The organism is Neobacillus niacini (genome assembly GCF_031456445.1).
Classification (GTDB): Bacteria; Bacillota; Bacilli; order Bacillales; family Cytobacillaceae; genus Neobacillus; species Neobacillus niacini_I.
The window spans coordinates 1-57,671 of the sequence record NZ_JAVDUQ010000019.1; the positions used below are offsets into that span (position 1 = coordinate 1).

Consider the following 57,671-nt stretch of genomic DNA (forward strand, 5'->3'; position numbering starts at 1 on the left):
CATTTTGCTCGTTTTCCTACTAAGTTTTGTCCTTCATCGGCTTTATGAAGGACATTTTGCTCGTTTTCCTACTAAGTTTTGTCCTTCATCGGCTTTATGAAGGACATTTTGCTCGTTTTCCTACTAAGTTTTGTCCTTCATCGGCTTCATGAAGGACATTTCACTCATTTTATACTGAGTTTTGTCCTTGATCAGTCAAGTCCATTTAGTTGTGTAAAAGTGTAAACAATAATTTAACACTATTAAAAGAATTTGTATATGCTACCGAATACGGTTTTTTTTCTGGATCCGGGCGCATAGAACACGGATACGCTACCTTGGACGGGATTTCCCCCTGGATCCGGGCGCATAGAACACGGATACGCTACCTTGGACGGGATTTCCCCCTGGATTCGGGCGCATAGAACACGGATACGCTACCTTGGACGGGGTTTTCCCCTGGATCCGGGCGCATAGAACACGGATACGCTACCTTGGACGGGATTTTCCCCTGGATCCGGGCGCATAGAATAGAACACGGATACGCTACCTTGGACGGAATTCTTCCCTGGATCCGGGCGCATAGAACACGGATACGGGAGCTATAGACCCCTGATAGCGCCCACCTGGGTGATTTAATTGAAGACATCACCTTCATGAAGGACATTTTCCACGTATCCCTGCTGAGTTTTGTGCTTCATCAATTAAAAAGCCTATATCTCAAAAGAAGATACAGACTTTTCTCTGTTTATTTAAACCATCCTTTTTCCTTGGACTGAGTAATAGCTTCAATTCGATTTTTTACCTCCAGCTTATCCAAAATAACCGAAATGTAATTTCGGACTGTTCCTGTTTTAATGCTAAGCTCCTCGGCAATTTCCTTTGTATTTTTACCATCAGCCACCAGCTCCAGTACTTCTTTTTCGCGGTCGGTAAGGGGATTCTCCTCCCCATAAACGTCATCCATCAGCTCTGGTGCATAGATTCGTTTTCCGGCCATCACACTTCGGATGGAACCTGCTAGCTCTTCACTCGGGCTATCCTTCAGCAAATAGCCGCTCACCCCTGCTTTTAATGCTCGTTGAAAATAACCGGACCGCGCAAAGGTCGTTAAAATGATGACCTTGCAGCCACAGCCCTTAAGCTCTTCAGCAGCCTCAAGACCGCTCTTTCCAGGCATTTCAATATCCATAATACAAACATCCGGCTTTAGCTTTTTTACAAGGGCCACAGCTTCTGCACCATTCGATGCCTTTCCAACTACACTCATATCCTCTTCCAAGTTGAGAAGGGAACCAAAGGCCCCTAATAACATTTGCTGATCTTCCGCAATGATAATTGAAATCATATTACATCCCCCATCCTATCTTTCGGCGTAACATCATTCGGAACTCTTATCATTAATGTTGTACCCTCTTCTGTTAAAAGCTCCAAGCTTCCATTAATAAATTCGAGCCGTTCCTTCATTCCAAGTAATCCGTGACCTTCAGATTGAAATTTTTCATCCTGGTTAAAAACCCCATCATCACTAATTCTCATCACAATTCCTTTCCATGATTGCTCAATGGTCAAGGAACAGGAGGCAGCTCCGCTATGTTTAACCACATTATTTACAGCCTCTTTCAGACACATACTTAATATATTCTCTGTTAAAAGGGAAACATTCGTCAATGTCGTTACACCATCACACTTGAACTGAATTTCTGCAGCGGTAAGAATCTGTTTTACTCTTTGTATTTCATCCTTTAAACGGATGCCGCGCATGGAGGATACCATTTTTCGTACTTCACTTAATGCGGTTCGTGCTGTCTGCTGAACGTCCTTTAATTCATTTCGTGCTTGATCTGGGTCTTTTGCTATTAATTTTCGCGCCAAATCACTCTTGAGTCCAATAAGGGAAAGTTTTTGACCCAGTGTATCATGGAGGTCGCGGGCAATCCGCTGCCGCTCTTCCATTTTAACCAATTCAGCAATCCTTTTATTGGCATCCTCTAGCTTTTCCTCAAGCTGCCCTCGCTCTTTTCGATTATAAATGCTAAACGGGAGAAGAATCACGCTGATCCAGATGATGATGACAAAAGGCAGCTGCTGCAAAAACAACTTTTCGTGTACAACTATGTTGTAATTAATCGAAGCCGATGTACTAAAAAGATGAATGAAATAAAGAATAAGAAAGGGAACCCGATCTTTAATATTTCCAATAAAATAAGCCAGGAAAAATGCAAAGTAAACATAGCTAAAAAGACTGCTTGAGGTAATCGAAATTCCAATCAGAATTAAAGTCCAAAGATAAACCGGCCATCCTCTTGAAATAAAAGCAATTCGATAAAAAATAAAAAACATAATGGTGAGCAAAATTCCTACCACAATTTTAATAACAGATGCCGACTGGAAAATAAAGTAGAATGGTAAAATACACAGAACAGTCCATATATAGGGAGTGATTCCATTACTTTTCTGGAAGGTTATATATTTTTTTATCATGAGCAAAACCTCATTACTAACGGAATAAAAATGAAGGACAAGAACACTTTGGTCCTTATCCTGCATCCATTCTTAAATTTGTTTAACACTTTTCATTTTAACTGAATTTCTTTAATCTTTAAAGCCAACAAACTTTTTTGTTTCCCTTCTTTATCATGGTATCATTCATGAACAAAACAATTTTTTATATATAATCAAACCAAATCAAGTAGAATAAAGTCCAAAAAACACTTATGATTAATGCCCGTTTGTAATATAAATAGTGAAGTCTTAATGTTGTAAACATGACAAAATTAAAAAACAAGGACCACCAGATATTCCAACCGTTGTAATGATCGATAGCATTAAAATAACGCCCACCCACCCACTCTACCATCGTAAAAATGAATACCCATTTCATTATGTAAAAAATTCTTTTCATTGGGGTATCCGGGTAATTAGTCAAGTAAATCAGGGTAGCCGGCACAACCATAAAAAACAGGTAAATAAGGTCAGCCCATATTTCCGGAATACTCCCTATTTGCTTTAACTCCCATAAATGAAATTTAGTATGTGCAATGTATTCATATGTAAGATTGCCTACCACCATATATAGTAATGTTGGGTAGCACCTATCAAAGTTTCCCCATACTTTTTTACGGAATGATACCGTAAAGGTCAAGACGATAATAGCTAATTGATATATATTACTCACCTCTGTAATTCTTTTGATTCCCTTTATATAATTACCAATTCACTTCCAATTTACATCCATAAAATATTTAAAAGAAAAAAGTCCAAACCTCTTTTCTAAAAAGAGGTTTGGACTTTCATTTATTTGCTAATCATTTTTGATTACCACACCATTGAATTAGGGTTAATGCTATGATTTCTGCTGCTTTAAAAACTTTTTCCATTTCGATATATTCATTAGGGTAATGTGCCATTTCTGTTACACCAGGTCCAAAGACAATCGTTGGGATTTTTCCGATTTCGGTGAGTAATCCCCCGTCCGTCCCCCAAGGAGCCGCTTCAATTACCGCCTCTTCTCCAACTGCCTCACGGTATTGATAAACGAGTGAATTCATTAATTCATGTTCAATGTCAATTGATCCGGGCAGCCACCGTGCACCAAACCATTCCAAGACAGCCGGCTGTTCGGCAAACCATGGATCAATTTCCGCTAGACGCCGCAAACATTCACTCATCTCCCGCTTAGCATCTTCCATTTTTTCATGTGGGGCTACTCCCATTCTACCTTCTATTTTTACCAGATCCGGTACCGAAGATGGCCAAGTTCCGCCCGACACTACACCAATGTTAATTGGAATTGGAATCGGTGTTTTATCATATAGCGGATCATCAATTAGCTCATTTCGTCTTATTTCTAACGCTTTTATTTGATTAACCACCATCATGGTTTTTTCAAGGGCACTTACTCCTTCATAACGGGTTCCACCGTGAGCAGAGCGGCCTTTTACATAGATTCGAAACCACATCGACCCTTGCTGTTTCGGAAAAATACGCATATTGGTAGGCTCTGTAATCAGGGCAGCATCCGCTTTATATCCTTTTAGAAGTGTGGACAACGTACCCGCACCGCCGCTCTCTTCTTCCACAACACTTTGAAAAATCACATCGCCATTAAGCTTAATATTCAGTTGTTGGATGACCTCTATCGCGAGGAGAAATGACACTAAACCGCCTTTCATATCTGTAACCCCGCGTCCGAACATTTTTCCATCCTTCACGGCACCACTATAAGGATCCTCAGCCCATTGTTCATGTTCCCCTTCCGGAACCACATCAATATGACCATTCAAAATGATGGAACGTCCTCCGCCGGTTCCAGGTAAAACACCTACAACATTTGGACTTCCTGTAAATTGCTCTCTTGGGGAAAAAAAATAGGGGTTAGCTTTTAATTCATTTCCATCTGGTTCCCAGACATCCACCTTTAAACCCATCTCGTTCAATTTTTCAGCAATTATGGATTGCGCACCTGCCTCGTTGCCTGCAACACTAGGTGCCTGAACAAGGCGCTGTAATAAATTAGTTCCTTCTTCAAAATGATCCTTTAACCATGCTTGAATACCTTTTTCGATTGTTTGCATCTTTTCACCTCATTATATTAATCTCCTAAATTATAAGGTCAGATTTTCATAGATGACGGACAGACCCATGCCGCCTGCCATACAAAGCGTTACCATGCCGTACTTTGTCTTGGAGCGCAGCATTTCATTCATTAAAGTAACCGTTAATTTCGCACCTGTTGCCCCAACCGGATGGCCAAGTGCAATCGCTCCGCCATTAACATTTACTTTTTCAGGGTCTATATCTAATTCTTTTATGACAGCCAATGCTTGGGCAGCAAACGCCTCATTCAATTCAATACGCCCTATTTGCTCTAATGTTAATCCTGCTTTTTGCAATGCTTTTTTCGTTGCCGGAACAGGACCGATTCCCATCACATTTGCTTCTACCCCGGAACTGGCAAATGCTTTTACTTTAAGTAACGGTTTAATCCCTCTTGCTTCCGCCTTCTCTTTTGACATCATCAATACCGCAGCAGCACCATCATTCATCGGGCAAGCATTACCAGCCGTAATCCATCCATCTTTTTTGAAGGCAGGCGGAAGTTTTGTTAACTTCTCTAGTTGGATATCCCTCCGTACAGACTCATCCTTTTGGAAAAAATAAGTCCCTTTCCGGTCTGGAATTTCAAGTGGAAGGATTTCTTCCTCGAAATATTGGTTTTCAATTGCTCTTGCAGCCTTTTTGTGACTCTCTAAGGCAAATTGATCCTGTTCTTCCCGAGAAATACCGTATATTTCTGCCAATCGCTCTGCAGTCATCCCCATATGTTCCTTTTCCAGCGAGCAAATAAGTCCATCTGTTAACAAGGCATCTTCCATTTCAAGATTCCCGAACTTACTTCCCCAGCGATTTTTTACAAGATAGGGAACTTGACTCATACTTTCTACTCCGCCGGCAATGACTACATCTTCTTGACCAGTTTGAATCGTTAAGGCAGCATTGGTAATCGCTTTTAAACCTGAACCACACGCTTTGATCACAACACTGCCTGGTACGCTAACAGGAAATCCTGCTAATTGCGACGAAATTCTCGCCGAGTTTAAACCACCGCCATGCACATAACCATGACCAAAAATCACTTCATTGACATCTTCTTTTTCTAAAGTGGTTCTTTTCATTAACCCTTCCAATACCTGCCGTCCCATTTCAGTGGCGGGTACATTTTTAAGAGATTTTCCAAATGCACCTACCGCTGTACGAACACCCGCTACAATAACAGCCTCATTCATTTCTTTCACTCCTTATTCCGCTAACCCAACTGCAACTTTTAAAGGTGCATCAGTATACTTAATAACATCTTCCACGGTATACGGCTCCATGACTTCTTTTAACACCAAGCCGTGTTCTGTAACCTCGATTACGGCCATTTCCGTAATAATCAAATCAACACAACCTTTAGCAGTAAGTGGCAACGTACATTCCTTCAAAATTTTGGAATCCCCATTTTTATTTGTATGATTCATTAGGACAATTACTTTTTTCGACTTTTGGGCCAGGTCCATTGCGCCCCCCATACCAGGAACACGTTTTCCCGGAACAATCCAATTGGCCAAATCTCCTTTTTCGCTTACTTCAAGCGCGCCAAGGATCGTAATATCTAGAAGCCCGCGGCGGATCATCCCAAAGGCCACGGAACTATCAAAATAGGAAGCTCCTTTTACTAGTGTTACAGGGTAACCGCCGGCATTGCAGAGGTTCGGATCTGCCTCTTCCTTTAACGGGGTAGGACCAGTACCTAATATCCCGTTTTCCGCATGGAACTGTACAAAAATATCAGAAGGAATATAATCAGCAACCAATGTAGGAATTCCAATTCCAAGATTTACAATCATACCATCCTCAATTTCCTGTGCAGCACGTCCTGCAATTCGCTGCCGTACTTCTACTCCCATACCCATTTCCATGTCACTCCCTTACTCGGTATTACCATATTTACAAAGATTCCCGGTGTAACAATTGCCTCTGGATCAAGTTCTCCAATCGGTACCATTTCCTCTACCTCCGCGATGGTAAAATTCCCGGCCATCGCTACTAGTGGATTAAAATTACGAGCACTTTTATCAAAGACAAGATTTCCGAGAGGGTCTGCTTTTAAAGCGTGAACAATGGAAACTTCTGCGGTAAGTGCTTTTTCAATCATATATTCCTTACCGTCCACAGAAACGACATCTTTTCCTTCTTCAGCAATTGTTCCAAAACCAACATCCGTTAAAATGCCGCCTAATCCCATACCACCCGCACGAATCCGTTCAATCAAGGTTCCTTGCGGGGAAAATTCAACTTCCAATTCACCAGCGGTCATCAATTGTCCAGCAATTGGATTCGAACCAATATGGGAAGTAATCAGTTTCTTCACTCTTCCGGCACTGACTAATCTTCCAATTCCAATATCGGGAAAACCTGTATCATTACCGATTAAACGTAAATCTTTACAGCCTTTTTCTAAAATCCCATCCACTAATGATGGGGGCGTACCAATTCCGCCGAATCCTCCGTACATTAAAGTACATCCATCCGAAATATGAGAGAGAGCCTCTTCTAATGAAGCTACTTTTCCTTTTTTAGACAGGGACTGCATTGGTTTTTCCTCCTGATTGGATAAGCTCATATTGCACTTCAGAGATTGCTTCTTCCAAAATTCCGACTAATTTATCGATTTCTTCCTTTGTAATCACCAATGGTGGGGAAACGATAATCGCATCGCCTTCCCCATTGATTGCTCCAGCAGCCGGATAGACGATTAAACCTTTTTGGAACGCTCGTTCAATGATTCTGCCTGTTACATTGAATTGGGAAGGGAAAGATGTTTTTTGTGTGCGGTCTGAAACAAATTCCATCCCTAATAACAACCCTTTTCCTCTCACATCCCCAATGATTTCAAACGAGTTTAATAGGGCTTGTAATTTTTCAAAGAGATATTTTCCTTGTTCTTCTGCTTTTTGAACTAATTGATGTTTCTCAACATATTCCAAAACCTTCAATGAAACGGCCGCTGATTGTGGATTCGCACTATAGGTATGGCCGCCCAAAACGGTCTTTGAACCATTTAGAATCGGTTCCATGACACGGTCACTCACAATTGTAGCAGCCATCGGAGTATAGCCTGCACTCATTCCTTTTCCTAAAGTAATCAAATCAGGAATAGCATCCCAATGTTCCATTGCAAACATCTTTCCAGTCCGACCAATCCCTGTCATGACTTCATCGGCAATAAATAATACATTATAACGATCACAAATTTCTCTTATCCGCTCATAATATCCTGGTGGCGGAGTAATCGCACCACCTGAAGCACCAACAATGGGCTCCGCAATAAAAGCGGCAACTGTATCTGCACCAAACCGTTGAAGGGCCGTCTCAAGCTCATTCGCACAGGCAATGCCCCACTCCTCTTCCGTCATACCGTTTGGACGGCGATAGCTATATGGGGCTGAAATAGTCGGATAATCTGCTAATAGGGAATTAAATCCGCGCCTTCTTAAAACATGACCCGACATCGATAGAGCTCCCATTGTAATCCCGTGATAACCAATCCATCTGGAGATAATCCGATTTTTTTTCGGAAAGCCTTTTTCACGCCAATGTTGGATGGCAATCTTCATTGCGGTTTCAGTTGCTTCCGAACCACTATTGACAAAAAACGACCAATTCAGATCTCCAGGAGCTAAATCACTCAATTTTTTTGCTAACTTTTCAGCAGGTTCACTGGTAAATTGCCCCCGATAGGAAAAGGAAATCTTTTGTGCCTGCTCATACATGGCATCCATAACCTCTTGTACACCGTGTCCAATACTCGCCGTCACCGCACCAGAAGCACCGTCGATATATTGATTGCCTTCAATATCAAAGATATAAATTCCCTTTCCATGTGAAGCAGCAGGATATTTAACCCCTAATACTGGTTTAATTAAGTAATCACGTTCCATGGCTAATAGCCCCTCTCTCTATAAAAATCCCTTGAAATGGCATTTATTTTTTATACTGTAATTAAAATAGTAAATTCTTTTTCAAAGATTCACAATTCTACAAAAAGATGAAATAATAGAGTTAGATTTATACACGATGTATAATAGACCACCCATAAAGAGAAGAAGAGGACTGATTTCTTTGGCGATTCGCATTCATGAAGCATTACAACTTCCGATCATGCAGCAAACAAAATTGATTGCCGGTAAAAACGGGTTAGAAAATTGGATTAAATGGGTAACCATTGTGGAGGTCATTGAGGACATCAATCGTCTTCAAGAAGGGGAATTCCTGATTACGACAGGATTTGGACTTGGAGATAATGAAGAAAAACAATTGGAATTTAAAAAGCTTCTATCACTTGGAAAATTATCGGGAGTAGCTTTATATACTGGTTTATATGTAAAGGAAATTCCACAATCCTTTATTTCAATTGCTGATCAATATGCCTTACCATTAATTGAAATTCCCGCAAATATTAATTTTTCAATGATTACGAAAGAACTGCTTGAGGAAATTGTCAATAAACAAAGCCAAACCTTTGAATATTCATTAGAGGCACAGATTCGCCTGGCAAGCGATTTTCTCGACGAACTTATAAACCAACCAATCGTCAATGAAATAGATGTGATAGGGCGTGGAAAAAAACTAGGAATCGACTTTACCCGGCCGCAATCCATTATTTCCGTCTCCTTTCCTGCATCCATAAATGAAAAAGTAAGGGATCGGTTAACAGAAGCTATACAAGCTACTATGAAAACCAAGAAACGCCCATTTCTTTTGCGCACAAAGTCAGATAGCTTGATTGTCTTACTTGAGGTAGGTAATGGGGAGAATATCGATGAAATAGCGGAAGCATTTTTAGAGGGTATAAAAATTAATGCAGGGTCGGTCCCCCTATCAATTGGAATTGGAAAAACGGTCACCAACCTTCATATGCTGGCGGAAAGTGCTAAACAAGCCGAACTAGCTGCCCATCTATCCCAAATTCTATATAAACCTCAACCAATTGTTCATTATGATGACTTTAGTTTACATCAATTGCTGCTTGATATGAAAAGTTCTGGAGCTAATTTAAAGGATTTTTATCAACAATATCTTGGCAGTTTACTAGATACACGGGGTGTGGATTTAATCACCACTCTTGAAGCCTATTTGTATTTTAATCAAAATATCAAAAATACGTCAGAAGATTTGTATATTCACCGTCATACCCTGAAATATAGATTGGGACAGATTGAAAAAAAGACAGGGGCTAATTTGAGTTCATTCGAGGATTGTACAAAATTGTATTTGGCGGTTTTGGCCTATAAATTAGTGAATTATTCGATAGTAAGATCATGATTTTTTCTTCATGGTTTTAACAACAAAAAGGCTAATTCCGAAATACGGAAACAGCCTTTTTTCTTAATCTTGATTACTTCGGTAAAATTCGGGCTTTCGGTGTTTTACACTTGGGAGTTTTTCGCGAACCCGGCGTATCCGATCTAGGTCTATATCTGAAAAAATTAATGTTTCTTCTTCGCCGCCGCTTGCTGTGATGACCCCCATTGGATCAACCATCACACTGCGCCCGGTAAAAATATCGCCAACAAGGTTTGCGCCGCAGACGAACATAGTATTTTCAATTGCTCTAGCGCGGATCAAAGTTTGCCAATGATCCTCTTTCATTGGCCCCGCTACCCATCCTGCCGGGACAAACAAGATATCCGCATCCTGAAGGGCAAACTGTCTTGCGATTTCAGGAAATCGTAATTCATAGCAAACCATCAAGCCAATTTTTCCAAACTCTGTTTCTACTATTTTATAATGATTATCCCCTGGTATTACGGTATCTGACTCATGATAACTAAAGGCATCGTATAAATGTGTTTTTCTGTATGAGTGGATGAGTTCCCCAGAACGATTGATCATTACAGTAGTGTTATAAGCACGTTTTGAATCATCCGACTTGGATTCATACGTTCCACAAACAACATAGATTTCGTTTGCCCTTGCAGCTTCTTTAAGCCGAGAGACAAAAGGACCATCCAATGGTTCTGCTGCTTCGACCGGCAAAACGCCAGACTTAGGGGTGGCAAGTGCCATATAGAATTCGGGTAAAATAACAAAGTCCGCACCCAAACCTTTTGCTTTTGCGATATATTGAACTGCCTTTTCTAAATTAGCAGTTTTATCAACACTGGTGGATAATTGGGCAATGGCTACTCTCATGAAAGTACCTCCTAAAAAAATAACGATACCTCTATTTTAGTCATGTTCCATCCATTTTTCAAACAATTGATAATAGTTGAAATTTTTCGTATAAATCATGGAATTATTTCAAAACGGTTCCTTCGTTAAAATCAGTCACTTTCACAGCGAAGTGCTGCCAAGCGCACAAGGCAGTGGATTTCAGGTAAAATCACATTGCCTTTTTGTTTTTATCCAACCGAAATGAAACAAAATGCAAAGCATGTAGGCGATAAATGTTATTCCAACGAAATTTTCACAACATCATCTAAATATTTTGTTGTATTATATCCATCAATCTTCAGCCGTTTTGGAATTATTTTTTGTCCAGTGTTGCTATTTTGCAGCTTCATCCTTTGAACTGTAACGAAATAACGGGGCTGGTCGATTTCTTCATATGAGAAAGGGGTTACATTCATATCGTAATTTACCCCATTTTTATCAACGAGGACTCCGTCAGAATCCATTTCGATTGAATCAGGTTGATTTCCATCCTCGCTTATAATATTAAATTGCAGCTGCTCATATGTCCGATTCTTAACTTCATGGTCGCTTATGACAATATTGGCGGATTTGCTTACTTCCAGCTTATCGATGGAGATGGTACTACCTGCATATTCAAACGTTTGAGGATACTTTTTAGCAGCATCCAGCTTAATGGTTTTTTTATCTTCAATTGTTAAATAAACAGATTGTAATTGAACGTTAACTTCTTTTGGTTTTTCTCCATAAAGGGGGTCAAAGTTTATTTGATAAGTCCCCCAATTCATATCTTGAGGCGGGTCTGAAAATGAGCCGCCATACAAATCAGGTTTTACTTTCTTATTGTTCACTTTTAGATGGTCAAAATTAAGAGCTTCTATCCGCTTCCCCGTCTGTTCATTTTTCATACTATATTGCAGAATTGTCGCTGTTGGAGCAATGGTCAGTTTATCAAATCGAACTGGGATGCCTTCGACTTTCTTTTTTCCATCCAATGCATATTCCACGGAAGGCTGTTTTGTTACAGGGATTTTGAAGTTCCACTCCCCAGTTTCATATTCCATATTATCGGTAAACCTTAACCGATTTTTATCAGATGAATCATGAATCACTTTCAGCAGCTTTGTGATCTTCAGTTTGATTGTCCCCTTATCCTTGGAAATCGGCGGCAAACTAATCTTTCCTTGATACACGTTCTTTCCTTTAATATTTACCTCCGATTTAAGGTCAGGGGGATAGTACCTTGGATTTGCCGAACCGTTCATGATTTCATATTGGTTCTCCACAGAAACTCCCTCATCATTATTCATAACATATTGGTTGTCTTTTTCCGTATCTTCAATTTCATAAAATACAAGTGTCTGAAATTCATCAGCAATCGCGCTCTTGATTTTTATTTTCACCCTATTACTTTCTGCTTCCAGGTTCAGCCTCTTTCCCAAACCCTCCTGCAGAAAGGCGCGCAGTTCTTGATTTTCTTCAGTCATGGTATAGTAAAGGCCGGTAAAGCTCCCGGTAAATATCTCCAAACCCACTAATAAAGCGAATATACTTGCAAAAACAATTGCCATTCTTAAACGTTTCTTAATCTTCAGTTGTCTGTGTTTTTCCTTTTCTGCGAGCTTCGCTTTGACGTTCTCCATGAAATCAGATCGCACATGGAAATCCTCTATTCTTTCAGCAAGATTTAACATGGTTAACATGACATCCTGGAATGTCGCCAAATCTTCCTGACAGTCTTGGCAATGATAAACATGGATCTCAAAATCAATCTTTTTCGGCCGTTCCAGTGTTCTTTCTAAGTAATCGATATAATCCATATGATACTCTTTACAGCCATTAATGGTTGATTCGTACCCCATTTCTTTTCTAAGTGACTGAATTCCGGAAAACAAGAGCTCTTTCATCTTTTCTACTGAAATTTGAAGAAGATGTGCCGCCTCTTCCTGAGAGATCCCTTTTACATATGTTAGGACCATCGCTTCTTTCTCATCATCATTCAATTGATCAAGTGCTTTAAATAAATCCTTATGTTGTTCACTTTCCTCTGAAACTTGTAAACTTCTATTAACAGAAAGCTCCCGGCAGGTTTGGATGAAAATGGATGTAACCCACGTTTCAAATGATAAATCTTTTTTAAATCGAGGCAGCTCCTTGTGGACTTTTATAATGGACTGGTAAAAAAGCTCTTCCACTTGCTTTTGATTCCTAAGATAGGACCAACCAAGCATATAGAACGATTGTTTATGCTGATCGAACCATTCGAGGATGGATTTCACGCCTTTTTCTCTTATCGGAGTGTTTGAAATGGGATCTATTTTTACTGGGATCATAAATGTTCCCCCTTTAACATTCTCTTAATACCTAATGATATAAGGAGAGGAAGTTATTTACAATACCCGCATTTTCCACTAGAACTTTACAGCTTTTTACTGTACGCTTTGAATTTATCCTATTAAAATCCCCTCAATTTCTGCTAACTCTCCATTTGAAATTTCTAAGTTATCCAGAATAGCTACATTTTCTTCAATTTGGCTCACTTTACTAGCCCAGATAAGAACAGAGGTTACTCTCTCTCCTTGTAATACCCAAGCAAGAGCCATTTGTGAGAGGCTTTGCCCCCGCTTCGCAGCAATTTCATTTAATTTTTGACTTTATTTATTACTTCCGTTGTTACTTGCTCTTCCCGAAGGAATCCTGTTGATTTGGCAGCGCGAATCTGCCGGGATACCAGTTAAATACTTTTTTGTTAATAAGCCCTGTACCAGTGGGCTGAACGCAATAGAACCAACACCATTTTCCTGCAGCACGTCCTGCAATCCATCCTCAATCCATCTATTTAACATGGAATAGCTTGGTTGATGAATTAACAGGGTGTATCTAACTGATTTAAAATTTTAATTACTTCAGCTGTTTGTTCAGCACTGTAATTAGAAATTCCAACGTATAATGCTTTTCCCTGACGGACAATGGAATCAATTTAGCAGCCATTGTCTCTTCAAGCGGAGTATCTGGATCTGGGCGATGAGAATAAAAAATATCAACATAATCAAGCCCCAAACGTTTTAGGCTCTGATCTAAGCTAGACACTTCGCCTTTCTTCGTGTTCATTCCCCGTTAAAAAACAATCATATCCACAAAAACAGCAATTCAAGCACATCTTCTTGTTCCGCAAAGAAAACTCGGCTTGGGTTTGATCCAAACACCTTTTCTCTGACCGTCTCTTTCCATAAAGTTTGTGCAACTCTTCATCGGTATATTAAAAAAATTATTTAATGGGAATATTATTGAACAGGACTTTTAAAGAAGGGGTTAAATAATGAGAAAAGAAATATTTATGGTGATGATGGGAACACTAACAGCAATAGGTCTTGCAGGTTGTGGAGATTCACTAAACAATAGTATGAACGATATTCAAACACAAAAAATCAGTTATTCCCAACGCTCCTTAACTGCACCCTTTTCAGACTTGCTTTATGGATTTTCTGCCATTGAGAAGTATGTCGCAAAAGGAGATTATGATAACGCCACAACTCTTTCACGAAACCTTTACGATGAATTTCACGACGCCATTTTGCCTCCATTAACAGTGAAAAAAGGCAAAACCTATGCAGACAACATGGACAGAAAATTTGATGAGCTAACCGAGGCCATTTCCAACAAGAATCAATCCAAAATTCCAAATCTCATTAAGGAAAATCGGAAAAACCTCAAAACAATTGCTCCCATTTTGGGTGTTTCCGTCCTTTCAACTCAATAATCTTAATTTGTAATGGAGGCAATTATATGCGAAGATTAACCCTTAAATTGACAATCGTAGAAGTAGCCATTGGAATTCTGTTTTTGCTTTATGAATTTCTCACCGGACACCCATGGACAGTCGATGGGGTTCCATGGACAATGGATGAAAATTTCCACTTTAACATCGCACTTGGCTTTTTTGTTGGTGCGGGATTCACTTTTATTATGGGTGCCATTTTTGGCTCGACCCAAAGCAGAGATCGTTCGTACAAACCTAAAAATAATACCTGATAGGACACCTCTCCTTTACTTAACGATACCAGCTGCTGGTTTCTTCAATTATCGCAGAGTAGAAAGGTGGTAAAAATGGATCCATATTATTATTATACCGTTACCTATGTCGGATTATTTGCTGCAGCATTAGGGATCTCCTCCTTTATGTTTTATCGGATGATGAATGAATAATACACATGACTGAGCAAACTATAAAAAATGTGGCTGACCCAAAAGGTCGTTTAAGAACGACTTTTAAGGGTGTAGCCCTTTTCTTTTTTGTAAAAAGTTGAAATGAAAATTTTAACACTCTGTTGATTGGAGCGGAAGGCGCGAAGACTCCTCAAAAATGCTAACGCATTTCCTGCGTACGTGGGCAGATTCAAAGAAGCAAATCAATGTCCTAGGGGAGTACAGGGCTGGGGGAGACCCCGCAGGAGCGAAGCAACGAGGAGGATCCCCCGGAACGCTCACGAACCGAACCGCTTGTGCCTGAAGCGGAAATCAACAGACCAATTTAAAGCAGACCAAAAAATAAAAGAGGTACCAAATGCCAGTTATCTGACTTTTTGGATAGCCCCTTTTTTACGTAGATTATTCTTTCATTGATTTCGTAAACATAACGGTAATGAAAATAAGTGTCACAGCAAACAAACCACAAATGATATAAAGCCCGTAACTATCCATCTTTCCACTCCTATCTTGCCTGCTATGTATCCCATTTCTGTATCGCACGGCATATTCCTTTCCTTCACCGCGCGATAAAGCTCTTTCCTGCCATTATTGAACCACATAATTAAATGACATCACCCACATAGATCCAATTACGATGGTCAAAACGAAAATAATCCCTAAAATGAGTGCGGCTGCATTGTATCTTGGTCCTTCCCCATCGCGAATATGCATGAAGAAGAAAAGCTGGATGACAAATTGCAAAACAGCGGCAATCAAAATACTGATCATCAACACTGTTTTCCCCATCAAATGGTTTAATACGAGGAAAAGCGGAATAATCGTCAAAATAATCGATAAAACGAAACCAATAACGTACGCTTTCATGGATCCGGTATGTTCAGCATGTTCGTGAGCGGACAATTACATCACCCCCATTAAATAAACAACGGTAAAGATGAAAATCCAAACGGCATCCAAAAAGTGCCAATACAAACTAATGATTGAAATTTTCCGTGTCGTAACGGGTGTAATCCCTCTTCTGGCAATCTGAAACATCAACCCAATCATCCATAGAATCCCAAAGGAAACGTGCACTCCATGGGTTCCTACAAGAGAGAAGAAGGATGTAAGGAACGCACTTTTGGTAAGGGTGGCCCCTTCCGCAACCATGCTTACAAATTCATTGATCTCAAAGGCCACGAACATTGCCCCTAAGGCTGCGGTTACAACTAGCCAGCCAATTAAAGCCATTTTCTTGCCTTTATGCATGGCTAAGACCGCAATGCCGCTTGTAAAAGAACTGACTAACAAGATGAAAGTTTCGGCAATAAAACCGGGAATATCAAAATCTTTTGCTGTAAATCCGCCATTTGTATGGGCATGTAAAACAGCGTAAGCGGCGAAAAATGTAGCAAATAAGAGACAGTCGGTTACAAGGAAAATCCAAAAGCCTAAAACCTTTAATTCCTCCTGGTCTGCATGGCCATGGCCTGACATTTTAGCAGTCGCGCTTTGTGACATATAACTACCTCCCAAAAGTTTCTCCAATTGGAACATCTACTGAGCGGTTCTGATCCCTTAAAGCCTTTTCCGTTCGTTCAATTTCATCAACTGGAATGTAATAATCCGTATCATATTGGAATGAACGTGCAAATAAAGTGGCTGCGACACCAATTAATCCGATGATTCCCATCCACATCCATTCGAACGTAAAGCCAAATCCGGTAATAAAGAAGAAGCAGGACATGATAAACGGAATACCGGAATTTTTCGGCATATGAATCGGTTCGTATTTTGGCGGTTCTTCTTTGTATCCTTCTTGCCGCATTTCTTCCTTTTTGTACCACCAGGCGTCTACTCCCTTTACTTCAGGGACGATGGCAAAGTTGTAAGCAGGAGCAGGTGAAGGAATCGACCATTCCAATGTCCGGCCGTCCCAGGCATCCCCGGTTACATCCCGTTTACCATATTTAACGCTGTAAAGAATTTGCCAAACCTGGATGACGAAGGCGATCCCCATTAGGAACGCACCAATCGAAGAGATGAAGTTGAGCGGAGCCCAGCCCATATCCCAACCGGCAGATTGGTTATACGTATAAATCCTGCGCGTCATCCCCATAAAGCCAAGAGCATATTGCGGCATGAAGCATACATAGAAACCGATTTGCCACAACCAGAACCCCCATTTTCCGAGTGTTTCATTTAATTCAAAGCCAAAAATTTTTGGGAACCAATAGTACATGCCTGCCAGGTAGCCGAACACAACCCCACCGATTAACACTTGGTGGAAGTGGGCAATCAAAAAGTAACTATTGTGATATTGATAGTCCGCAGGTGCTGCCGCAAGCATGACCCCCGTTGCACCGCCGACAAGAAAACAGGGTACAAACGCAAACATCCAAAGCATCGGCTGTGAAAATTGGACTCGGCCGCGGTACATAGTAAACAGCCAATTGAATATTTTCACCCCTGTTGGAATCGCGATAATCATCGTACAAATGGCAAAGACGATGTTCACGTCTACACCGGCCCCCATCGTAAAGAAGTGATGAACCCATGTATAGTAAGAAACGATTGCGATCGCAATCATGGAATAAACCATGGAGCTGTAGCCAAAGGTTCGTTTTTTAGAGAATGTGGCAACAATCTCGGAGTATACCCCGAAAGCGGGCAAGACAACGATATACACTTCAGGATGCCCCCACATCCAAATCAAGTTGACATACATCATCGGGTTACCGCCGGCCGTCATCGTAAAGAAGTGCCCGCCAAGTAAACGGTCAATCGTTAACATGGCTAATGTGACAGTAAGAATCGGGAATACACCTAAAACGGCAATTGAGGAAGCTAACACGGACCATGTAAATAAAGGCATATCCCTTAACCGCATCGTGGGAGCCCGCATTTTTAAAATGGTGACGACAAAGTTAATTCCTGTTGCCAGACTTCCGATACCCGAAATTTGAATACCCCATATCCAGAAGTTTTGCCCGGGACCCGGACTGAACATGGTTTCCGATAAAGGCGGATATGATAACCAGCCTGAACTTGCCGAACCGCCAATCACAAACGAGATATTAAAGAGCATGGCGCCAATAAAGAACAGCCAAAAGCTGACAGCATTTAAAAAGGGATAAGCGACGTCGCGGGCACCAATTTGCAATGGAACGACGATATTAAATAAGGCAAACATAAAAGGCATGGCCATAAATAAAATCATGATTGTCCCATGTGTTGTGAATATTTCATTATAGTGGTCAGAGGCTAAAAATTTACTATCCGGCACTGCCAGCTGAATCCGCATTAAAATAGCATCCACGCCACCGCGGAAGAGCATAAGCAGCGCAGATAAAAGATACATAATCCCGATTTTTTTATGGTCAACCGTTGTAATCCATTCCCTCCAAAGCCAGCCCCATTTTTTAAAATAGGTAACCGTGAAGATGATCGCTACGATAGCCAAAATAATGGAGACATCCGCACCGTAAATCATCGGATCGCCGGTTACAAAAAAATGCGATGTATTCATGGAAATCTTTCCTCCTGTTTACTATTTCTTTGGCATGATTGTGTCTTCACCATAATTGTGCATATGATGATGAAGGGTTCCGCCATTTTTATTCACGATGTTTTCGTATAATTTGTTCGGATAGGAAGAATAACTTAATTCTTTCACATTGCCTGGTGATGACAATTCTTGATACCCGGCGTTTGTAAGAGCAGGAGAATTTTTCTTCAAATCGGCTGCCCATGTATTGTAATCCGCTTGACTTACAGCTTTTACCTTAAACTGCATATGGGCAAATCCTGTTCCGGTAAAGTTGGCACCGCTCCCGAAATATTCCCCTATTTTGTTCGCCTGAAGCCACAATCCCATTGACATGCCAGGCATTGTATATTCTTGTCCTCCAAGCTGCGGTACCCAGAAGGAATTCATTGGCGCATCGGCGGTTAAAACAAATTGAACCGGAACCCCTGCAGGAATGACCGCATAGTTGACAGTCGCGACCTTTTTATCAGGATAGGTGAACAGCCATTTCCAATCTAATGATGTGACTTGGACAACAATCGGTTTCACATCTGTAACAGGGGGTTTCGATACTTTAATGGCGGTTTTAGCTGTGTAAATACCAAGAATCGCTACAATCACAACAGGAATTCCCCACCATACAATTTCCAACACTTTGCTGTCAGCCCATTCAGGTTGATAGGGTGCATTGTTTCCAGGCCTATCTTTATAACGAATAATGATGTAAACAAAGATTGCCATGACTGGAATGATAACAATTGCACATAAAATGACCGAGATTACAATCAAATCTAACTCTGTTCGGCCGACGGGTCCTTTTGGGTCAAGAACAATATATTTACTTTTGTCACAACCAGCCAGAAGCACCGCGCCCAACAAACCCAAGATCGAATATTGAATCCATGTTCTCACTTTCATTTCCCCTTCGATTTTGTTGTGGTATTTAACTTAAACACTATGTGAATAGTTAATAGAGTACCCAACTCTGATTGCATAATTCCAAAACATGGTTTCGGGTTGAAAAAGTGACAAAGTGTCCAGCTTTCCCCACTCCATTCGAAAGGATAAAGGGGATGAACACCAATTCTCCAAAAGAAAAAGCCCTATCTGATCATTGTCAGATAGGGCTTGGTTTTTTTAATGACGCTTCGAATAATGAAAGTTATAACTTAAGTTGATCCATGTTTTCTGGATGACCATTATGTTCAAGGGTCTTTTTTAAACGTTTTATTCGTTTTTGAGATTGTATAAAACTAATGAAGCAAAGAATCGACATTGGGGCACAGTACCAAACAAAGACAAATCCTCCATTGTAATAAAAAGGAATATAGGCAATGGATACCCCAAATAATACAAACGATAACATTAAATAAATACCAATGCAGCGATGATAAAAGGTATAGTGAGTAAAGGTTGTGATTCCATTTTTCATGAATTCATGTAAATTTTTATCGGTTTGATAAAACAGAAATAAAGAGATAAGCAGTAAAAATGCATAGATAGGAAGGGAATAAAGATAAAGGGAAACGCCTAATATACAGAAGTAGAAACTCAAAAAGAAGGCAACCCCTGAAAAAAATAATGGCATTAGAAATTTATATACGTTCTCATCTAATGGTTTCACACCATTCCCCCTCGAATTCTTAATTAAACCCTTTTCTGCAGCACGAACTAAAAACGAAATGTAAGTCCCCCCTGTTATGGCGTTCTTTATTGATTATCCATATGCGGAAAAAATCCTTTTCATTCCCCAATTGTACAAGCAGTTGGTTAGACTCCTTTCACCCCCATTTTTCATTTAGGACAAATCAATGGGTCTTTTTTAAATGCTTCCTTTATCCTGCTCCGCCATTTGAAGACAATAATGTATCTAAATAAAAGTTTTCAATACCGAATTGAACGGTTTTTCCATCTTTAACCTTCGTTAGAGAGTTATCTTTTCCATTATTCCCCTTCTCCTTCAAATATTTATTCATAGTGATAGAGGCTGGATTTTTAATATAACTTAAAGATAAAGTTATTTTTCTAAATAGAGTTGATTAATAGAAAAGGAGAGTCTCAGTATGTAATTTAAACTTTTTTAAGCTTGTCAAAATGGGTTGACTAAAGAGAGGGAAACACGCTTATTTGAGAATAAAAAAATGTACCTTTTATAAAAAGGTACATTTTTTAAGCATAGAAAAAGCACTTTTTACAAAGTGCTTTGGATGACCTGTGAGGGACTTGAACCCCCGACCCCTTCCCTGTCAAGGAAGTGCTCTCCCACTGAGCTAACAAGTCATAATATTTAAGGTACATAATTAATTATAATTAGAAAGCTTCAAAAGTCAATATCTTTTTATATTTTTTGATATTAAACGGAAACAACAAACAGGAACATTTGTTCGAAAAATATTGAATAAAGAACGGATGTTCGGATATAATAATACTATAAATTATAGAAAGGTGTGAGTGAAATGGAAGGACTTCTTTATCGTTCGATTGAAGAACATATGCCGTTAGAAATGATTTATCTTTCAGAAAATCAACAGCTATCCCAGCGAAAATTAATTGTGAAGGGAATCCATGATGAATACATTCGGGCATATTGTCTGCTTCGCAAGCAGGTTCGAACTTTTCGCCGAGAAAATATTTTATCAATAATGCCAGATGTTCGCTCCAAGCAACGATACCTTCACTAGTCTTTGTTATTGAGGATGGTCCCGAACTAATCGACCAACCCTCTCGCTTAAGTCCCCTTTTTCTCCCGGCCATCCCCTCCATATGAATAAACAATTCAACTATCTTTATGTTAGAATGCATTTGTACAATTTAAAAATTGGAGGTATCAGCTATGAGTTTTCCAAAGGGCACAATTAAAGAACTTACCTTTCAAAGTTTAGAACTTGGGGAAGAAATACAACTTCTTGTCTATTTACCTGCAAATTTCTCCTCCTTATACAAATATTCCCTCTTAATCGCCCAGGACGGAAAGGACTATTTCCAGTTGGGGAGAATTGGCCGATTGGCGGATGAATTACTTTTTGAGCGTAAAGTTGAAAATTTAATCATGATTGGGATACCCTATAAGAATGTGGAGGATCGCCGCAGAAAATACCATCCGGATGGAGACCAAAATAAGCAATACATACGTTTCTTGGCTCATGAATTAGTTCCTTTTATCGAAAAGGAATTTCCGACTTACCATATGGGATCAACAAGGGCATTGATTGGCGACTCACTAGGTGCAACCGTATCATTTTTGACAGCACTTCAATATCCTCATACCTTTGGGAAAGTATTATTACAATCACCTTTAGTTAACGAAAAGGTTTTAGCATCAGTCCGTAGCTGTTCTGAGCCGGAGCTCTTGGAGGTCTATCATGTAGTTGGAAACCAGGAGACAGAGGTACCCACTACTGATGGAAAAGTGAGTAATTTCATTGAACCCAATCGGATTCTTTCGAAAGTGATGAAAGACAAGCCCTTTTCTTATTTTTATGAAGAGTTTGATGGAAACCATACTTGGAAATATTGGCAGCCTGATTTAAGACGAGCCCTTACAATGATGTTTTAGTTTTCAATCTATAGGCAAAGTAATTTTATATTTTTTGAAAATTTGCTATAATTATTTGTGAATAATATTTTCCCTTTTGAATCACCTTTTTTTGTTTAGAAAAAAATTTTACTAACGGAGGTATACATATGAAATTCGGAGTTGTTATTTTTCCATCTAAAAAACTTCAAGATTTGGTAAATTCTTATCGTAAACGTTATGACTCGCATTATGCTTTAATTCCTCCACATATAACATTAAAAAATGCTTTTGAAGCAACTGAGGAGGATGCTAAACAAGTTGCAGATCATTTGCGTAAAATTGCCGGCAACCACTATCCATTCTCAATAAAAACAACAAAAATTAGCTCTTTTCAGCCAGTAAACAATGTCATTTATTTAAAGGTTGAGCCAACTGTTGAATTGAATGATTTACATGTTGAAATTAATCATGAGTTGAATCAAGAAGCCCCGGAGTATGCATTTGTCCCACACATCACGCTTGGTCAAAAGCTTTCAAATGATGAGCACTCTGATATTTACGGCTCATTGCGCATGAAGAAATTTGATCATGAGGAACAAATTGACCGGTTCCATCTTCTTTACCAATTAGAAAATGGCTCTTGGACTGTATACGAAACATTTCGTCTTGGAAGGGATCAATAAGAAGTGATTGTAAAGATTGTGGAGAATCAAAAAGAATTAGAAGATGCTTTTTCCGTAAGAAGAACGGTTTTTATTGATGAACAAAATGTTCCTGAGGAAGAGGAAATTGATCAGCATGAGGAGGAGGCAACTCATTTTGTGCTGTACCATGAAGGCTCTCCCATCGGGGCCGGCCGCTATCGCTTAGTCGATGGTTTTGGAAAAGTTGAGCGTATTTGTGTAATGAAAGAGGCAAGAGGTACTGGTGCGGGGAAAGCAATTATGAACGGAATTGAAGACTATACACGGAACAAGGGTATCCAAAAATTAAAGCTGAATTCGCAGACACACGCCATTCCTTTTTATGCTGGACTGGGCTATGAAGTCGTTTCTGAAGAATTTATGGATGCGGGAATTCCGCATAAAACAATGGTGAAACAGATTTAATTTTTCAAAAATCGAGTATGAATCTTCCGAGATTTTATGCTCGATTTTTTTATTTTGGTTGGAGATACTTTTTCCTCTCTTTGACCGGTTTTTATTTCTAAGCACCTTTCATATTGCCAGCTCGCTCTGATTTTTCTTCTCCTTGGGAACTATAGACCCCTGATAGTTCCCGCTCCAACTATTTTTTCTTCTCCTCAGGCACTATGGACCGCTGATAGTTCCCGTTCCAACTATTTTTTCTTCTCCTCGGGCACTATGGACCGCTGATAGTTCCCGTTCCAACTATTTTTTCTTCCCCTCGGGCACTATAGACCGCTGATAGTTCCCGTTCCAACTATTTTTTCTTCTCCTTGGGAACTATAGACCCTTGATAGTGCCCACTCCAACTATTTTTTCTTCTCCACGGGAACTATAGACCCTTGATAGTGCCCACTCCAACTATTTTTTCTTCTTCCCGGGCACTCCAACACCACTTTTCTATTTTTCAAGCCTTTTTGTTACCCGAGGGTTTTGTTATGATTAAACATGTTGCTTTATTTTTTAGAGATTGAGGAAAAACTTATGAAAACTGCGTTAAACCAAAATCAAACGATTATCCTCGATCAATTAGATCGGGATGAATATCAAAAAATATATTTAGCTGGAAAAAATGGTGAATTAGTCTGTCCCGTCTGTCGCGAAAGCGCCCGCTTCATTCTTGGAATCCAGGAATCGCCCTATTTTTCACATGCATCTTCAACCATTCCGGATTGCCCGGAACCAGCCATACATGAAGTAAACGAAGAACCCAATCAAAACCACAGTGAAGTCAATGGATTCCGTCTTCCAAAAGGCAGAACGATATTGGAGGCACCTAAAACCATCCAAGGCTTCAAAATAGCCAAAGCCCTTGAATGCCAGGCTCCCTTTCAGAAAAAAATGACGGACTCGATTGAATACCAATCTCCTTACTTACAGCAATTAGCAAAATCGGATGTTGTTCTTGATGAGGCACAGGCCGCTGCGGTGTATGAGACAGAGGGGGCATTATTGGTTCTTGCCGGCGCAGGAAGTGGTAAAACACGGGTGTTAACAGCGAGAACGGCCTTTATGGTAGATTTCAAAAAGATTGACCCGCGAAACATCATGCTGGTTACCTTTACTTCAAAAGCCGCAAGTGAAATGAAAAACCGCTTACTTTCCTATCCGCAAATGAAAAGAGAAGCCATAAATAAACTCGTTACCGGCACCTTCCACAGCATTTTTTATCGGATTCTTATGTTCCATTCCAGGGATAACTGGACTTCAGACCGGCTGTTAAAAAAAGAATGGCAGCGGGATAAAATTCTCAAAGATGCCGGGAAAGAAATAGAATTGTCGGAAAAGGAGTTTGCCTATGATTTAGCGCTTCAGCAAATTGGCCTTTGGAAAAACTCACTTCTTTTTCCAAAGGATATAAAGACTGAAACGGAATGGGAAGAAAAGACGCTTTTCCTTTATAAAAAGTATGAGGAATATAAAGAAAGGGAACAATTATTTGATTTTGATGATATGCTCATCGGCTGTTATCGGCTGTTAAGCTCGTCACCGGAACTTTTGGAGCAATATCAAAATCGGTTTCAGTATTTCCTCATTGATGAATTCCAAGATATCAACAAGGTCCAATACGAACTGATCAAGCTGCTATCAGGCAAACATAAAAATGTTTGTGCTGTCGGGGATGACGATCAGGCTATTTATTCTTTTAGAGGCAGTGATCCTAGTTATTTACTTGATTTTGAAAAAGATTTCCCCTATGCAAAGGTGATTACCCTTGAGGAAAATTATCGCTCCTCACATGAAATTGTTACGGCAGCCAATCAAATGATTGCCGCCAACAAAGTAAGAAGACTAAAGAAAATGAAAGCTCAATACGCAGCCGGGGCGGCTCCTACTTTATTTTTCCCGTACGATGAAGAGGAAGAGGCCACGATGATTGTAACGGACTTACAAGAAAAAATCGCACAAGGTGCTAATCCCTCTGATTTTGCGATACTTTACCGGACAAATGCAGGTGCACGTGCCGTGTTTGAACGGTTAGCCAGTTCGAATCTTCCGTTTCGAATGGAGCAGGATGTCGAGGCTTTTTACGATCGAAGAATTGTGAAAAGTATCCTCTCCTTCCTGCGTTTAAGCTTGGATGAAGATAACCAATCTGCCCTATCCGATGTTTTGCCATTTTTATTCTTAAAACAATCGGCTTTAAGGGATTTAAAAGCAATGAGTATTCTCCAGGATTGCAGTAATTTGGAAGCTTTATCCTATTATAAAACTGCCCATGCCTTTCAAGAAAAGAAATTAAAAAAAGCGGTTGCCTCCATTAGGGCATTAAAGCAATTAGCCCCGCTTGCAGCGATCGATACGATTGAAAAAGACATTGGGTTCCTAGATTTTTTAAAGAAGCGGGGAAATGAATCGAATAAATTGGAAAAAGGTTCTGATGATATTAAGGACCTGAAAGTAGCGGCAAAAAATTTTGGTACGATTGACTCCTTATTAGCTCATGCAGAGCATATGTCCGCCATGAATAAAGAAATTAAAAATTTAAGTAAGCATTTTACTGATGCTATTACCTTAACTACGATTCATCGGGCAAAGGGTCTCGAGTATCATACAGTTTATGTTCTTGGTGCTGTGGATGGAAGCCTGCCGCATGACTTTGCTTTAGAAAGCTATCGGAACGGTGATTATTCTGCATTAGAAGAGGAAAGAAGATTGTTCTACGTTGCGATGACGCGTGCAAAAGAACAGCTCTTCATCTCCGTTCCAAGTAACCGAAGAGGCAAAAAGGCAAATCGTTCCCGGTTTCTGGCACCCTTAAATAAGAAAAGAAAAAGTTAACGGGGTTCTTCGTTCGCTGATTGAACCAGCTGGTTCGCCAATTGAGCCTGCTGGTTCGCTGATTGGACACGTTGGTTCGCCAATTGAGCCCTCTGGTTCGCTGATTGAACCCGCTGGTTCGCCAATTGAGCCCTCTGGTTCGCTGATTGAACCAGCTGGTTCGCCAATTGAGCCTTCTGGTTCGCTGATTGAGCCTGCTGTTTCGCCAATTGAACCCTCTGGTTCGTTGATTGAACCAGCTGTTTCGCTGATTGAATGGCCCCACAAAAGAAATAGGCCCATTTCCAAATTGGAATGGGCTTTGTCTTTATTTTTTATTATTCATCATATTCGCAATGGTATTAAAATCAAGCGATTTTCCATCGTTTATGATGGATTTGACAATTTGGTCCTCTAACTCTTGAGGTACCGGTTTATTGGCAATTTGAGAGACTCTTTTAATGACATTCCGAACTGTTTTTTCATCCCTAAAATTTGCATTTTGCAAAGAATTCGCTAAGTCAAAGATATCTTTCATGTTTACGCCCGTTTTCTTTTCTATGTTTTTAAAGAACCCATTATCCATGTGTATATTCTCACTCCTTCATAACAACTACTTTATTTTATGAAGGAAGGGAAAAAACGTGCTTGAACCCCAAAGAAAAGGCTGGCCATTCTTATGGCCAGCCCTCTCCCTTAATGCAAATCAGGAATTCTTAGATGATGAAGCTTGTTCCTACAATGATTAATAGGATAAACAATACCACGATTAGTACGAATGTTGAACCTCCGTAGAAACCGCCACCGTAGCCGTAGCCGCCATATCCGAAGCACATAGATCTAGTCACCTCACTTTGGTAATCTCACTTATAACATATGAGATTACTGCAAAAAGTGTATAGGCAGCGTCCTTTTTTCGAATCATGACAGTAAAAAATGGAGTATTGTCCTACATAATTCTACCCTTTTGGTCTAAAAATGAGCGCTCCGATAAACCCAAAAATAATGGCCGCCGAAATTCCGGAGCTGGTCACTTCAAACATCCCAGTTAAAACCCCAACAATTCCATGCGCTTCTGCCTCCTGAAGAGCCCCATGTACTAATGAGTTACCGAAGCTGGTGATGGGTATGGTTGCCCCTGCTCCGGCAAAGTCAACTAACGGCTCATAGAGTCCAAAACCATCCAATACAGCACCAATGCAGACCAGTAAACTTAAAGTATGTCCCGGTGTAAGTTTGGCCACATCGAATAATAACTGACCAATAACACATATAATTCCTCCGACTACAAACGCCCAAAAAAACATGGCAATCATCTAATCACCCCTCTTCCCCATTCATTTCAATGGCAACAGCATGTGCAATACAGGGAATGGATTCATTTTGTTGGAAGCTTAACGGCGATAACAAAGCACCAGTAGCCACGACTAAAATTCGTTTGTATACGCCTTTTTTCATTTGGTTTAGTAAATGTCCATATAAAACCGTTGCAGAACACCCGGCACCGCTTCCCCCTGATTGAACAGGCTGATCTTTTTTATAAATAAGTAACCCGCAATCCTGAAATTGTTTCCGTTCAAGCTTCAGACCGCTTTTATTAATTAATTCAAATGCTGTATCATGACCGACTCGCCCTAAATCACCGGTGATGATTAAATCATAATAGGATGGATCTATTTGTAAATCCCGAAAATGGGCTATAATCGTATCCGCGGCAGCAGGAGCCATCGCACCTCCCATATTAAACGGGTCGGTTAAGCCCATATCAATCACTTTCCCAATTGTTGCAGAAATCGTTACAGGCTGGTTTTGTGATGAATCATTGGCCGCAATCAATGCTACACCTGCCCCCGTCACCGTCCATTGTGCTGTCGGCGGCTTTTGTCCGCCATACTCCGTTGGGTAACGGAACTGTTTTTCGACAGCCGAATTATGGCTGGAAGCCCCTGTTAGAATGTATTTTGCTCCTTGATTATTGACGACAAAGGAAGCAAGCGCTAAACCTTCCATAGATGTGGAACAGGCTCCAAAAAGCCCGAAATAGGGGATTTGCATCGACCTTGCTGCAAAGCTTGTCGGTGTAATTTGGTTAATGAGGTCTCCGGCAAATAAAAATTGAACCTCTTCCTTGTGAACATTTGCTTTTTGCAGAGCCATCTTGATGGATTCTTCCAACAAAACCCGATGCGCTTTTTCATAAGTTTCCTGTCCCATCCACAAATCTTCATGCAATAGGTCAAAATCATTGGCTAAATTCCCATTCGCCTCAAATGGGCCACCTGATACACCTGTTGCCATAATCATTGGTCGGTTTGCAAATACCCAAGATTGATGCCCTTTTAACAATTACAAAACCCCCCACATTACCAGTAACGTTTTAATAAGCGCAACAACAAATGCCGAAAAAACACCAAACAATATGACCGCCCCGGCAAGCTTAAACATATTTCCGCCAACCCCTAAAACAAACCCTTCTGTTCGATGCTCAATCGCTGCAGAGATGACCGCATTGCCGAATCCTGTTACCGGTACCGCGCTTCCCGCTCCTGCAAACTGACCGATACGATCGTAGACACCAAAACCTGTTAAAAGCATCGAAAAGAATACCATTGTCGCAACGGTTGGGTTTCCGGCTGTCTGCTCCGTAAAATTGAAAAAATATATGTAAAAATAACTAACAGCCTGACCGATTAAACAAATCAAGCCGCCGACGAAAAAAGCTTTTAAGCAATTTTTTAAAACAGGTCGTTTCAACTCATGCTTTTGCTGCAACTGTTGATAGTTTTGCTGCTGTGGAGTTAAATTTTTTTGTTTGCTAGCCATTTTGTTTGTCTCCCTTCTATGTCATATCTTTTGTCATTTTAATGATTTGGCGCAGCCTTTTTTCGGCAGCTTTGTCCGAGAATTTCTTACTTTCCATCCGATCATTCAATCGAACCGCTTCTAGGAAAATTTTATAATCACTCGAAACAGTGATATCTTCCTTTGGAAATTTCTTTTTTAAGAATTCAGTAAGGTTTTTTTCAATTTTTTTCATTTTAAAGCGGTGCATATGCTTTACCTTATAAACCACAAGTGTCTCTTTTGTTCCTTTAATTACTGCGGCATCATAGATTTCCGGAAATGAACTGACTGCCTCTTCAATTTCTTGAACACGAGTCGTTTTTTTGTCCCGATCGGTCATAACCGGATTGGGATTTGTAGTTTTGATCAATGCCATTTGGCTATCCTTACCCTTGTCGTTTCCACTGCAGGAGGCTAAAAGGAATAAACATAAAAGCAGGATGAATCGCTGAATATAAATCATTTCGTTTCCTTCCCTCGTCCTTTTTTAAATTCTTATTATCCTTTAGTTTTTTCGACCTGTGCCAAAATTATGACTGAATGGGATTAAAAAAACACTGCCGGCGTCCCCGAGCAGTGTTCTCTGTTACTTCTGTTTCTTTTTTCCGCCGCATCCACAGCCATTTTTTTTAATTTGCTTTGATTCTTTAAAGGATTGGTTTGAGCTTTGATTGCTATTATTTTGATTCTTCACCGTTCTCTCCACCCCATTAAAAATGATTATGAAATAGAATATGGTTTAAAAAAGAATCTTGTCTCTATAAATAACCAAATTTCAATTATTTTTGAAACCTCTTTTAGTACAAAATAAACACTTTTTGTCCTTCCTTTCTTTGATATAGTGTACTAGCCTAATTTTCTTAAAAAAGGCAATTGTCCGTAACCCAAAAGGGCCCTGTGAAATATGTTAGTAATGTAAGATATATATCACGGATTTAAGGAGGAAAAATAAATGGGTTGTGGACATAATCATAACGATTTTCGCAGTGACAGCTGTGTGTGCGAAGTAGTTCGTGCGATTAAAGATATACAAGATAATGCTGTCGAGAATGAGTGTGCGGAGTGTTCAAGTTGTTTTACCGAACCACTGGGTTCATTAGTTTCACCTACAAGAAGAGAACCAGTTGATACACGAGTATTTGTTTTAAGTGATGACGAGGGTAATCCCTTCCATGCATTCTTTAACGGTGAAAACAATGCGTGTGTTTCCATTTTCTTCAGAGTAGAAGACGTATTTGACAACTGCTGTGCTACTCTTCGAGTTCTAATCCCTGGACGCAGGGAAAGTGGAAACTTTGTACCGGTAAACCTTGTTAATAATGGGAAAGTTGATCTTTCAAGAGTTTGCCAAGTGGACCGTTTCCGCGCAAGCAATGACTGCATTACAGTTGATTTAAAATGCTTCTGTGCAGTCCAATGTATCGCTGATGTTAACTTAGGAATTTGTAACTAATAAAATGAGCCAGTCGATAACGGCTGGCTTTTTTTATTTTTTAATTTTTTATTCCAATCATGATTACATCTTTTAACTCGCCCACTGGAATCGTTTTTATTGTTTGATCATGAAATTGGATAGTAATTTCCTGCCCTTGATAATCCTGTAAATACCCCTGATAATTTTTATCTCTTGTATAAAATACACACGGAACAGGCGGTAGTGCTTTTGGAAAACCCACTAAATACTCCAATCGTTCCTTCATGTTCATTTCCTTAAAGCTTTTAACCTTTCTAAAGGAATATTTTTGCTTGTTACTTTTCTCCACTGTGTCAACAGCTTTTTTTTCTGACACCGTTATCTCAATTGGCACAGTCTCCTGGTTCGGTTCCTCCTTTAAAGATTTCCTTTTGCTTTCGCCTTTTTGATGGTTTTCCACTATCGGAAGCGGCTTTTCTTGTTTGCTTGTATACACTTCCTGCATTTTAATGGAAGGAGTTTTTGAAAAAGGCTGGTAAATATAAAGTAATGGACCTTGGTTTTTCTTTTCTGTCATAAACCTTGAGCACCTCCAATACAAAGTCCTTCACTTTATATGTATGCTGAATGCCCATACTCGTTCACTTCTAAAATGAAATACAAACAAAAAAACCCGCAAAAAATGCGGGCTTTTGTTCATTAAAGAATATGAAAACCTGAATCAACGTGGATGTTTTCACCGGTAATTCCACGGGAAAGATCACTAAATAAGAATACTGCCGTGTCGCCAACCTCTTCTGGAGTAGTCGTTCTCCGCAGAGGAGCTTTTTCTTCAATTTCCTTAAGGATTAAATTAAATTCACCAATTGCCTTTGCAGATAATGTTCTGATCGGTCCTGCAGAAATGGAGTTAACGCGAATCCCATCTTTACCAAGGTCAGAAGCTAAATAACGGACACTTGCATCAAGAGAGGCTTTTGCCACGCCCATAACATTATAATTTTGAATCGCACGTTCACCACCGAGATAGGTCAAGGTCACAATACTTCCGCCTTCTGTCATTAAGCCGCGTGCTTCTTTAGCAACAGCAGTTAACGAGAAGGAACTGATATTTTGCGCAAGCAAGAAGCCCTCTCTAGATGTATTGACAAAATCTCCTTTTAGTTCTTCCGTTTTGGCGAAAGCTATACAATGAGCAATTCCGTGAATCGTTCCAACTTCTTCTTTAATCGTTGCAAAGCATTTTGCAATGTCCTCATCACTTGTTACATCACATGGCAATACAAGTGTGCCCTCTGCTTCTAGGGAATCCGCCAATTCTCGGACACTGCTTTCGAGCCTTTCCCCTACATAGGTGAAAATTAATCTTGCACCCGCAGTGTGAAGAGAGCGGGCAATCCCCCAGGCAATACTGCGTTTATTGGCAACACCCATGACTACATATGTTTTTCCATTTAATGAAAGCATTAATTATTTCCTCCTATTTTTAACACAAGTTATTAGCACTTGGTACTAATTTTACACTATATTCAAAAGTATGTATATATCTAGTTGATTTTTAGCAGTTCTCACAAAACTCAAGCTCTCTTTTCAATTGGTCGACATATTTCTTAGACCCGGTGACAATTAAACGATCATTTACTTGCAGTTCTGTGTCACCATGAGGTACAATCGACTCTTTCTCTCTGAAGATCCGGACAAAAATGATATCGCCTGTAAACGGAAACCTCCTTAATGATATCCCATCAAATTTCTCGTTTACCATGGCAATTTCATAGAGGGCCATCTCTTGATTGGTCAAAATATTAATCACTCGTGGTGATTCAATTAAAGAGCGAAGCAGTGCATTGGTAGACTTAAACACAGAAAAGATTTCAATATTATGTTCCTTTAAGTTTTCTTCCAGATCAGGACTTTCAATTCTGGCAATTACCCTTGGAACCCCTTTTTCCTTTACGGCAACAGACAACATAGCATTCAATTCTTCATCACCTGTGGATATCACAACCACTTCTGATTGATAGACCTTTGTTTGGCCGATCGTTTCAAGCGAAAAGTCCGGAATCTCAACAATATCAAAAAGGGAATTCGCAATCTGTCTTTCTAATTTTTCAATTTTTGTGTGGTAAAGAACTGGGTCATAAAGACCTGATTTTAATTCCCTTGAAACAGGCATGGTGATTTGATTTGCTCCCAGGAAAGCAACTCTGACCTTTCGATTGGATACCACTTCTTTTGGAAAAAGCTTTTTAAAAACTATTGGAGTGAAAATCGATGTAATAACTGCCACTAATATTAGTGTTCCACTCATTTGTTCTGTTATTACCTTCATCCGCTCACCGATTGTCGCTGCTGCGATGACAAGGGATAGGGTGGAGGTTAATAAAAATCCTGAAGCCATAACGGTCTTCGTATCATACCAAATTTTTAAAAGATACACAGGAATTAGCTTTGATAGCAGCAGTCCAATCAATAAAAGCGGAATTAACAGCAATAGCTTTTTCTCACTAAAAAGGGACCAAATATCAAGTTTTACCCCAACCTCCACGAAAAAAATCGGGATTAAAAATCCATAGCCAAAGGAATCAAGCTTATGGATGAGCTCTTGATTCGGAGCCAAAAGTGAAACAAGTACCCCAGCAAGGAATGCTCCTAATATATTTTCCGCACCTACCGTTTCGGATAACCCTACCAGGACAATAATAAGCGTAAACACAGCCCTTGTACCAATTTGAGCGGTTCCCGTTTCCAGTGCTTTGACAAAGGAACGGTTTTTTAATCGCTTGCCAACAAAATAAAGTCCAACACCTGCGGCGAATAAAATCAATAGCAGCCATGTATTCCCATGACCTTTATCGTAAAATGAGACAAAGACAGCGAGCAAAATCATTGTAACCAAATCAGCAACGACCGCAACAAGCAGAATGATTTGGCCAATAACAGTTTTCATCATATTCCCTTCCTTTAGGGTCGGCACAACGACACCTAATGATATCGTGGAAATAATCAGCGTCATCAAGAAAGCATTATTAATAAAGTCCAGCATGACAAAAACAAAGGATAAAACTAAAGAAAAAATGAAAATCCCTATAAAAATAATCGTTGAGACGGCAAAAGAATTCGGTTCCTTCTTTCCATTAGGAAGAATTTCTCTCTTCTTCCCTTTTGAAAAGACAGTGAAATCAATTTCCAAACCACTTAAGAACATCAGAAAAATAAATCCCAAGGTTGATAAAGTTGATAGCCACATATCTTGATGAACGACATTGAAGCCGCTTTTTCCGATGATTAATCCCATAATAATTTCTGCGACGACCACCGGGATAAAATTTAATTTAAACCGATGCAGAATAATCGGGGTTAAAAATGCCATTGTCACGACAATCAATAAAGAAATTACAGATGCATTCTGTCCCAAATTTGATTCCTCCTCTGCAAATAATAGACTCTCGGCATTCGCCGAGTCAGATGGTTCAAGGGTTTTCTTAAACCACTTGAATTTAATTCCTCCTACTTTGTATAGGGGGGTTTTTCTTTTTACAAAAAGGCTCTGTTAAATTTGCCTGTTGATTTCCGCTCCAGGGGACGGAAAGCGAGCATCCTGGAGCGGAAATCAACCACTTCTCTAAAAGTAACAAAGTTTACGAAAACAGCCTTCACCTAGTCGATTTTTTTAAAAATGATAGATGTAGGTTTATTTGGCATACACATTTTTAAAAATACAATGAAACCGATAATTACGTCAGATATTTCGGACAGAATTCCCAGTAAATTTTTTACAAACCTCTCGATGAGCTGCTTATTTATTCCGAGAGTTATAATAAAAAAATTTAAAAAACAAAAAATAGGATAGTAAAGGGGGCTTCATCCTATGGAAATAGATATGATCGGCGATATTCATGGCTGCTTTAAAGAATTCAAAGAACTGACGACAAAACTGGGATATGATTGGGAGAGGGGATATCCCCTTCATCCAGAAAAACGAGTTCTTGGTTTTGTTGGTGACCTAACTGATAGGGGTCCTGAGTCCTTAAAAGTGATTGATATCGTTTGGCGTCTTGTCATCGAGCAACAAAAGGCTTATTACACTCCTGGAAACCATTGCAATAAATTGTACCGCTTCTTCCTTGGAAACCGGGTTCAAGTCGCACATGGGTTAGAAACAACGGTTGCAGAATACGAATCAATAAATCAAAGTGCCCAAAGTTCAATTCGAAAAAAATTTATGGAGCTTTATGAAAAGGCACCGCTTTATTTAGTTTTAGACGAAAAAAGGCTTATCGTCGCCCATGCCGGGATTAAAAAAGACATGATTGGACAATTCGGTTCAAAGGTTAAAACATTTGTTCTTTATGGAGATATTACTGGCGAAAAGCATCCGGACGGCTCACCGGTTAGAAGAGATTGGGCAAAAACTTATCATGGCGATGCCTGCATCGTCTATGGTCACACACCTGTCAAAGAACCACGAATGATCAACCATACATACAATATTGATACCGGTGCTGTTTTTGGCGGTAAGTTAACTGCTCTGAGGTATCCGGAAATGGAAATCGTTTCTGTGGAATCTACTATGCCATATGTGGCGGAAAAGTTTAAGCACTTTGATTGAAAATGAGCAAATATATCTAAAGACAGGCTGACCCTGAATAATTAGCGGTCAGCCTGTAAAATTTCTTGCATGTCCTCTGGCAGTTTTGCTGTAAACGTCATTTCCTGTTTCGTAAAGGGATGAAAAAAGATGATTTTTTTACAATGGAGTGCCTGCCGTTTAAGCAAGGTCGTTTCTCCTCCGTATAAATCATCTCCCAGTAAGGGATGCCCAATCGAAGACAGATGAACCCTAATCTGATGCGTTCTCCCCGTTTCAAGCTGGAGCTCTACATGGGTAAAAACTTTGTGTCTTTCCATTACCTTATAATGGGTGCAAGCATATTGACCATCTGAACGGACTTCCCTTTCAATGATGCTGTCCTCTTTTCTGCCAATTGGTTTTTCGATTGTCCCTTCATCCTCCACCATTGTCCCGCCTGCAAATGCTTCATATGTTCTTTTCACACGGCCTCTTTGCTGATCCTTACTAAATAGGTGATGAACATGACGGTGTTTTGCGATTAAGACTATTCCTGATGTATCTCGGTCCAGCCGGGTAACAATATGTGCGGTTGCATCCAATTCAATCTGCCGATAATACCCCACAAGGGCATTGGCAAGGCTTCCCTTAGGGTGCTCTCTTGAAGGAATCGTGCTCATACCTGCCGGTTTTCTCACGATAAGAAGGTATTCATCCTCAAACAGAATATCAAGGGGTAAATCTTCTCCGATTACACCTTCGCTCGAGTTTTCTTTTGGAAATATTACTGCCAGTACATCCTCTGTTTTTAACTTGTATCGCACATTTACTTCTTCGTGATTAACAAGAATCTTTCCGCCCTTAAATTTAATGTCGGTTAGGGCCGTCCGGGAAATCTCCTTATCTTTTAAAAAATCTTTTAACTGCCTGTCAGCATCTTTTTTTTCAATTACCCACTTAAGTTCAAAACGTGAAGACATTTCCGTTCCTCCAGCTATTAATCCGAAATAAAGGAATCGTGTACTCTCTTCCAGAACGGAAACGGCCGAAAGCGGGCAAAGCGGATTTTTTCTTCCGGCACCCTAAACTGAATCGATTTAACATCTTTGTGAAGCAAGTTAAGATGATCAATCGTTATCTGGAAATCCGAATGGTTTACAGGCTTCAGCATACAGGTATGATGAGCGGGAAGAACCAGTGGCGAGCTGACTGTCCGGAATACTTTGTTATTAATGGAAGCCATTTCGGCAACCTGAATCGCTGAAATAGACGGATGAATAATAGCTCCCCCAAGCGCTTTGTTATAGGCCGTACTTCCAGAAGGAGTAGACACACAAAGACCATCGCCGCGAAAACGTTCAAAATGAGCTCCGCGGATCTCAACATCCATGACAAGCGTACCCTCAACACCCTTTACCGTTGATTCGTTTAGCGCAAGGTATCTTGCTTCTTGGCCTGCATCCTTATAACGAATGATGACCTCTAGAAGAGGATATTCAACCACCTGATAAGGAGTTTTGGCAATCGCAATCACAAGCTTTTCAATTTCATCCGGAATCCAATCCGCAAAAAACCCAAGGTGCCCGGTATGAATTCCGACAAAAGCAGTTTTATCTAAACGGCTGCTATACCGGTGAAAGGCATACAGCAATGTTCCATCACCACCAATGGACACCACAATATCCGGTTGGTCTTCATCATATATAAGATCAAAATCAAGTAAATACGTTCTCATTTTGTGCATCAGAATATTTGATTTTTGATCTCCTTTTGAAGTTATCGCAAATTTCATTCAACCCGCTCCTTACCGGTTTTTAATTCTTTTCTTCCTGCTTTAATTCTTTTTTTCTTGTAAAAAACGCTTGAGCTTCTTGGATCTCACCACGGATTAAAGACATTTCCTCATCAAGCCGAAAAGCAGCCTCCGCTGCCCTTTTCAGCCGCATATGAATATCGGCAGGGAACATTCCTTTATATTTATAATTCAGTGAATGTTCAATCGTTGCCCAAAAATTCATGGCTAATGTTCTAATTTGGATTTCCGCTAAGATTTTCTTTTCACCATGGATGGTTTGTACAGGATAGCGGATGACAACATGGTAGGACCTATAACCGCTAGTCTTTTTATGAGAAATATAATCTCTTTCCTCAACAATTTCAAAATCATTTCGGTTTCTTAATAAATTTACAACAGTATGTATATCATCTACAAATTGACACATCATGCGTAAACCGGCAATATCCTGCATTTCTTCTAATTGATCCAGTGCAATTCCCTTTTGAGATGCTTTATCCAAAATACTGGCAATCGGTTTCACCCTGCCTGTTACAAATTCAATTGGAGAGTGGCTGGAGTCAAGTTCAAACTGCCCGCGCATTCCTTTTAATTTAATCTTGAGTTCTTCCACTGCCTGTTTATATGGAGCTAAAAATTTATCCCAGTGGTTCATGATTTCACCCCAAACAACTATTAAAAATTCTCCTCAACCTTCGACACCATTTCATCTCCATAGTTTCCGTTTCCTCTAATATTGCTGATGATATATTCGAGCTCCTCTGTAAACTGGGACAATTCTACCTGTTCATCGTTAAAGGATAGCCATACAGATAATTTGTTCTTTATTGCTGTTTTTAAAAACTCCCAAGTCTCTTCAGGGAAAGCAATATAAGAGTAGTCCTCTTGATCTTCCATTAAATAAATAAATGACAGATGGTCAGAATCTACAAGAATTTGTTCAGCAGGACGCAAATGATTGATAGCTTCACTTACGGTAAACGTTATTTGATTCTCTATAATCTTTCCATTCATTGCTGTTAATTTTTTTTTCATCATTCAACCTCCATTTTCACAACCCTATTTTAGCATAATCGAACCATTTCTCCCAGAAATTGCAGTCGTGTTATTATTAGAAAAGAAACTTACATGGAAGGAATGCAGAAGATGTTTCAAAACATTGAAATAGAATTTAAAAATATGCTGACGAAAGACGAATATGAACTCCTTTTGAAAAAATTTGATCTATCAGAAAGCAGCCGAATTACACAGGAAAATCATTATTTTGATACCAAGGATTTTGCTTTAAAGAATAAAAAATCCGCTTTACGTATTCGTCAAAAAGGAAAGCAGTACGAAATGACATTAAAACAGCCCGCAAAAATTGGATTGCTGGAAACAACGCAAAAGATTACCGAAGAGGAGGCATCCCTTGCCATCCAGGTAGGAACGCTCCCATCAGGAGCAATCGAGGAACTTATTTCTAAAATGGGGATCATGTTTGCGAACATTGGTTATTTTGGCTCTCTTTTAACAAAAAGGGCGGAATTAGATTATAAAGGCGGTATCCTCGTTCTTGATCACAGCCTTTATTTAAACAAAGAAGACTATGAATTAGAATACGAAGTGGAAAACGAACAACTCGGACAAAAGATTTTTAAGGAATTATTGAATCAATACGCAATTCCTTACCGAAAAACAGAAAATAAAATCCAGCGCTTTTACAATCAGAAATATTTAGAAAACCATTAAAAGGATATTTTTTCAACCCTCTTTTACAATTAAAAGAAGGTTGGATTGTAAATATTACAATAGAGATAATGGATTAATTTCCGGTTTTAGAGCGATTTATTTGAGATATGAAAACGCCATTGCTAAAATAAACTCATACAAACATAACTAAAGGAGTTGTCAACATGATTGAGAGTAAGCCTACACCATATGAGGCCATCGGCGAAAAAACACTACACCGTCTTGTGGACACTTTTTATGGGCTGGTTGCACAACATCCTGACCTTGCACCAATCTTCCCTAATTCTTTTACTGAGATTGCTCGGAAACAAAAGCAGTTTCTTACACAATATTTAGGTGGACCACCATTATATACAGATGAACATGGACATCCCATGATGCGCGCACGCCACTTACCTTTTCCGGTAACTCCGACTCGGGCGAAAGCTTGGTTGTCCTGTATGAGACAGGCGATGGATAAAGTAGGATTAGAAGGTCCAATACGGGACGAATTTTACGCTAGGCTGCATCTTACTGCCGGGCACATGGTTAATACAACAGAAACGCAAGAGACTGGTGAATTACAGTGAACAGGATTGGACATTCAAGTTCAAAAAAGCAATGTGGAAAAAGTGAGAAAAAGCCTATTGAAATCTACATGTTTATTGATCCACTATGCCCTGAATGCTGGGCGCTAGAACCTATACTTAAAAAGCTTCACATCGAATATGGGCGGTATTTTTCGATTAAACATGTTCTAAGCGGCAGACTGGCCAATTTAAATTTAAGTAAAAAAAAGAATTATGAAAATATCATGGAGTTATGGGAAAAGACCGCAAGCAGATCGGGAATGTCCTGCGATTCAAGTCTTTGGTACGAAAACCCGGTTGACTCCCCGCATATTGTCTCGATTGCCATTAAAGCTGCCGAGCTCCAAGGAAGACGAGCAGGAATCCGTTTCCTGCGGAAACTGCAGGAAGTTTTATTTTTAGATAAAAAAAACGTCTCTGATTTAGAAGTATTAAAGGATTGTGCCGGGGATGTAGAATTAGATATCGAAGAGTTTATTACGGATCTCCATTCCGAAAGTGCAGCAAAAGCGTTTCAATGTGATTTAAAAATCACATCCGAAATGGATGTTCATGAAATTCCAACTCTTGTCTTCTTTAATGAAAATGTTGAAGATGAAGGGATTAAAATAACCGGAAACTACCCCTATGAGATTTATGTACAAATCTTGGAGGAAATGCTTTCAGAACGGCCTGTTCAATCACCGCCGCCGCATCTTGAGGCTTTTCTAAAGTTTTTTCGATTTGTCGCTTCAAAGGAAATTGCGGTTGTCTATAATATGACCATTTCACAAGTCGAAAGGGAAATGAAAAAATTGCTCTTAAAACAGATCGTGGAACAAATACCAGCTAAATACGGGACATTTTGGCGATATATTGAAGAATAAAAGGGTGTAGATATCCACCCTTTTTTCATGTATATTTTCTTCACGAAAAGGCCTTGCAGCTCCGGTTCTGCAAGGCCTTTTACTATACGAACAAAAGGGGATGGGAGAAATCTTTCACGGTCAAACAAAGGGGTTTATGTTTGTTGTGATCAACTTCATGAGTTAAATATACCATGGTGTTGCACCCTAAACAATGACTTTGTGTTTTATTTCACAATATTGTCAAAAAATCATATTTTTCCAAATTGGACAATACAATATTAGGGAGATAAAGCAAAAAAGGTGGAATTTCCGATGAAGAAGCTCCCTATTTTCATAATGATTCTTTTTTTCATCCTTACTTTTTTTCTTCATTTACTTGCCCTGCTTAAAATTTTCCCATTATGGATTAGTATCCCCCTATTATTCCTATCGATTTTTATCATTTTATTCTTCGTAAATGAAAGGAAACGATTTCGAGGGTTTTAAAAAGGGATGACGCATTTTAGGCGCCATCCCTTCTCTTATGATAACAACTGTTCGAGCTCGTTTAGCTTTTCTTCAAATACCTTGCAGGCATTTTTAATTGGCTGAGAGCTTGTCATGTCCACTCCCGCTTTCTTCAGGACTTCAATTGGATAATTGGAGCTTCCGGCACTTAAGAACCCTATATAGCGCTCTACAGCAGAATCCCCTTCCTCTAAAATCTGCTTGCTTAATGCCGTTGCCGCACTAAACCCTGTAGCATACTGGTAAACATAATAATTGTAATAGAAATGAGGAATTCTTGACCATTCTAAGCCAATTTCTTCATCAATCACAATATCCTCTTCTCCAAAATACTTTTTGTTTAACTCATAGTATTCCTTTGTCAATAATTCAGCAGTTAACGCCTCATTATTTTGGAGTTTTTGGTGGATAATGTGTTCATATTCCGCAAACATGGTTTGCCGAAATACGGTTCCCCTAAATCCCTCTAAGTAATGGTTTAATAAGTAAATCCGTTTTTGTTCATCATCAATCGTTTTTAATAAATAGTCGTTTAACAACGCCTCATTGCAGGTCGAGGCCACTTCGGCTACAAATATGGAATAGTTTCCATAAGGGTATGGCTGTGATTTACGTGTATAGTAGCTATGCACAGAATGTCCCAACTCATGAGCAAGAGTAAACAAATTATTCACATTATCCTGCCAGTTCAAGAGAATATATGGATTCGTACCATAGGATCCTGAAGAATAGGCACCGCTTCGCTTCCCTTTATTTTCGTGAACATCTACCCAGCGATTTTCAAAACCTTCTTTTAAAACTTTGGCATATTCTTCTCCTAATGGCGCTAATCCTTTTAGAACCATATCCTTTGCTTCTTTATATTTAATCTCCATTTTTACATCTTTTACAAGTGGTGTATATAAATCGTACATATGCAGTTCATTAAGCCCTAGAACCTTCTTGCGCAGCTTTATATATCGCTGCAATAAGTGCAAGTTTTCGTTTACTGCTTTAACCAAATTATCATATACACTTTCGGGGATATTACCCGCTGCCAAGGCCGCTTGCCTTGCTGATTCATACTTCCTAATTCTTGCATTAAAATTATCCTTTTTCACATTTCCGCTTAAGGTGCTTGCGAATGTATTGCGGAATTTCCCATAGGTTTCATACACCGCTTTAAAGGCATCCCGGCGGACGCGCTGGTCAGAGCTTTCTAAGAATCGTATGTAGCGGCCATGGGTAATTTCAACCTCTTCCCCATTTTCATCCTTGATCGACGGAAATTCCAAATCGGCATTGTTCAGCATCCCAAATGTATTACTGGAAGCATCCATCACCTCTCCCGCTTCCGCTAATAATGCTTCCTGTTCAGCTGAAAGGACATGCGGTCTTTGCAGATTAATTTCCTCAATGGCATGCTCGTAAAGCTTTAACTCAGGTTTCTCCGTTAAAAAGCCTTTAAGCTTACTCTCATCAATCGATAATAGTTCCGGAACGATAAAAGCGAGTGCACTTCCCGCTTGACCGTAAAGGTTTTTCATACGATCATCTAAGCCCTGATAAAATGAATTTGTTGTATCTTGATCAGATCTCATATGGGAATAGGCATAAAGCTTTCCAAGTCTTTCAAGCAGCTGATCCTGTGTTTGAAGAGCTTTAAATAGAATGGCTGCACTCTCTCCAAGCTTTCCTTCGAATTCCTTTACTCCAGGGATTTGGCTTTTAACCTCTTGGAATTCCTTTTCCCATGCCTCATCATTTGCAAATATATCTTCTAATTTCCAGGTTTCTTCAACAGGGATTTCACTTCTAGCTGGCAGCGTTTTAACTGCAGTTTCATTTGCCATCTTTCATCCTCCATTCTATTTTTCAAATGACCAAAAGTATACACTATACCTATTTCTCCTTATCCTTCCAAATTCCTTCATTCTCTATTATTATGCCCTTGATAATTATTTCATTTATTGTTTTGAAATCATTGGCTGATATTTTTGAAAAAAAATCTTCTTCATTTCTTCCCTTTCACGATTTGATTGTGGAATGGAGATTGTTCTGATTAGTTGAAAAGCCATTTTCCCCTTTAAAGCCACAATCCCGAGTTTGTCCAATAGTAAAAGATATTCCATAACGGCTAAAAAAGGATTAACCGGCTTTATTAACGGAAAATCACGGATGATAATTTCCTTTTTAGCCATTCTCCTATAAAAGCTTCTTTCTACCTCTTGAACCGTAAATATGTCCATTGGATGTTTTTTAGCCAAGATATCAAGGTACAAGTAGGTTTGCCAAATGATTGGTGAAGTTTGAATAAATAGTGAAGAGTGAACGGGAAGACCAATTTCCGGAGGTAATAGGAAAAGATTAAGATTATGTTTATAAATATCATGCAGGAAGGAATTTTGCCGCGGATTTGGGTGAAGGACCCAATTCATATATATTTTCTCTAATTCTGAATTCCATTGAATAAGATTAATTTGATAAGCGCATTCCGGATTCAATAGATAATCGATTTCTCCCTGACCAATGGAGTAAAAGCGGTTTTGTGCAAAAGCATTTTTTATGGAATAAGATACAATTGAATTTAGTAGGTGAAAGAGCTTTTTTTCGGGGCAATAGGAGGGTAGATAATAACTACCTTCTACTGTCTGCTGTAAAAATAGATAGTGGAAGTTTGAAAGGGAAAAAATATTATTCTTTTTTTGATGAATTTGTTTATTCCCCAGAATCCAAAGTGGAACATAGCCAGCATCCACATAGCTGCTTGTTCTTTTAAGAAAGATTTCCTCAGCAATTGGAGAGCATTGATATTCTAAAGCATATTTTTGATTTTTAAAAGTAAACTTTATATCGGGACGTTGCCTAATTTCCTGATCATAAAATTCTAATATAGCCGGAATCTTTTGACGCAAAAGCCACTGGTATAGCTGAAGTTTTCCTTCCATATGATAGATCGACTCATTTTCATAGGAATCCCTGCATTCTCCTCCCTTTTTATGAGAAAAATGATACATTCGCTGATCTCCGAGCTTTAACACTACCTTTTCACCGCAAACAGGACAAAAAAATTCTTCCCTGCTTCGAAAGTACAATAGTGTCTCTTTTTTATAGTTATAACCCAGACAAATTTTTTTACCGTCCTTTGTACGTGCTGTTAGCATACGCACACCTCCTCGCTTTATAATTCGATTTATAAATTAAAACTCCTTTTTTACAAAGGCTATTTTCGCATAGATTGTTGTTTTTCGTATAAGTTCATCAACCCGTATAACTATATGCTTCGTGGCATCTTTTCGTATGAATATTTGCGAAAATTGCCTACAAACTTAGTAAATGAACCTTATTAAGCTCCAAAAGCAACAAAGTTTACGAAAAGAGCCTTTACAAACGAAAAAGCAATCGACTTTTTACCGATTGCTTTTTTTTACTTCACTATGGTTATAGTAACGGGGACATCAGCCTTGCTGTGGATTCCAATAATCGCAGACCAAAATGTCTTTTTCCGAACGTTATAAGATCAAGCTGCTTAGCAAATTTTAAATCATTTTGATATTCGGCAACAAGCTTTTGTGCACTTTTCGTTCGGAACAAAAAGGCATTGACCTCAAAATTCAAATGAAAACTTCGCATATCCATATTGGATGTTCCAATCGAAGCGAGTTCATCATCTACGATGATAATTTTACTATGCATAAAACCCCGTTCGTATTCATACACCTTAACTCCCGCTTCCAAAAGTTCCGGAAAATAGGAACGTGAAGCATGAAAAACAATTCGTTTATCCGGTCGGTTCGGAACCAAGAGCCGAACATCAATCCCACTTAAAGCGGCCACTTTAATGGCTGAAAAAATATCTTCATCCGGAATAAAATATGGGGAAGCAATCCAAACTGATTTTTCTGCAGAAGCAATCATGGAAAAAAAGATATTTTTGATCACACTCCACTCATTATCAGGTCCTCCTGCAATCAGTTGAACACCTCCGTGACTTTTATTATCAAGCTGTGGTGATAAATATTCAGCCGTTAAAAAACTATGGTTGGTCATATAATACCAATCCTGTAAAAAAATTAACTGAAGTGTTCTTACAGCTTCTCCTTTTAACATTAAATGAGTATCACGCCAAAAGCCGATACTTTTTACTCTTCCTAAATATTCATCGCCAATATTTAAGCCGCCTACAAAACCGATCGTGCCATCAATTACGATAATCTTTCGATGATTTCGGAAATTAAATTTATTATTTAAAAAGGGAAGTTTTACCGGGCCGAAAGAAACCGTTTCAATCCCGGCATTTTTCAATTCTGTGATATACCTCTTAGATAATTGCCAGGACCCGACCGCGTCAAAAAGGAAGCGGATTTTTACCCCTTGCATGGCTTTTTCGATTAATACCTCTTTAATTTCTTGCCCAATCTCATCATTACGAACAATGTAATATTCAAGATGGATATGGTGTTTAGCTTTTTTCAATTCTTCCAAAATATGTTGAAATGTTTCTTCCCCATTGGTTAAAATTTTGGTCGAGGTATCGAATGATATTGGACTATTCCCAAGTTTATGCGCCAGCCTGAATAATTTCCCTTGGTGTTCTCTCATCAGACTTAATTTTTCCCTGCTTCTTGGGTCATTTTCCCCTTCCACATTCAGGAAAGCTTGTTTATCTAGAAAATATTTTTTACGGAACATTTTCTCCTTCCGGTAATTCCGTCCGAAAAGTAGATAAAAAATAAAACCAACAAGCGGAAATCCACCTAAAACGACTAACCAGGTAATTGTTTGCGTCGGGTGACGATTCTCAAGGAAAATGACAAAACCAATGAAAATAACGGACAATGAAATCAATAGGCTAAATACCCCGAAAAGGCCACCCTTAATTTGATCTTTAAAGATCAAATTAAGTACGGATATGGCTATAACAAATAGAACAACCCTTACAGTGTTTTTCAGTATCCTCACCTGCACTTTTAAAAAAATATAAATACTAAAAAACACCGATTTCAATAGTGAAATCGGCTCTAGTTTTAACGAAAATGCTTCCTAATTTCAGAAAACACATTTTCAGAAATTATTTCTTTTCCGTATTCCTGAACACGATGGATGGTGACTTGTGTCTCAGTACCGTATTCCAGAAGGATACTTAAGATATCATCTATTTCATCTTCCTCAAATACATCCTCTAGAAATTCAGCATAAAGATAATATCTACCCTCAAAATGATAAAGAGTTGTTATTAATTCATCCAGACCATCGCGCTTCGACAACATAATAACATCCTCAAAATCCTTAAAGGCCAACATAAATTCAAGGGGATCGTCGTCAAGGAGATAGTCCTCTTCAGCCTCATGCTTTGGATTGAAATGCTGATCCAGGATATCTTCTATATTCTCATCAACTGGTAAATCCTTACCTTTTTCACCCGGAATAGGCAGTTCAAACTTTTGACCATCTTTAGACAGTTGGGCTTTCGTTACAAGAATTTCTAAGCCTTTTTCCAATGCCTGAACTTGAATCCAGAGTGGACCCTCCACAACAAACTCTTCTTCCTGATGAACCTCATCCATCATTTCCCAGAAAAGTTCTTCGCTGCGCTCACGATTGTACCAAATTTCCTCCCGATCAAAGCCTCTGTCTTCTATATCACCATATGAAATGTAGAACTTTACAGTATTCTCATTTATTCTTTCAATCTCCATCATTACCTCTCCCTTCCGTTTTCCATATTGAAGGGACTAAATACCCCCAAGCAGACAGTGCCAAAAGCATTTACCCAATTTAGAAAGGACTATTATTAGCGAGATTTTTTTTTAAAAAAGGACATACATCCTTGTACTTATATTTTATGACAAAAGCAACAATAAGGGAAATAAAAATAATCAAATATTCAAAAACCATCAATACGCCTATATTTCCCGCATTACCTGGCACCAAAATATATATACTAACGGAAGTTTCACTTAATATTAGATATTCATTTCATTGTACCAAAATGCCTTCAAAATCACAAATGAAAAAGACCTTCTGCTTTAGAAGGTCTTGGCTCTTAATTTACCATTCGCTGTGCTTCACGCAATTGGAATGTTCTCACTCTTCTTGGCAAGAAGCGTCGAATTTCATCTTCATTATAACCAACTTGTAAACGCTTCTCATCAATAATGATTGGACGGCGTAAAAGTCCGGGATTTTCCTTGATTAATTCGAATAAATCCTGAAGAGGCATTGTGTCTAAATTTACGTCCAATTTTTGAAAGGTCTTGGAACGGGTAGAAATAATTTCATCTGTTCCATCCTCAGTCATACGCAGAATTTCTTTAATCTCTTCAATCGATAAAGGCTCTGAAAAAATATTTCTTTCCTTGTATGGAATCTCATGTTCTTCCAGCCATGCTTTTGCTTTCCTGCATGATGTGCAACTTGGTGAAGTGTATAGTGTTACCATTCTTCTTCACACTCCTCTTTAATTAACTATCTGTTTATACGAAAAACGAAAATCTATTTAATAAGTAATACTCTAATTAAAATAATTACAAACAAGTAATTTATATCATCAATTATACACCACTGATTCTAAAAAAGGTATCCTTTTTTCAAAAATTATCAAAGGGACAAAACCAAAATATTTTTTTAAACCACATTATATTAGACGAATAATTCATTAAAAAGTTTCATGTTTTATTAATTTTTTTCCTTAAAATTTTGTATTACTTTAAGATTTGCTGTAAAATTATTCGTTTACTTTCGGTCGTATTTGTAGGTCTAAAAAAATTTTTATTTACCTCCTTACTGTTAGTTATTCTAACAATTTATTATTAAATATTTTTTAACAATTTATTAAATTTATTTTCTCAATTAATTGAAGCGGATTGAAAACGCATACATTAAGTTTGGATGGTAACAAAAATTTCCCTTAAATCGAATGGAAATAATAATAATGTCTTTCAATTCCCCTTAAGTTCTTTTAAAATAAATATGGGGATATTTAAAAGCATTCATCATGCTGACATTTGAAACAAATAAGGGGGGGTAACGATGATTGGTGGTTACATAGCAGATTTAACCATTGTAGCTGTTCTTGTTGTGGGTATTACAGCATTAATGGGTGTCATAACAAACGGTGTTGGTGAAAGAGTTTTCGGAGGAAAGAAACGTACTGAATTTACCGATCGTGTTTCAAGCTATCAAACAAATTGGAAACAGGTTGGCGGAAATAGAAAGTAAATAAAAAAACGATCTCAAATGAGATCGTTTTTTTATTGGTTATTTTGAGCTTTTAAATTGAGTAAACTCTTTTTCTGAACAAAGGACAAAATGTCCAGGAGTTACTTCACGGAACTCAACTTTATCTTTCTCATTATAATGATGGCTTGCAGGATCATAGCTTTTCCGTTTTCGGCTCCGCTCACTAATTGGATCTGGAGCAGGAATGGCCGATAATAATGATTGAGTATAGGGATGAAGTGGATTTTTGTACAATTCTTCAGCTGGAGCAAGCTCAACCATTTTACCGAAATACATAACTCCAATCCGATCACTAATGTATTTTACCATGGAAAGGTCATGCGCGATGAAAAGGTAAGTTAATCCCTTCTCATGTTGCAGTTTCTTCATTAGGTTTACAACCTGTGCTTGAATGGAAACATCAAGCGCAGAAATGGGCTCATCGGCAATAATGAATTCCGGCTCAACAGCTAGTGCACGAGCAATACCAATACGTTGGCGCTGACCACCACTAAATTCATGAGGGTATCTGTTCGCATGTTCCCTGTTTAATCCAACGGTTTCTAATAGCTGATAAACTCTTTCCATGCGTTCTTCTTTCGATTTTGCCAAGCCATGGATGTCAATTCCTTCAGCAATGATGTCCGCAACCTTTAGTCTGGGATTTAACGATGCATGGGGATCTTGGAAAATCATCTGCATTTTTCGGTTAAAAGCTTTTAATTCACTTTTGGATTTTTTTCCATGTACATTTACACCATCATACAATACTTCCCCGCCAGTGGCATTGTATAAGCGGATAATGGTTCTTCCAGTTGTTGATTTTCCGCATCCTGATTCCCCAACTAACCCCAATACTTCACCTTTATAAATATCAAAAGATACATTATCGACAGCTCGAACTTCATTCGCTTTGCCAACATTAAAATATTGCTTTAGATTTTTAATCTCAAGTAATTTTTTATTTAGTTCCATTTATTTACCCACCTTCATTCCAGGGAATTGTCGCTGACGTCTTTTTACAGCTTCAGGTGGTTCTACTTTTGGTGCATCCGGATGTAATAACCACGTAGCTGCATAATGGGTGTCAGAAACCTTAAAGAATGGAGGTTCTTGTTCTAAATCAATTTTCATTACATATGGATTACGTGGTGCAAAGGCATCACCTTTTGGCGGATCTAATAAATCAGGTGGTGTTCCCGGTATTGAATACAGTTCTTCATCATCGGTATCCATATCCGGCATTGAACTGATTAATCCCCATGTATAAGGATGTTTTGGATTATAGAAAATCTCGTCTGCTGTACCAATTTCCACAATCTTCCCACCATACATTACCGCAACGCGATCCGCTACATTTGCAACCACACCAAGATCATGAGTAATAAAAATAATCGAAGTGTCGATTTTCTTCTGCAAATCCTTCATTAATTCTAAAATTTGCGCCTGAATGGTTACATCCAAGGCAGTCGTTGGTTCGTCCGCAATTAAAATCTTGGGATTACAAGCTAAGGCAATCGCGATAACTACCCTTTGTCTCATCCCGCCAGAAAATTGGTGGGGATACTGATTGATTCTGATTTCCGGTTTTGGAATACCAACAAGTTTTAACAAATCTATTGCTCTCGCTTTTGCATCGTGCCTGCTCATATTTTGATGTTTAATGAGAGGCTCCATAATTTGATTGCCGATTTTCATAGTCGGATTTAAAGAAGTCATTGGATCCTGAAAGATCATGGAAATATCATGACCGCGGATTTTTTGCATTTCTTTATCTTTAAGTTTGGTTATGTCCTTACCGTCAAAAAGGATTTCACCTTTTTTAAATTCTGAATTATGTTCAGGAAGTAAGCGCATAATAGATTTAGTTGTAACAGATTTTCCGGAACCTGATTCCCCAACAATTGCCAGCGTTTCTCCCTTGTATAAATCAAAACTCACACCCCGTATTGCTTTAACTTCACCTGCAAAGGTGTGGAAGGATATATTTAAATCTTTTACCTCTAGAACTTTCTCCACTACCATTCACCTGCCTTCTAATCACGCATTTTAGGGTCTAATGCATCCCTTAATCCGTCTGCAATTAAGTTAAATGCTATCATAATAACGGAGATCATAATAGCTGGAATAATCATCTGATATGGAAACGCTATCATACCTCTAAATCCATCATTGATCAATGTACCTAATGAAGCTTGAGGGTCTTGTAAACCTAGACCGATGAAGCTTAAAAACGCTTCGAAGAAAATAGCATTCGGTATTGAAAACATTGTATTGATGATGATAACTCCAAACATATTTGGAATCATATGTTTAAAAATAATAGTGGAATCAGCTGCCCCTAATGTTTTCGCAGCCAATACATACTCCATATTTTTATATTTAAGAACTTGCGCCCGTACAACACGCGACATGCTCACCCAACCGGTGATACTTAACGCCAGGATAATTGGGACAATCCCTGGCTTTAATACAAGAATCATTAAAACAACGACAATCAGGTTTGGAATTCCCATAATGACTTCCACAATACGCTGCATAATACTATCAGTCTTTCCACCAACATATCCGGAAATCGCTCCATATGTAACCCCTATTAGCATATCAATTAAAGCTGCAAAAACGGCAATTAATAAGGAGATTTGGGTTCCTTTCCAAACTCTTGCAAACAAATCTCGTCCTAATCCATCGGTACCAAACCAATAATATTCCTTAACATTTCTTGTTTCATAGGGATGTAATTCTACGCCCTGTCTATTCTTCAAAGTACCATCGAATGGCAACCAGTGAATATTCTCTAAACCTTGAATCCTTGGTGGTAGATTTGCATGTTTTGTATTTTGAAAATCATATGCATACGGAGTGATTAATGGGCCGACAAATGCCATGATAATTAATAATACCGTTACAACTAAACTAATCACTGCACCTTTATTTTTTCGTACCCTTAACCAGGAATCCTGCCAAAAAGTTAAACTCGGTTTTGAAATTTTCTCACTTTTGGATAGATCCATATGGGCGGGCTCAAATAACTCTTTTGGAATATTTTCATGATTGGTAATCATTTAGATCCCCCCCCTGAAATTCGAATACGTGGATCAATAATTCCATACAGAATATCAACCACTAAAATAATGACCACGAATGCCGCTGCAAAAAGAATTGATGTTCCCATAATAACCGGGTAATCCATTACGGTAATGGCCTTAACAAATTGTTCCCCTAGACCGGGAATAGCAAAAATCTCTTCAATTACAAGGGAACCTGTCATTAAACTAACTGCCAATGGTCCCAATACGGTTATGACAGGGATTAATGCATTTCTTAAAGCATGCTTTACGCTAATTTGAAAATAACTTGCACCTTTCGCTTTTGCTAAGGTAATGTAGTCCGATCCTAATACATCAATCAGTTCCGTACGCATGAATCGGGCAGCGATAGAAATTGGAAACATTGCCAATGCAATGGTTGGAAGAATGGTATACTCCGGTCCCCGCCAAAACATAACTGGAAGCCATTCTAATTTTACAGCAATATAATACTGTAGCAATCCAGCAAAAATGAAACTTGGAATAGATTTACCTGCAACTGCTAGAAAGGTCGCACCATAGTCAACCCAAGTGTTTTGTTTTAGAGCGGCAAAAACTCCCAATATAATCCCAAAAATAGAGCCAAAGACCATTGCTTCTAAACCTAATATAGCTGAAGGCCCGATACGAATTGCCAGAAGTTTGGTAACAGGGGTATTGTTAAATTGAAAGGAGATTCCCAAATCACCCTTAATCATGTTTTTTAAGTAATTAGCATATTGAACGGGTACCGGGTCATTTAAATGGTATTTCTCTTGCATAATAGCTAATTGTTCGTGTGTGAGTTTTCCAGCATTACTAAACGGAGTACCTGGAACTAACTTCATTAGGAAGAATGTAACCGATACAACGATAAACAAAGTAATAATCATATAAATTATCCGTTGTAAAACGTACTTCGCCATGCCTCCACCTCCTATTTGATTAAAAATTCATCATTTTTCGACAATTCCTTTACAGGTAAAAAGAGAGTATACCTTAATATACTCTCTTTTATATAGGCTACTTACCAGTTACTACTTAGTATTAACAATTTTAATCCATTGGTAGCTATAATCAGGACCAAATCCATGATGTGCAAAACCTTTAACTTTATCAGCAACTAACAAGTTAGCTGAACGTTGATATAATGGCGCAAGTGCAGCATCATCTTCTAAAACAATTTTTTCAGCGTCTTGTAGTGCTTTCCAACGCTCATTCGGTTTAGTTGCAAGAGTTGTTCCTGCATCCTTTACTAACTGATCAACTTTTGGATTTTTGTAGCTCATGTGCTGTTGTCCGCTTGTTGATGGCCATAAATCCATGTAAGTCATCGGGTCAGCATAGTCAGGACCCCAACCACTGAAAAGAATATCATATTGCTGTTTATCTTCTCTATCAAGTTTTGTAGCAAATGGAATGTTGTGCAATTCCACTTTAATTCCAGGTAAAGTTTTCTCTAATTGGTCTTTGATAAATGCATCTGTATCTTTAGCTGCTGCAGTATCTTGACCAACATAATTGAACGTTAGTTCCTTCTTGCCAATTTCAGATAATCCTTTTGTCCATAACTCTTTTGCTTTTGCTTTATCTGTTTTTAAATATTCGCCGGTATCTGCACGGAAATCTTTCTGGTTATTGAACTTATTAAACGCAAAATCTTTCGCTACGATAAAGTTTGCAGGGATAGAACCGTTCGCTAAAACATCATCTGTTAAAGCTTTTTTATCGATTGCCAATGCAATTGCTTTACGGATATTCACATTTGCCAATGCAGGGTTTTTCTCGTTAAACTTCAACCAGAAAATCGATGGTTCTGGGTAACGAAGAAGATTTTTTGATCCTTCATATTGTTGAATGATTGCTGGTTGTGCAAGTTTTGGTGTAATGTCTGCTTCACCAGCTTCAAAAGCATTGGCAGATGCCTGATTATCTTTTTGTACGTTAAAGTTAATATTCTTTAAAGAAACTTCATTTGCTTTCCAATAAGTATTGTTTTTCTCCATTACCCATTCAGTTGCTTGTGGGCCATCCCATTTAGTCATTTTAAATGGACCATTGTAAAGGATATGTGAAGCATCTTTCGCATAATCTTTACCTTGAGATTTAACATACTTTTCGTTTTGTGGATAGAATAATTGGAACGTAATATATGACTCAAAGAAAGGAATTGGCTGCTCTAATGAAATCTCTAGAGTATAGTCATCCACTGCTTTAATTCCTAAATCAGTTACAGGTTTTTTCTTAGCCACGATATCGCTGGCATTTTTGATTTTGCCTTCCATGAAATATGGACCATATGGAGAAGCAGTTTTAGGGTCAATTGCACGTCTCCATGCAAAAACGAAGTCATTAGCAGTAACAGGATCACCGTTTGACCATTTTTGATCCTTTTTCAATTTAATCGTGTAAACGGTTCCATTTGCATTCGGAACAGGTTTACCGTCAGCGACACCGTCGATAACCTTTTGATCTGGGTCTAAACGATATAAACCTTCGTTTGTAGCATTTAACGCGGTGAAACTCATAACGTCTTGGGCCATTACGCTGTCCATTGTTGGAATTTCAGCAGACTCTAAAACATTTAAAACTTGTTCTGGTGCTTTACCATTAGTAGTACCACCGTTGTCCTTTTCTTTGCCAGTGTCTTTTCCACCTGAGCAAGCTGCTAAGAACATGCTAAGAACTAGTGATAAAACTAAGAGTAGTGAAAGTTTTGATTTCTTCACTATGTAGACCTCCCTTTTCTATTATTCTGAAAAATTACTACATTCTCTATTATACATAATTTCAATTAATTGTGCATTACTTTTTGAAAATTAATTTGCATTTTCATAACAATTTAAAAATTTCGATTATCAAAACATATGATATAATTACTCTTGTACTAATTTTTTTGTATAATATTTATAATGCTTTTCCTTATAAATCAAGGTTTTGGAGGTTTAAAAATGAACTTTCGTTTTAAAAAAACTCTGATAATTTCAGCAGCTTTTCAATTATTTATTATTTCGCTTTCGCTTATTTTTCACCACAAAATTTCCTTATTAAGCTATATCAATATATCTTTTTATATTTCCTTTGTTTTACTTCTTATTTCACTGGTAATATATACCGTTAAAACCGGTTTTTTTGATACTATAGCTAAGTCATTTAACCTTGCTGCAACAAGAGGAAAGGAAAAAAGAAACTTTGCTGATATTCCCTCTCTTTCTGAAATGGTCACAATCAATCAAAAGCCACTTGTTTTCCAAGGAATGATCACCGGCTTTCTCATGTTAATCGCCCTTGGCTTCTATTATAGTTAACGGACTTGATTACAAATTTGCATTTCATTATAATATGATTAAATAAATAGTCACTAAAAGCGTTGAACCATTCTTCCCTATGGATTTAGGTGACGAATGGTTTTTTTATTTAAATGCTTATTAGTAGGAGGAAAAACAACCATGAAAACGATTTTTTCTGGCATTCAGCCGAGTGGAACCATTACACTTGGCAACTATATTGGGGCAATGAAACAATTTGTGGAACTACAAAATGAATATAATTGCTTCTTTTGTATTGTTGATCAGCATGCCATAACCGTTCCGCAAGACCCTCAGGTTTTAAGAAAAAATATCAAAAGCCTTGCTGCCCTATACATCGCAGTCGGTATTGATCCAGAAAAGGCAACGCTCTTCATTCAATCAGAAGTTCCAGCGCATGCTCAAGCCGGATGGATGATGCAATGTGTTTCTTATATTGGTGAACTAGAAAGAATGACTCAATTTAAGGATAAGTCTGTTGGAAAAGAAGCCGTATCTGCCAGTTTGTTGACTTACCCGCCACTTATGGCAGCGGACATTTTATTGTACAACACAGACCTTGTCCCAGTGGGTGAGGACCAAAAGCAACATTTGGAATTAACTCGCGACCTCGCGGAAAGGTTCAATAAAAAATACGGTGAAATTCTAACCATTCCCGATATTCGTCTTCCAAAGGTTGGCGCAAGAATTATGTCACTGCAAGAACCAACAAAAAAAATGAGCAAATCTGATCCTAACAAGAAGGCATTTATCACCCCTCTTGATGATTTGAAACAAATTGAGAAAAAAATAAAAAGTGCTGTAACGGATTCTGAGGGTATTGTGAAATTCGATAAAGAGAATAAACCTGGAATTTCAAATCTGCTTTCAATCTACTCTATTCTTGATGGAAAATCTGTTTCCGAATTGGAAGAAATGTACAATGGTAAAGGTTACGGAGATTTCAAAGGCGATTTAGCACAAGTAGTGGTAAATGTAGTAAGACCGATTCAAGAGAGATATAATCAACTAATTGACTCAAAAGAACTTGATGATATATTAGACCGCGGTGCGGAAAAAGCTAACAATATTGCCTCGGAAACACTTAAAAAGATGGAAAATGCAATGGGTCTTGGAAGAAGGTAGACCCCAAATAAAGAAGCCATCCCCCTAAAGATAGTAAGTTCCTTTTGGGGGATGGCTTTTAATTTACCTTTGGACCATGCTCCATTTCCCATAACTTTTCAAAAAACGGCTGCCCTTTAATTAAATTTTCACAAAATGTTACATGTCTTTTACTCCAGCCGTATTTTGTTTCCTCAAATAACTGCTCCCATACATCTTCAAAATTCATTTCCTGGATGGTTGAGTAACGTTCAGGACACCATTCGGTATACCAATATCGAACCTCTGCCTCATTGCTTGAAGAATGCAATTGGTCAAGGGCCATAAATAACAATTGCTTTAATTGGCGTTCTTTTCTTGTCAGCCCCCTCATTAATTCTGGTTCAGGCGATAAAATATGGTGATTTTTCATTTCACCTGGCTGATAAAAATGGTACGTTTGTGCCTCGTGTGATTCAATCATTTCATATACAAGCTGTTCTTGTCTTGGAATAAGCCTGCTTTTTCGGATTGGGATGGTATAGCCAATGGTATCAATCGCTAGAATACCAACCCCATCCGTTACAACAAAACAATAATCAAGCTGTATTCGCTCATGGTTTTTTCGTAAGTATGCTTTTTGATAAATATCATCTAGGAGTTGTTGAGGTAATTCTGCTAAATCATTCTCAATATAGTTAAATAAAATCGGTTCAATCTTTAAGAGTGGAACTTGATCTAAGAGTTCTACTCCATCATCCTTGCGCCATTCATGAAAGTGGCATACATTATACCCGTTTTCTTCCCCTTCAAACCAATTCACCCAAACATCATGAAGATACAACATTATACAACCCCTCACTTCAAGAAACTGTTTGTCAATCAGTATGGGCAGACCTTAGTTAAATTATTCCTTTCTATATGTTTTGCTCCATAATTAACTTTTATTACTAAAATCAAGCGATTCTCAATTTGGATTTTGTCAAAAAAAAGAGATGATCGACAAAGTCAATCATCTCTTTCTACATTATTCAGCTTCTGGCGTATCGCTTGTAACCCCAACTTGAGCCCAAACATATGGATCTGAATTATAATTAGCCTTTAAGGACGCTACACGATTGTTTACCGCAGATATCGTCGACCGGAATAGCGTTGGAATAACAGGCATTTCATCATTCATATAGTCTTGCCACTCATCATAAACCTTTTTACGATAGTCATGGTCGAAGGCTTTTGGAGAATGGCCGTCAGCTAATAACTGGTCATTTTTCTCACTTACAAAACGTGAATAGTTAAATGGTACATCACTGCCGTATAAACCGTAAGGGTCAACGTCTGTACCCGTTCCCCATGCTGCAGCGAAAACATCCACTTTCTTGTTATCTTCTTCGACCATTTTGTAGAATGAGTTGAATTCAGCCAAGCGTCCATCAACTAGCGAAGCATCCAGCCCGACATTTTTCCAGCTTTGGATATAGAATTTTGCAAGCGGTTCAGCAATGTCACCGCCACTCATAGATAAGAAATTAATCTGGAATTTCTTGCCGTTTGGATCTTCACGAAGACCGTCTTTATCAATATCCTTATAGCCTGCTTCATCCAATAATTTCTTCGCTTTTTCCGAATCATATCCAATCGCATTGGCATCTTTATTATACCAGCTTGGGAAGGATGGTGGAATTAACGAGGTTGCCGGGAAACGCAGGCCATTGTAAATCTTATCCCCGACGGCTTTGTTGTCCAAAGCATAGGCCATCGCTTGGCGTACACGCTTGTCTTTGAATTTAGGATTATCCATTACGTTGACGCCTTTTTTCGCATCCCAGTGCCCCAGTTTAAATCCGATGTAGTTGTATGCTAAATCAATTTGACCGATAAATTGGAAGTTCTTCGATCCTTTTGCAGCCTTGTATTGATCTACAGGGTATTCAGCAACATCGACTTCACCTTTTTTAAGCGATTGAAGAATTACTTTTGGGTTGACAACTTTTAAAATAACCGTTTTTAATTTTGGTTTTCCGCCGAAATAATCATCATTACGTTCAAACTCAACGGATTCACCCGGAATAATCTTTTTAATTTTGTAAGGACCAAATCCAATTGGTGTTTTGTGAATTTTATCGGATTTTGCCAAGTCTTTAATTGGAATATCGCCTATGTAATGCTTTGGCATCGCATATGACCACAACCCGGTTAATAACGATGGATTGGCTTCCTTAAAGGTTATCGACAAGGTTTTGTCATCGATAATTTTGATCCCTGAGATATTTTTGGCTTTGCCTTCATGGTACTCTTTCATGCCGACAATACTTTGAATTAATGCATCGCCATAACGTACACCCGTGTAATCCTTGTTCCCGATTACTAGAAAAGAATATTCATAGTCCTGTGCTATGACTGGTTTTCCATCAGACCAATTGACATTGTCTTTAATTTTTACCGTAATCGTTTTATTGTTATTGGAGAGTTCATAGGTTGCGGCACCGTCATTTGTAAATTCATAGTCTTTATTTGTCGTGAACAGCGGCAGATCAAAGAATTGTAATACTTCGGAATCTGGCTGGCCACTATAGTACGCATAGTTTAAAGTACCCTCAAATGGTGTGTCGGAAACTAATGCGTAAGTCAGAGAACCATCCTTAATCTCTTTTTTGTCATTTTTCACGACGTTCGGGAATTGCCCGATGTTTTCTTCTGCCTTCTCATTTGACGCGGTAGGTTTTTTGCTGCCCCCGGTAGAATTCGAGCATGCGGATAAAAGCAAGCCCAAGACAACCAGAAGACTGAAAAACTTATAAAAATGCTTTTTCTTCATCCTTCTTTTTCCCCCT

Annotated in this window: 59 protein-coding genes, 1 tRNA gene and 1 pseudogene; 16 read left to right on the top strand and 45 right to left on the bottom strand. The window is 38.8% G+C overall.

What is annotated here, in order from left to right:
• Positions 1 to 727: 727 nt before the first annotated feature.
• From J2Y67_RS15700 to J2Y67_RS15730, 8 genes are all read right to left on the bottom strand, one after another.
• The gene (locus J2Y67_RS15700; protein ID WP_310175649.1) at positions 728 to 1,327 is read right to left on the bottom strand and encodes a response regulator transcription factor; all 600 of its coding nucleotides are present in this window, start codon (positions 1,325 to 1,327) and stop codon (positions 728 to 730) included.
• Positions 1,324 to 2,463 (bottom strand): sensor histidine kinase, encoded by a 1,140-nt coding sequence (locus J2Y67_RS15705; RefSeq protein ID WP_310175651.1) that lies wholly within the window; start codon positions 2,461 to 2,463, stop codon positions 1,324 to 1,326. The genes J2Y67_RS15700 and J2Y67_RS15705 overlap by 4 nt, the downstream gene beginning before the upstream one ends.
• A gap of 184 nt (positions 2,464 to 2,647) precedes the next feature.
• Positions 2,648 to 3,157: a CBO0543 family protein gene (locus tag J2Y67_RS28005; RefSeq protein ID WP_396954088.1), complete on the bottom strand. Its 510-nt coding sequence runs from the start codon at positions 3,155 to 3,157 to the stop codon at positions 2,648 to 2,650.
• 130 nt (positions 3,158 to 3,287) lie between these two features.
• Positions 3,288 to 4,556 (bottom strand): peptidase, encoded by a 1,269-nt coding sequence (locus J2Y67_RS15710; protein ID WP_310175653.1) that lies wholly within the window; start codon positions 4,554 to 4,556, stop codon positions 3,288 to 3,290.
• 30 nt (positions 4,557 to 4,586) lie between these two features.
• A complete protein-coding gene (locus J2Y67_RS15715; protein WP_310175655.1) occupies positions 4,587 to 5,768 on the bottom strand; it encodes a thiolase family protein in 1,182 nt (393 codons plus the stop codon).
• A gap of 12 nt (positions 5,769 to 5,780) precedes the next feature.
• The gene (locus tag J2Y67_RS15720; RefSeq protein ID WP_310175657.1) at positions 5,781 to 6,437 is read right to left on the bottom strand and encodes a 3-oxoacid CoA-transferase subunit B; all 657 of its coding nucleotides are present in this window, start codon (positions 6,435 to 6,437) and stop codon (positions 5,781 to 5,783) included.
• Positions 6,422 to 7,117 carry a CoA transferase subunit A gene (locus tag J2Y67_RS15725; RefSeq protein WP_310175659.1) on the bottom strand — a complete coding sequence of 232 codons (696 nt, stop codon included), beginning with the start codon at positions 7,115 to 7,117 and terminating at the stop codon, positions 6,422 to 6,424. The genes J2Y67_RS15720 and J2Y67_RS15725 overlap by 16 nt, the downstream gene beginning before the upstream one ends.
• Complete coding sequence (locus tag J2Y67_RS15730; RefSeq protein ID WP_310175661.1) at positions 7,101 to 8,465, bottom strand: aspartate aminotransferase family protein; 1,365 nt, start codon at positions 8,463 to 8,465, stop codon at positions 7,101 to 7,103. Before J2Y67_RS15730 ends, J2Y67_RS15725 begins: the two co-directional genes overlap by 17 nt.
• A gap of 181 nt (positions 8,466 to 8,646) precedes the next feature.
• Between J2Y67_RS15730 and J2Y67_RS15735 the strand changes: the two genes are divergently transcribed.
• Positions 8,647 to 9,849: a PucR family transcriptional regulator gene (locus tag J2Y67_RS15735; RefSeq protein ID WP_310175663.1), complete on the top strand. Its 1,203-nt coding sequence runs from the start codon at positions 8,647 to 8,649 to the stop codon at positions 9,847 to 9,849.
• Positions 9,850 to 9,912: 63 nt separating this feature from the next.
• Here J2Y67_RS15735 and J2Y67_RS15740 read toward each other — a convergent pair whose 3' ends face one another.
• From J2Y67_RS15740 to J2Y67_RS28015, 4 genes and pseudogenes are all read right to left on the bottom strand, one after another.
• Positions 9,913 to 10,719: a carbon-nitrogen hydrolase family protein gene (locus tag J2Y67_RS15740; protein WP_310175664.1), complete on the bottom strand. Its 807-nt coding sequence runs from the start codon at positions 10,717 to 10,719 to the stop codon at positions 9,913 to 9,915.
• 257 nt (positions 10,720 to 10,976) lie between these two features.
• Entirely contained in the window at positions 10,977 to 13,052 is a 2,076-nt protein-coding gene (locus tag J2Y67_RS15745) for a sigma-70 family RNA polymerase sigma factor (protein WP_310175665.1), read from the bottom strand.
• A gap of 114 nt (positions 13,053 to 13,166) precedes the next feature.
• Positions 13,167 to 13,565 (bottom strand): annotated as a pseudogene (locus J2Y67_RS28010) (aldo/keto reductase).
• Positions 13,566 to 13,620: 55 nt separating this feature from the next.
• The gene (locus tag J2Y67_RS28015; protein ID WP_396954089.1) at positions 13,621 to 13,830 is read right to left on the bottom strand and encodes an aldo/keto reductase; all 210 of its coding nucleotides are present in this window, start codon (positions 13,828 to 13,830) and stop codon (positions 13,621 to 13,623) included.
• A gap of 208 nt (positions 13,831 to 14,038) precedes the next feature.
• On the opposite strand from J2Y67_RS28015, the gene J2Y67_RS15755 reads away from it, so the two are divergent.
• Together J2Y67_RS15755 and J2Y67_RS15760 are read left to right on the top strand one after the other, a co-directional pair.
• Positions 14,039 to 14,479, top strand: a complete 441-nt coding sequence (locus J2Y67_RS15755; protein ID WP_310175666.1) for a hypothetical protein — start codon at positions 14,039 to 14,041, stop codon at positions 14,477 to 14,479.
• Positions 14,480 to 14,505: 26 nt separating this feature from the next.
• Positions 14,506 to 14,751 carry a hypothetical protein gene (locus J2Y67_RS15760; RefSeq protein ID WP_026574613.1) on the top strand — a complete coding sequence of 82 codons (246 nt, stop codon included), beginning with the start codon at positions 14,506 to 14,508 and terminating at the stop codon, positions 14,749 to 14,751.
• Between the two features lie 762 nt (positions 14,752 to 15,513).
• On the opposite strand, the gene J2Y67_RS15765 is transcribed toward J2Y67_RS15760, so the two are convergent.
• The 7 genes from J2Y67_RS15765 to J2Y67_RS15795 form a co-directional block, all read right to left on the bottom strand.
• On the bottom strand, positions 15,514 to 15,792 hold the full coding sequence (locus J2Y67_RS15765) for a cytochrome o ubiquinol oxidase subunit IV (protein ID WP_310175815.1): 279 nt from the start codon (positions 15,790 to 15,792) through the stop codon (positions 15,514 to 15,516).
• 36 nt (positions 15,793 to 15,828) lie between these two features.
• Positions 15,829 to 16,428, bottom strand: a complete 600-nt coding sequence (locus J2Y67_RS15770) for a cytochrome (ubi)quinol oxidase subunit III (RefSeq protein ID WP_310175668.1) — start codon at positions 16,426 to 16,428, stop codon at positions 15,829 to 15,831.
• A gap of 4 nt (positions 16,429 to 16,432) precedes the next feature.
• Positions 16,433 to 18,436 (bottom strand): cbb3-type cytochrome c oxidase subunit I, encoded by a 2,004-nt coding sequence (locus J2Y67_RS15775; protein ID WP_310175670.1) that lies wholly within the window; start codon positions 18,434 to 18,436, stop codon positions 16,433 to 16,435.
• 21 nt (positions 18,437 to 18,457) lie between these two features.
• Positions 18,458 to 19,348 carry a ubiquinol oxidase subunit II gene (locus J2Y67_RS15780; protein ID WP_310175672.1) on the bottom strand — a complete coding sequence of 297 codons (891 nt, stop codon included), beginning with the start codon at positions 19,346 to 19,348 and terminating at the stop codon, positions 18,458 to 18,460.
• 250 nt (positions 19,349 to 19,598) lie between these two features.
• Positions 19,599 to 20,060: a hypothetical protein gene (locus J2Y67_RS15785; protein ID WP_310175673.1), complete on the bottom strand. Its 462-nt coding sequence runs from the start codon at positions 20,058 to 20,060 to the stop codon at positions 19,599 to 19,601.
• 211 nt (positions 20,061 to 20,271) lie between these two features.
• The gene (locus J2Y67_RS15790) at positions 20,272 to 20,412 is read right to left on the bottom strand and encodes a hypothetical protein (RefSeq protein WP_310175675.1); all 141 of its coding nucleotides are present in this window, start codon (positions 20,410 to 20,412) and stop codon (positions 20,272 to 20,274) included.
• A 228-nt stretch (positions 20,413 to 20,640) separates the two neighbouring features.
• A tRNA-Val gene (locus J2Y67_RS15795) sits at positions 20,641 to 20,717 on the bottom strand.
• Between the two features lie 175 nt (positions 20,718 to 20,892).
• Between J2Y67_RS15795 and J2Y67_RS15800 the strand changes: the two genes are divergently transcribed.
• The 5 genes from J2Y67_RS15800 to J2Y67_RS15820 all read left to right on the top strand — a co-directional run bounded on the left by J2Y67_RS15800 (position 20,893) and on the right by J2Y67_RS15820 (position 25,921).
• Positions 20,893 to 21,117 carry a hypothetical protein gene (locus J2Y67_RS15800; RefSeq protein ID WP_310175677.1) on the top strand — a complete coding sequence of 75 codons (225 nt, stop codon included), beginning with the start codon at positions 20,893 to 20,895 and terminating at the stop codon, positions 21,115 to 21,117.
• Positions 21,118 to 21,269: 152 nt separating this feature from the next.
• A complete protein-coding gene (locus J2Y67_RS15805; RefSeq protein ID WP_310175678.1) occupies positions 21,270 to 21,992 on the top strand; it encodes an alpha/beta hydrolase in 723 nt (240 codons plus the stop codon).
• Between the two features lie 128 nt (positions 21,993 to 22,120).
• Entirely contained in the window at positions 22,121 to 22,636 is a 516-nt protein-coding gene (locus J2Y67_RS15810) for a YjcG family protein (RefSeq protein ID WP_310175681.1), read from the top strand.
• Positions 22,637 to 22,639: 3 nt separating this feature from the next.
• Positions 22,640 to 23,062, top strand: a complete 423-nt coding sequence (locus J2Y67_RS15815) for a GNAT family N-acetyltransferase (protein WP_310175683.1) — start codon at positions 22,640 to 22,642, stop codon at positions 23,060 to 23,062.
• 561 nt (positions 23,063 to 23,623) lie between these two features.
• A complete protein-coding gene (locus J2Y67_RS15820) occupies positions 23,624 to 25,921 on the top strand; it encodes an ATP-dependent helicase (RefSeq protein ID WP_310175685.1) in 2,298 nt (765 codons plus the stop codon).
• Here J2Y67_RS15820 and J2Y67_RS15825 read toward each other — a convergent pair.
• The 7 genes from J2Y67_RS15825 to J2Y67_RS15855 all read right to left on the bottom strand — a co-directional run bounded on the left by J2Y67_RS15825 (position 25,898) and on the right by J2Y67_RS15855 (position 29,207).
• Positions 25,898 to 26,203: a hypothetical protein gene (locus J2Y67_RS15825; protein WP_310175686.1), complete on the bottom strand. Its 306-nt coding sequence runs from the start codon at positions 26,201 to 26,203 to the stop codon at positions 25,898 to 25,900. The two genes, J2Y67_RS15820 and J2Y67_RS15825, sit on opposite strands and share 24 nt — an antisense overlap.
• A gap of 25 nt (positions 26,204 to 26,228) precedes the next feature.
• Positions 26,229 to 26,486, bottom strand: coding sequence for a sporulation-specific transcription regulator SpoVIF (gene spoVIF, locus J2Y67_RS15830; RefSeq protein ID WP_310175688.1), 258 nt, complete (start codon positions 26,484 to 26,486; stop codon positions 26,229 to 26,231).
• A gap of 130 nt (positions 26,487 to 26,616) precedes the next feature.
• Positions 26,617 to 26,736, bottom strand: coding sequence for a YjcZ family sporulation protein (locus J2Y67_RS15835; RefSeq protein WP_310175690.1), 120 nt, complete (start codon positions 26,734 to 26,736; stop codon positions 26,617 to 26,619).
• 123 nt (positions 26,737 to 26,859) lie between these two features.
• On the bottom strand, positions 26,860 to 27,216 hold the full coding sequence (gene spoVAE / locus J2Y67_RS15840; protein ID WP_310175693.1) for a stage V sporulation protein AE: 357 nt from the start codon (positions 27,214 to 27,216) through the stop codon (positions 26,860 to 26,862).
• Positions 27,217 to 27,220: 4 nt separating this feature from the next.
• The gene (gene spoVAD, locus J2Y67_RS15845) at positions 27,221 to 28,246 is read right to left on the bottom strand and encodes a stage V sporulation protein AD (RefSeq protein WP_310175695.1); all 1,026 of its coding nucleotides are present in this window, start codon (positions 28,244 to 28,246) and stop codon (positions 27,221 to 27,223) included.
• Positions 28,247 to 28,723, bottom strand: a complete 477-nt coding sequence (gene spoVAC / locus J2Y67_RS15850; RefSeq protein WP_310175696.1) for a stage V sporulation protein AC — start codon at positions 28,721 to 28,723, stop codon at positions 28,247 to 28,249.
• A gap of 16 nt (positions 28,724 to 28,739) precedes the next feature.
• Positions 28,740 to 29,207: a YhcN/YlaJ family sporulation lipoprotein gene (locus J2Y67_RS15855; protein ID WP_310175698.1), complete on the bottom strand. Its 468-nt coding sequence runs from the start codon at positions 29,205 to 29,207 to the stop codon at positions 28,740 to 28,742.
• 489 nt (positions 29,208 to 29,696) lie between these two features.
• Between J2Y67_RS15855 and J2Y67_RS15860 the strand changes: the two genes are divergently transcribed.
• Complete coding sequence (locus tag J2Y67_RS15860) at positions 29,697 to 30,197, top strand: CotY/CotZ family spore coat protein (protein ID WP_310175700.1); 501 nt, start codon at positions 29,697 to 29,699, stop codon at positions 30,195 to 30,197.
• 40 nt (positions 30,198 to 30,237) lie between these two features.
• Here the strand turns inward: J2Y67_RS15860 and J2Y67_RS15865 are convergent, their stop codons facing one another.
• The 3 genes from J2Y67_RS15865 to J2Y67_RS15875 form a co-directional block, all read right to left on the bottom strand.
• Positions 30,238 to 30,735 (bottom strand): CotO family spore coat protein, encoded by a 498-nt coding sequence (locus J2Y67_RS15865; RefSeq protein WP_310175702.1) that lies wholly within the window; start codon positions 30,733 to 30,735, stop codon positions 30,238 to 30,240.
• A gap of 122 nt (positions 30,736 to 30,857) precedes the next feature.
• The gene (fabI, locus tag J2Y67_RS15870; protein WP_310175703.1) at positions 30,858 to 31,625 is read right to left on the bottom strand and encodes an enoyl-ACP reductase FabI; all 768 of its coding nucleotides are present in this window, start codon (positions 31,623 to 31,625) and stop codon (positions 30,858 to 30,860) included.
• Between the two features lie 91 nt (positions 31,626 to 31,716).
• Entirely contained in the window at positions 31,717 to 33,576 is a 1,860-nt protein-coding gene (locus J2Y67_RS15875) for a monovalent cation:proton antiporter family protein (protein WP_310175705.1), read from the bottom strand.
• 453 nt (positions 33,577 to 34,029) lie between these two features.
• Between J2Y67_RS15875 and prpE the strand changes: the two genes are divergently transcribed.
• Complete coding sequence (gene prpE, locus J2Y67_RS15880; RefSeq protein ID WP_310175707.1) at positions 34,030 to 34,770, top strand: bis(5'-nucleosyl)-tetraphosphatase PrpE; 741 nt, start codon at positions 34,030 to 34,032, stop codon at positions 34,768 to 34,770.
• 41 nt (positions 34,771 to 34,811) lie between these two features.
• On the opposite strand, the gene J2Y67_RS15885 is transcribed toward prpE, so the two are convergent.
• Genes J2Y67_RS15885 through J2Y67_RS15900 form a run of 4 tightly spaced genes read right to left on the bottom strand, consistent with a single transcriptional unit; the run spans position 34,812 to position 37,561 of the window.
• Positions 34,812 to 35,711, bottom strand: coding sequence for an RluA family pseudouridine synthase (locus tag J2Y67_RS15885; protein WP_310175708.1), 900 nt, complete (start codon positions 35,709 to 35,711; stop codon positions 34,812 to 34,814).
• 17 nt (positions 35,712 to 35,728) lie between these two features.
• Entirely contained in the window at positions 35,729 to 36,523 is a 795-nt protein-coding gene (locus J2Y67_RS15890; protein WP_310175710.1) for an NAD kinase, read from the bottom strand.
• A 22-nt stretch (positions 36,524 to 36,545) separates the two neighbouring features.
• Complete coding sequence (gene yjbM / locus J2Y67_RS15895) at positions 36,546 to 37,181, bottom strand: GTP diphosphokinase (RefSeq protein WP_310175712.1); 636 nt, start codon at positions 37,179 to 37,181, stop codon at positions 36,546 to 36,548.
• A gap of 20 nt (positions 37,182 to 37,201) precedes the next feature.
• The gene (locus J2Y67_RS15900; RefSeq protein WP_310175714.1) at positions 37,202 to 37,561 is read right to left on the bottom strand and encodes a UPF0738 family protein; all 360 of its coding nucleotides are present in this window, start codon (positions 37,559 to 37,561) and stop codon (positions 37,202 to 37,204) included.
• Positions 37,562 to 37,672: 111 nt separating this feature from the next.
• Between J2Y67_RS15900 and J2Y67_RS15905 the strand changes: the two genes are divergently transcribed.
• From J2Y67_RS15905 to J2Y67_RS15915, 3 genes are all read left to right on the top strand, one after another.
• Positions 37,673 to 38,257, top strand: coding sequence for a CYTH domain-containing protein (locus J2Y67_RS15905; RefSeq protein WP_310175716.1), 585 nt, complete (start codon positions 37,673 to 37,675; stop codon positions 38,255 to 38,257).
• Positions 38,258 to 38,421: 164 nt separating this feature from the next.
• A complete protein-coding gene (locus J2Y67_RS15910) occupies positions 38,422 to 38,826 on the top strand; it encodes a globin domain-containing protein (protein WP_310175718.1) in 405 nt (134 codons plus the stop codon).
• Positions 38,823 to 39,692, top strand: a complete 870-nt coding sequence (locus tag J2Y67_RS15915; protein ID WP_310175720.1) for a ClpXP adapter SpxH family protein — start codon at positions 38,823 to 38,825, stop codon at positions 39,690 to 39,692. The genes J2Y67_RS15910 and J2Y67_RS15915 overlap by 4 nt, the downstream gene beginning before the upstream one ends.
• A 503-nt stretch (positions 39,693 to 40,195) precedes the next feature.
• On the opposite strand, the gene pepF is transcribed toward J2Y67_RS15915, so the two are convergent.
• The 5 genes from pepF to spxA all read right to left on the bottom strand — a co-directional run bounded on the left by pepF (position 40,196) and on the right by spxA (position 46,602).
• Positions 40,196 to 42,013 (bottom strand): oligoendopeptidase F, encoded by a 1,818-nt coding sequence (gene pepF, locus J2Y67_RS15920; RefSeq protein ID WP_310175722.1) that lies wholly within the window; start codon positions 42,011 to 42,013, stop codon positions 40,196 to 40,198.
• A gap of 114 nt (positions 42,014 to 42,127) precedes the next feature.
• A complete protein-coding gene (locus tag J2Y67_RS15925) occupies positions 42,128 to 43,324 on the bottom strand; it encodes a competence protein CoiA (protein ID WP_310175724.1) in 1,197 nt (398 codons plus the stop codon).
• A 277-nt stretch (positions 43,325 to 43,601) separates the two neighbouring features.
• Positions 43,602 to 45,113, bottom strand: a complete 1,512-nt coding sequence (gene cls, locus J2Y67_RS15930; RefSeq protein WP_310175817.1) for a cardiolipin synthase — start codon at positions 45,111 to 45,113, stop codon at positions 43,602 to 43,604.
• 74 nt (positions 45,114 to 45,187) lie between these two features.
• Positions 45,188 to 45,859 (bottom strand): adaptor protein MecA, encoded by a 672-nt coding sequence (mecA, locus tag J2Y67_RS15935; protein ID WP_310175726.1) that lies wholly within the window; start codon positions 45,857 to 45,859, stop codon positions 45,188 to 45,190.
• Between the two features lie 347 nt (positions 45,860 to 46,206).
• Positions 46,207 to 46,602 carry a transcriptional regulator SpxA gene (spxA, locus tag J2Y67_RS15940; RefSeq protein WP_310175728.1) on the bottom strand — a complete coding sequence of 132 codons (396 nt, stop codon included), beginning with the start codon at positions 46,600 to 46,602 and terminating at the stop codon, positions 46,207 to 46,209.
• A 593-nt stretch (positions 46,603 to 47,195) separates the two neighbouring features.
• Here spxA and J2Y67_RS15945 point away from each other — a divergent pair.
• Positions 47,196 to 47,381 carry a hypothetical protein gene (locus J2Y67_RS15945; RefSeq protein ID WP_396954091.1) on the top strand — a complete coding sequence of 62 codons (186 nt, stop codon included), beginning with the start codon at positions 47,196 to 47,198 and terminating at the stop codon, positions 47,379 to 47,381.
• A gap of 39 nt (positions 47,382 to 47,420) precedes the next feature.
• Here J2Y67_RS15945 and J2Y67_RS15950 read toward each other — a convergent pair whose 3' ends face one another.
• The 5 genes from J2Y67_RS15950 to J2Y67_RS15970 form a co-directional block, all read right to left on the bottom strand.
• Positions 47,421 to 48,356 (bottom strand): ABC transporter ATP-binding protein, encoded by a 936-nt coding sequence (locus tag J2Y67_RS15950; RefSeq protein ID WP_310175731.1) that lies wholly within the window; start codon positions 48,354 to 48,356, stop codon positions 47,421 to 47,423.
• Positions 48,357 to 49,400, bottom strand: a complete 1,044-nt coding sequence (locus J2Y67_RS15955; RefSeq protein ID WP_310175819.1) for an ABC transporter ATP-binding protein — start codon at positions 49,398 to 49,400, stop codon at positions 48,357 to 48,359.
• Positions 49,401 to 49,417: 17 nt separating this feature from the next.
• Entirely contained in the window at positions 49,418 to 50,446 is a 1,029-nt protein-coding gene (opp3C, locus tag J2Y67_RS15960) for an oligopeptide ABC transporter permease (protein WP_310175733.1), read from the bottom strand.
• Positions 50,443 to 51,375: an oligopeptide ABC transporter permease gene (opp3b, locus tag J2Y67_RS15965; RefSeq protein WP_310175735.1), complete on the bottom strand. Its 933-nt coding sequence runs from the start codon at positions 51,373 to 51,375 to the stop codon at positions 50,443 to 50,445. Before opp3b ends, opp3C begins: the two co-directional genes overlap by 4 nt.
• Positions 51,376 to 51,486: 111 nt before the next feature.
• Positions 51,487 to 53,178, bottom strand: coding sequence for a peptide ABC transporter substrate-binding protein (locus J2Y67_RS15970; protein WP_310175737.1), 1,692 nt, complete (start codon positions 53,176 to 53,178; stop codon positions 51,487 to 51,489).
• Between the two features lie 222 nt (positions 53,179 to 53,400).
• On the opposite strand from J2Y67_RS15970, the gene J2Y67_RS15975 reads away from it, so the two are divergent.
• Both J2Y67_RS15975 and trpS read left to right on the top strand, forming a co-directional pair.
• A complete protein-coding gene (locus J2Y67_RS15975; RefSeq protein ID WP_310175739.1) occupies positions 53,401 to 53,757 on the top strand; it encodes a DUF3899 domain-containing protein in 357 nt (118 codons plus the stop codon).
• Positions 53,758 to 53,898: 141 nt separating this feature from the next.
• Positions 53,899 to 54,882 (top strand): tryptophan--tRNA ligase, encoded by a 984-nt coding sequence (gene trpS, locus J2Y67_RS15980; protein WP_310175741.1) that lies wholly within the window; start codon positions 53,899 to 53,901, stop codon positions 54,880 to 54,882.
• Between the two features lie 58 nt (positions 54,883 to 54,940).
• On the opposite strand, the gene J2Y67_RS15985 is transcribed toward trpS, so the two are convergent.
• Entirely contained in the window at positions 54,941 to 55,687 is a 747-nt protein-coding gene (locus J2Y67_RS15985) for a YjbA family protein (protein WP_310175743.1), read from the bottom strand.
• A 180-nt stretch (positions 55,688 to 55,867) separates the two neighbouring features.
• Positions 55,868 to 57,655 carry an oligopeptide ABC transporter substrate-binding protein gene (opp4A, locus tag J2Y67_RS15990; protein ID WP_310175745.1) on the bottom strand — a complete coding sequence of 596 codons (1,788 nt, stop codon included), beginning with the start codon at positions 57,653 to 57,655 and terminating at the stop codon, positions 55,868 to 55,870.
• Positions 57,656 to 57,671: the final 16 nt, after the last annotated feature.

Coding starts and splice junctions, on each gene's coding strand:
- J2Y67_RS15700 (WP_310175649.1), bottom strand. CDS start 1,327: ATGATTTCAATTATCATTGCGGAAGATCAGCAAATGTTATTAGGGGCC.
- J2Y67_RS15705 (WP_310175651.1), bottom strand. CDS start 2,463: ATGATAAAAAAATATATAACCTTCCAGAAAAGTAATGGAATCACTCCC.
- J2Y67_RS15710 (WP_310175653.1), bottom strand. CDS start 4,556: ATGCAAACAATCGAAAAAGGTATTCAAGCATGGTTAAAGGATCATTTT.
- J2Y67_RS15715 (WP_310175655.1), bottom strand. CDS start 5,768: ATGAATGAGGCTGTTATTGTAGCGGGTGTTCGTACAGCGGTAGGTGCA.
- J2Y67_RS15720 (WP_310175657.1), bottom strand. CDS start 6,437: ATGGGTATGGGAGTAGAAGTACGGCAGCGAATTGCAGGACGTGCTGCA.
- J2Y67_RS15725 (WP_310175659.1), bottom strand. CDS start 7,117: ATGCAGTCCCTGTCTAAAAAAGGAAAAGTAGCTTCATTAGAAGAGGCT.
- J2Y67_RS15730 (WP_310175661.1), bottom strand. CDS start 8,465: ATGGAACGTGATTACTTAATTAAACCAGTATTAGGGGTTAAATATCCT.
- J2Y67_RS15740 (WP_310175664.1), bottom strand. CDS start 10,719: ATGAGAGTAGCCATTGCCCAATTATCCACCAGTGTTGATAAAACTGCT.
- J2Y67_RS15745 (WP_310175665.1), bottom strand. CDS start 13,052: ATGATCCCAGTAAAAATAGATCCCATTTCAAACACTCCGATAAGAGAA.
- J2Y67_RS28015 (WP_396954089.1), bottom strand. CDS start 13,830: ATGAACACGAAGAAAGGCGAAGTGTCTAGCTTAGATCAGAGCCTAAAA.
- J2Y67_RS15755 (WP_310175666.1), top strand. CDS start 14,039: ATGAGAAAAGAAATATTTATGGTGATGATGGGAACACTAACAGCAATA.
- J2Y67_RS15760 (WP_026574613.1), top strand. CDS start 14,506: ATGCGAAGATTAACCCTTAAATTGACAATCGTAGAAGTAGCCATTGGA.
- J2Y67_RS15765 (WP_310175815.1), bottom strand. CDS start 15,792: ATGAAAGCGTACGTTATTGGTTTCGTTTTATCGATTATTTTGACGATT.
- J2Y67_RS15770 (WP_310175668.1), bottom strand. CDS start 16,428: ATGTCACAAAGCGCGACTGCTAAAATGTCAGGCCATGGCCATGCAGAC.
- J2Y67_RS15775 (WP_310175670.1), bottom strand. CDS start 18,436: ATGAATACATCGCATTTTTTTGTAACCGGCGATCCGATGATTTACGGT.
- J2Y67_RS15790 (WP_310175675.1), bottom strand. CDS start 20,412: ATGAATAAATATTTGAAGGAGAAGGGGAATAATGGAAAAGATAACTCT.
- J2Y67_RS15800 (WP_310175677.1), top strand. CDS start 20,893: ATGGAAGGACTTCTTTATCGTTCGATTGAAGAACATATGCCGTTAGAA.
- J2Y67_RS15805 (WP_310175678.1), top strand. CDS start 21,270: ATGAGTTTTCCAAAGGGCACAATTAAAGAACTTACCTTTCAAAGTTTA.
- J2Y67_RS15810 (WP_310175681.1), top strand. CDS start 22,121: ATGAAATTCGGAGTTGTTATTTTTCCATCTAAAAAACTTCAAGATTTG.
- J2Y67_RS15820 (WP_310175685.1), top strand. CDS start 23,624: ATGAAAACTGCGTTAAACCAAAATCAAACGATTATCCTCGATCAATTA.
- J2Y67_RS15825 (WP_310175686.1), bottom strand. CDS start 26,203: ATGGGCCTATTTCTTTTGTGGGGCCATTCAATCAGCGAAACAGCTGGT.
- spoVIF (WP_310175688.1), bottom strand. CDS start 26,486: ATGGATAATGGGTTCTTTAAAAACATAGAAAAGAAAACGGGCGTAAAC.
- J2Y67_RS15835 (WP_310175690.1), bottom strand. CDS start 26,736: ATGTGCTTCGGATATGGCGGCTACGGCTACGGTGGCGGTTTCTACGGA.
- spoVAE (WP_310175693.1), bottom strand. CDS start 27,216: ATGATTGCCATGTTTTTTTGGGCGTTTGTAGTCGGAGGAATTATATGT.
- spoVAC (WP_310175696.1), bottom strand. CDS start 28,723: ATGGCTAGCAAACAAAAAAATTTAACTCCACAGCAGCAAAACTATCAA.
- J2Y67_RS15855 (WP_310175698.1), bottom strand. CDS start 29,207: ATGATTTATATTCAGCGATTCATCCTGCTTTTATGTTTATTCCTTTTA.
- J2Y67_RS15860 (WP_310175700.1), top strand. CDS start 29,697: ATGGGTTGTGGACATAATCATAACGATTTTCGCAGTGACAGCTGTGTG.
- J2Y67_RS15865 (WP_310175702.1), bottom strand. CDS start 30,735: ATGACAGAAAAGAAAAACCAAGGTCCATTACTTTATATTTACCAGCCT.
- fabI (WP_310175703.1), bottom strand. CDS start 31,625: ATGCTTTCATTAAATGGAAAAACATATGTAGTCATGGGTGTTGCCAAT.
- prpE (WP_310175707.1), top strand. CDS start 34,030: ATGGAAATAGATATGATCGGCGATATTCATGGCTGCTTTAAAGAATTC.
- J2Y67_RS15885 (WP_310175708.1), bottom strand. CDS start 35,711: ATGTCTTCACGTTTTGAACTTAAGTGGGTAATTGAAAAAAAAGATGCT.
- J2Y67_RS15890 (WP_310175710.1), bottom strand. CDS start 36,523: ATGAAATTTGCGATAACTTCAAAAGGAGATCAAAAATCAAATATTCTG.
- yjbM (WP_310175712.1), bottom strand. CDS start 37,181: ATGAACCACTGGGATAAATTTTTAGCTCCATATAAACAGGCAGTGGAA.
- J2Y67_RS15900 (WP_310175714.1), bottom strand. CDS start 37,561: ATGAAAAAAAAATTAACAGCAATGAATGGAAAGATTATAGAGAATCAA.
- J2Y67_RS15905 (WP_310175716.1), top strand. CDS start 37,673: ATGTTTCAAAACATTGAAATAGAATTTAAAAATATGCTGACGAAAGAC.
- J2Y67_RS15910 (WP_310175718.1), top strand. CDS start 38,422: ATGATTGAGAGTAAGCCTACACCATATGAGGCCATCGGCGAAAAAACA.
- pepF (WP_310175722.1), bottom strand. CDS start 42,013: ATGGCAAATGAAACTGCAGTTAAAACGCTGCCAGCTAGAAGTGAAATC.
- J2Y67_RS15925 (WP_310175724.1), bottom strand. CDS start 43,324: ATGCTAACAGCACGTACAAAGGACGGTAAAAAAATTTGTCTGGGTTAT.
- mecA (WP_310175726.1), bottom strand. CDS start 45,859: ATGGAGATTGAAAGAATAAATGAGAATACTGTAAAGTTCTACATTTCA.
- spxA (WP_310175728.1), bottom strand. CDS start 46,602: ATGGTAACACTATACACTTCACCAAGTTGCACATCATGCAGGAAAGCA.
- J2Y67_RS15950 (WP_310175731.1), bottom strand. CDS start 48,356: ATGGAACTAAATAAAAAATTACTTGAGATTAAAAATCTAAAGCAATAT.
- opp3C (WP_310175733.1), bottom strand. CDS start 50,446: ATGATTACCAATCATGAAAATATTCCAAAAGAGTTATTTGAGCCCGCC.
- opp3b (WP_310175735.1), bottom strand. CDS start 51,375: ATGGCGAAGTACGTTTTACAACGGATAATTTATATGATTATTACTTTG.
- J2Y67_RS15975 (WP_310175739.1), top strand. CDS start 53,401: ATGAACTTTCGTTTTAAAAAAACTCTGATAATTTCAGCAGCTTTTCAA.
- trpS (WP_310175741.1), top strand. CDS start 53,899: ATGAAAACGATTTTTTCTGGCATTCAGCCGAGTGGAACCATTACACTT.
- J2Y67_RS15985 (WP_310175743.1), bottom strand. CDS start 55,687: ATGTTGTATCTTCATGATGTTTGGGTGAATTGGTTTGAAGGGGAAGAA.
- opp4A (WP_310175745.1), bottom strand. CDS start 57,655: ATGAAGAAAAAGCATTTTTATAAGTTTTTCAGTCTTCTGGTTGTCTTG.